The sequence below is a fragment of the Tepidiforma flava genome (assembly GCF_027594505.1).
Taxonomy (GTDB): domain Bacteria; phylum Chloroflexota; class Dehalococcoidia; order Tepidiformales; family Tepidiformaceae; genus Tepidiforma; species Tepidiforma flava.
The window spans coordinates 2,156,907-2,212,446 of record NZ_CP115149.1 but is presented as its reverse complement, the minus strand read 5'-3'; the positions used below and the strand labels follow the sequence as shown (position 1 = coordinate 2,212,446).

At 72.0% G+C, this 55,540-nt stretch carries 57 protein-coding genes and 3 tRNA genes (2 of these 60 only partly in view); 30 read left to right on the top strand and 30 right to left on the bottom strand.

Annotation, left to right across the window (positions count from 1 at the left end; genetic code table 11):
* Positions 1 to 179, bottom strand: the 5' end (the start) of a protein-coding gene (locus O0235_RS12230) for a winged helix-turn-helix transcriptional regulator (protein WP_270056060.1). The gene continues 385 nt to the left of window position 1, outside the view; only the first 179 of its 564 coding nucleotides appear in the window; it begins with the start codon at positions 177 to 179; the stop codon falls past the left edge of the window.
* 183 nt (positions 180 to 362) lie between these two features.
* On the opposite strand from O0235_RS12230, the gene O0235_RS12225 reads away from it, so the two are divergent.
* The 7 genes from O0235_RS12225 to nusG all read left to right on the top strand — a co-directional run bounded on the left by O0235_RS12225 (position 363) and on the right by nusG (position 3,231).
* Positions 363 to 437 (top strand) — tRNA-Thr (locus tag O0235_RS12225).
* A gap of 38 nt (positions 438 to 475) precedes the next feature.
* Positions 476 to 562, top strand: a tRNA-Tyr gene (locus O0235_RS12220).
* Between the two features lie 36 nt (positions 563 to 598).
* Positions 599 to 674, top strand: a tRNA-Thr gene (locus O0235_RS12215).
* Positions 675 to 735: 61 nt separating this feature from the next.
* Positions 736 to 1,935, top strand: a complete 1,200-nt coding sequence (gene tuf, locus O0235_RS12210; protein ID WP_270056059.1) for an elongation factor Tu — start codon at positions 736 to 738, stop codon at positions 1,933 to 1,935.
* A gap of 32 nt (positions 1,936 to 1,967) precedes the next feature.
* Positions 1,968 to 2,135, top strand: a complete 168-nt coding sequence (gene rpmG, locus O0235_RS12205; protein WP_270056058.1) for a 50S ribosomal protein L33 — start codon at positions 1,968 to 1,970, stop codon at positions 2,133 to 2,135.
* Positions 2,136 to 2,140: 5 nt separating this feature from the next.
* On the top strand, positions 2,141 to 2,485 hold the full coding sequence (secE, locus tag O0235_RS12200; RefSeq protein ID WP_270056057.1) for a preprotein translocase subunit SecE: 345 nt from the start codon (positions 2,141 to 2,143) through the stop codon (positions 2,483 to 2,485).
* A gap of 2 nt (positions 2,486 to 2,487) precedes the next feature.
* Positions 2,488 to 3,231 (top strand): transcription termination/antitermination protein NusG, encoded by a 744-nt coding sequence (gene nusG / locus O0235_RS12195; RefSeq protein WP_270056056.1) that lies wholly within the window; start codon positions 2,488 to 2,490, stop codon positions 3,229 to 3,231.
* Positions 3,232 to 3,358: 127 nt separating this feature from the next.
* On the opposite strand, the gene O0235_RS12190 is transcribed toward nusG, so the two are convergent.
* The 3 genes from O0235_RS12190 to O0235_RS12180 all read right to left on the bottom strand — a co-directional run bounded on the left by O0235_RS12190 (position 3,359) and on the right by O0235_RS12180 (position 7,282).
* A complete protein-coding gene (locus O0235_RS12190) occupies positions 3,359 to 4,399 on the bottom strand; it encodes an ABC transporter permease (protein ID WP_270056055.1) in 1,041 nt (346 codons plus the stop codon).
* A 12-nt stretch (positions 4,400 to 4,411) separates the two neighbouring features.
* Complete coding sequence (locus tag O0235_RS12185) at positions 4,412 to 5,383, bottom strand: ABC transporter permease (RefSeq protein WP_270056054.1); 972 nt, start codon at positions 5,381 to 5,383, stop codon at positions 4,412 to 4,414.
* Positions 5,384 to 5,470: 87 nt separating this feature from the next.
* Positions 5,471 to 7,282 carry an ABC transporter substrate-binding protein gene (locus O0235_RS12180; protein WP_270056053.1) on the bottom strand — a complete coding sequence of 604 codons (1,812 nt, stop codon included), beginning with the start codon at positions 7,280 to 7,282 and terminating at the stop codon, positions 5,471 to 5,473.
* A 290-nt stretch (positions 7,283 to 7,572) separates the two neighbouring features.
* Between O0235_RS12180 and rplK the strand changes: the two genes are divergently transcribed.
* Both rplK and rplA read left to right on the top strand, forming a co-directional pair.
* Positions 7,573 to 7,998 carry a 50S ribosomal protein L11 gene (gene rplK, locus O0235_RS12175; protein WP_270056052.1) on the top strand — a complete coding sequence of 142 codons (426 nt, stop codon included), beginning with the start codon at positions 7,573 to 7,575 and terminating at the stop codon, positions 7,996 to 7,998.
* A complete protein-coding gene (rplA, locus tag O0235_RS12170) occupies positions 7,998 to 8,711 on the top strand; it encodes a 50S ribosomal protein L1 (protein WP_270056051.1) in 714 nt (237 codons plus the stop codon). The genes rplK and rplA overlap by 1 nt, the downstream gene beginning before the upstream one ends.
* A gap of 91 nt (positions 8,712 to 8,802) precedes the next feature.
* On the opposite strand, the gene O0235_RS12165 is transcribed toward rplA, so the two are convergent.
* Positions 8,803 to 9,156, bottom strand: coding sequence for a hypothetical protein (locus O0235_RS12165; protein ID WP_270056050.1), 354 nt, complete (start codon positions 9,154 to 9,156; stop codon positions 8,803 to 8,805).
* Positions 9,157 to 9,430: 274 nt separating this feature from the next.
* Here O0235_RS12165 and O0235_RS12160 point away from each other — a divergent pair, with 274 nt between their 5' ends.
* On the top strand, positions 9,431 to 9,931 hold the full coding sequence (locus tag O0235_RS12160) for a universal stress protein (protein WP_270056049.1): 501 nt from the start codon (positions 9,431 to 9,433) through the stop codon (positions 9,929 to 9,931).
* Positions 9,932 to 9,942: 11 nt separating this feature from the next.
* Here the strand turns inward: O0235_RS12160 and O0235_RS12155 are convergent, their stop codons facing one another.
* The 10 genes from O0235_RS12155 to O0235_RS12110 are packed head-to-tail and all read right to left on the bottom strand — an operon-like array spanning position 9,943 to position 19,811.
* The gene (locus O0235_RS12155; RefSeq protein WP_270056048.1) at positions 9,943 to 10,251 is read right to left on the bottom strand and encodes an AzlD domain-containing protein; all 309 of its coding nucleotides are present in this window, start codon (positions 10,249 to 10,251) and stop codon (positions 9,943 to 9,945) included.
* On the bottom strand, positions 10,248 to 10,916 hold the full coding sequence (locus O0235_RS12150) for an AzlC family ABC transporter permease (RefSeq protein ID WP_270056047.1): 669 nt from the start codon (positions 10,914 to 10,916) through the stop codon (positions 10,248 to 10,250). Before O0235_RS12150 ends, O0235_RS12155 begins: the two co-directional genes overlap by 4 nt.
* Positions 10,917 to 10,960: 44 nt before the next feature.
* Entirely contained in the window at positions 10,961 to 11,695 is a 735-nt protein-coding gene (locus tag O0235_RS12145; protein ID WP_270056046.1) for an ABC transporter permease subunit, read from the bottom strand.
* On the bottom strand, positions 11,692 to 12,642 hold the full coding sequence (locus O0235_RS12140; protein ID WP_270056045.1) for an ABC transporter ATP-binding protein: 951 nt from the start codon (positions 12,640 to 12,642) through the stop codon (positions 11,692 to 11,694). The genes O0235_RS12145 and O0235_RS12140 overlap by 4 nt, the downstream gene beginning before the upstream one ends.
* Positions 12,643 to 12,678: 36 nt before the next feature.
* Positions 12,679 to 13,455: an SDR family NAD(P)-dependent oxidoreductase gene (locus O0235_RS12135; RefSeq protein WP_270056044.1), complete on the bottom strand. Its 777-nt coding sequence runs from the start codon at positions 13,453 to 13,455 to the stop codon at positions 12,679 to 12,681.
* Between the two features lie 18 nt (positions 13,456 to 13,473).
* Entirely contained in the window at positions 13,474 to 14,931 is a 1,458-nt protein-coding gene (locus O0235_RS12130; RefSeq protein WP_270056043.1) for an MFS transporter, read from the bottom strand.
* Positions 14,932 to 14,941: 10 nt separating this feature from the next.
* Complete coding sequence (locus O0235_RS12125) at positions 14,942 to 15,619, bottom strand: endonuclease III domain-containing protein (protein ID WP_270056042.1); 678 nt, start codon at positions 15,617 to 15,619, stop codon at positions 14,942 to 14,944.
* Positions 15,616 to 16,782 (bottom strand): geranylgeranyl reductase family protein, encoded by a 1,167-nt coding sequence (locus tag O0235_RS12120; protein ID WP_270056041.1) that lies wholly within the window; start codon positions 16,780 to 16,782, stop codon positions 15,616 to 15,618. The genes O0235_RS12125 and O0235_RS12120 overlap by 4 nt, the downstream gene beginning before the upstream one ends.
* A 45-nt stretch (positions 16,783 to 16,827) precedes the next feature.
* A complete protein-coding gene (locus tag O0235_RS12115; RefSeq protein ID WP_270056040.1) occupies positions 16,828 to 19,074 on the bottom strand; it encodes a gluzincin family metallopeptidase in 2,247 nt (748 codons plus the stop codon).
* A 47-nt stretch (positions 19,075 to 19,121) separates the two neighbouring features.
* Positions 19,122 to 19,811 carry an SDR family NAD(P)-dependent oxidoreductase gene (locus O0235_RS12110; RefSeq protein WP_270058074.1) on the bottom strand — a complete coding sequence of 230 codons (690 nt, stop codon included), beginning with the start codon at positions 19,809 to 19,811 and terminating at the stop codon, positions 19,122 to 19,124.
* Between O0235_RS12110 and O0235_RS12105 the strand changes: the two genes are divergently transcribed.
* The 3 genes from O0235_RS12105 to O0235_RS12095 all read left to right on the top strand — a co-directional run bounded on the left by O0235_RS12105 (position 19,740) and on the right by O0235_RS12095 (position 20,878).
* On the top strand, positions 19,740 to 19,928 hold the full coding sequence (locus O0235_RS12105; protein WP_270056039.1) for a hypothetical protein: 189 nt from the start codon (positions 19,740 to 19,742) through the stop codon (positions 19,926 to 19,928). The genes O0235_RS12110 and O0235_RS12105 overlap by 72 nt on opposite strands.
* Before the next feature lie 53 nt (positions 19,929 to 19,981).
* Complete coding sequence (locus tag O0235_RS12100; protein ID WP_270056038.1) at positions 19,982 to 20,602, top strand: ribonuclease H family protein; 621 nt, start codon at positions 19,982 to 19,984, stop codon at positions 20,600 to 20,602.
* 75 nt (positions 20,603 to 20,677) lie between these two features.
* A complete protein-coding gene (locus O0235_RS12095) occupies positions 20,678 to 20,878 on the top strand; it encodes a hypothetical protein (RefSeq protein ID WP_270056037.1) in 201 nt (66 codons plus the stop codon).
* Here the strand turns inward: O0235_RS12095 and recN are convergent.
* Genes recN through O0235_RS12080 form a run of 3 tightly spaced genes read right to left on the bottom strand, consistent with a single transcriptional unit; the run spans position 20,858 to position 24,137 of the window.
* A complete protein-coding gene (recN, locus tag O0235_RS12090) occupies positions 20,858 to 22,552 on the bottom strand; it encodes a DNA repair protein RecN (protein ID WP_270056036.1) in 1,695 nt (564 codons plus the stop codon). The genes O0235_RS12095 and recN overlap by 21 nt on opposite strands.
* Positions 22,545 to 23,399, bottom strand: a complete 855-nt coding sequence (locus O0235_RS12085; RefSeq protein ID WP_270056035.1) for an NAD(+)/NADH kinase — start codon at positions 23,397 to 23,399, stop codon at positions 22,545 to 22,547. Before O0235_RS12085 ends, recN begins: the two co-directional genes overlap by 8 nt.
* Positions 23,400 to 24,137, bottom strand: a complete 738-nt coding sequence (locus O0235_RS12080; protein WP_270056034.1) for a TlyA family RNA methyltransferase — start codon at positions 24,135 to 24,137, stop codon at positions 23,400 to 23,402.
* A gap of 101 nt (positions 24,138 to 24,238) precedes the next feature.
* On the opposite strand from O0235_RS12080, the gene oxc reads away from it, so the two are divergent.
* Together oxc and O0235_RS12070 are read left to right on the top strand one after the other, a co-directional pair.
* Entirely contained in the window at positions 24,239 to 25,894 is a 1,656-nt protein-coding gene (gene oxc / locus O0235_RS12075; RefSeq protein ID WP_270056033.1) for an oxalyl-CoA decarboxylase, read from the top strand.
* 10 nt (positions 25,895 to 25,904) lie between these two features.
* Positions 25,905 to 27,884 carry a M3 family metallopeptidase gene (locus O0235_RS12070; protein ID WP_270056032.1) on the top strand — a complete coding sequence of 660 codons (1,980 nt, stop codon included), beginning with the start codon at positions 25,905 to 25,907 and terminating at the stop codon, positions 27,882 to 27,884.
* On the opposite strand, the gene O0235_RS12065 is transcribed toward O0235_RS12070, so the two are convergent.
* The 5 genes from O0235_RS12065 to O0235_RS12045 form a co-directional block, all read right to left on the bottom strand.
* A complete protein-coding gene (locus O0235_RS12065) occupies positions 27,881 to 28,084 on the bottom strand; it encodes a hypothetical protein (protein ID WP_270056031.1) in 204 nt (67 codons plus the stop codon). The genes O0235_RS12070 and O0235_RS12065 overlap by 4 nt on opposite strands.
* A complete protein-coding gene (locus O0235_RS12060) occupies positions 28,081 to 28,731 on the bottom strand; it encodes a ferric reductase-like transmembrane domain-containing protein (RefSeq protein ID WP_270056030.1) in 651 nt (216 codons plus the stop codon). Before O0235_RS12060 ends, O0235_RS12065 begins: the two co-directional genes overlap by 4 nt.
* Entirely contained in the window at positions 28,731 to 28,982 is a 252-nt protein-coding gene (locus tag O0235_RS12055; protein WP_270056029.1) for a hypothetical protein, read from the bottom strand. The genes O0235_RS12060 and O0235_RS12055 overlap by 1 nt, the downstream gene beginning before the upstream one ends.
* Before the next feature lie 76 nt (positions 28,983 to 29,058).
* Entirely contained in the window at positions 29,059 to 29,697 is a 639-nt protein-coding gene (locus O0235_RS12050; protein WP_270056028.1) for a ferric reductase-like transmembrane domain-containing protein, read from the bottom strand.
* Positions 29,694 to 30,041: a hypothetical protein gene (locus tag O0235_RS12045; RefSeq protein WP_270056027.1), complete on the bottom strand. Its 348-nt coding sequence runs from the start codon at positions 30,039 to 30,041 to the stop codon at positions 29,694 to 29,696. The genes O0235_RS12050 and O0235_RS12045 overlap by 4 nt, the downstream gene beginning before the upstream one ends.
* A 141-nt stretch (positions 30,042 to 30,182) precedes the next feature.
* Between O0235_RS12045 and O0235_RS12040 the strand changes: the two genes are divergently transcribed.
* From O0235_RS12040 to ahcY, 6 genes are read left to right on the top strand one after another with little or no spacing between them, the layout of a single operon-like run.
* Entirely contained in the window at positions 30,183 to 30,704 is a 522-nt protein-coding gene (locus O0235_RS12040) for an adenine phosphoribosyltransferase (protein WP_270056026.1), read from the top strand.
* A gap of 1 nt (position 30,705) precedes the next feature.
* Positions 30,706 to 31,746, top strand: coding sequence for an S-methyl-5-thioribose-1-phosphate isomerase (gene mtnA / locus O0235_RS12035; RefSeq protein ID WP_270056025.1), 1,041 nt, complete (start codon positions 30,706 to 30,708; stop codon positions 31,744 to 31,746).
* Complete coding sequence (mtnP, locus tag O0235_RS12030) at positions 31,743 to 32,618, top strand: S-methyl-5'-thioadenosine phosphorylase (RefSeq protein WP_270056024.1); 876 nt, start codon at positions 31,743 to 31,745, stop codon at positions 32,616 to 32,618. Before mtnA ends, mtnP begins: the two co-directional genes overlap by 4 nt.
* On the top strand, positions 32,615 to 33,529 hold the full coding sequence (locus tag O0235_RS12025; protein WP_270056023.1) for a PfkB family carbohydrate kinase: 915 nt from the start codon (positions 32,615 to 32,617) through the stop codon (positions 33,527 to 33,529). The genes mtnP and O0235_RS12025 overlap by 4 nt, the downstream gene beginning before the upstream one ends.
* A complete protein-coding gene (locus tag O0235_RS12020) occupies positions 33,529 to 34,437 on the top strand; it encodes a GNAT family N-acetyltransferase (protein ID WP_270056022.1) in 909 nt (302 codons plus the stop codon). Before O0235_RS12025 ends, O0235_RS12020 begins: the two co-directional genes overlap by 1 nt.
* Positions 34,438 to 34,473: 36 nt before the next feature.
* Complete coding sequence (gene ahcY, locus O0235_RS12015) at positions 34,474 to 35,736, top strand: adenosylhomocysteinase (protein ID WP_270056021.1); 1,263 nt, start codon at positions 34,474 to 34,476, stop codon at positions 35,734 to 35,736.
* Positions 35,737 to 35,742: 6 nt separating this feature from the next.
* On the opposite strand, the gene O0235_RS12010 is transcribed toward ahcY, so the two are convergent.
* The 4 genes from O0235_RS12010 to O0235_RS11995 are packed head-to-tail and all read right to left on the bottom strand — an operon-like array spanning position 35,743 to position 39,430.
* Positions 35,743 to 36,645 carry an iron-sulfur binding domain-containing protein gene (locus tag O0235_RS12010; RefSeq protein WP_270056020.1) on the bottom strand — a complete coding sequence of 301 codons (903 nt, stop codon included), beginning with the start codon at positions 36,643 to 36,645 and terminating at the stop codon, positions 35,743 to 35,745.
* Positions 36,620 to 37,423, bottom strand: coding sequence for an enoyl-CoA hydratase/isomerase family protein (locus O0235_RS12005; RefSeq protein WP_270056019.1), 804 nt, complete (start codon positions 37,421 to 37,423; stop codon positions 36,620 to 36,622). The genes O0235_RS12010 and O0235_RS12005 overlap by 26 nt, the downstream gene beginning before the upstream one ends.
* 1 nt (position 37,424) lies before the next feature.
* On the bottom strand, positions 37,425 to 38,189 hold the full coding sequence (locus O0235_RS12000) for a hypothetical protein (RefSeq protein WP_270056018.1): 765 nt from the start codon (positions 38,187 to 38,189) through the stop codon (positions 37,425 to 37,427).
* Entirely contained in the window at positions 38,186 to 39,430 is a 1,245-nt protein-coding gene (locus tag O0235_RS11995) for a metal-dependent hydrolase family protein (protein WP_270056017.1), read from the bottom strand. The genes O0235_RS12000 and O0235_RS11995 overlap by 4 nt, the downstream gene beginning before the upstream one ends.
* 89 nt (positions 39,431 to 39,519) lie before the next feature.
* Between O0235_RS11995 and O0235_RS11990 the strand changes: the two genes are divergently transcribed.
* A complete protein-coding gene (locus O0235_RS11990; RefSeq protein WP_270056016.1) occupies positions 39,520 to 40,113 on the top strand; it encodes a DinB family protein in 594 nt (197 codons plus the stop codon).
* 13 nt (positions 40,114 to 40,126) lie between these two features.
* Here the strand turns inward: O0235_RS11990 and O0235_RS11985 are convergent, their stop codons facing one another.
* Together O0235_RS11985 and O0235_RS11980 are read right to left on the bottom strand one after the other, a co-directional pair.
* Positions 40,127 to 40,270: a hypothetical protein gene (locus O0235_RS11985; RefSeq protein WP_270056015.1), complete on the bottom strand. Its 144-nt coding sequence runs from the start codon at positions 40,268 to 40,270 to the stop codon at positions 40,127 to 40,129.
* Entirely contained in the window at positions 40,260 to 42,143 is a 1,884-nt protein-coding gene (locus O0235_RS11980) for a methyl-accepting chemotaxis protein (RefSeq protein ID WP_270056014.1), read from the bottom strand. Before O0235_RS11980 ends, O0235_RS11985 begins: the two co-directional genes overlap by 11 nt.
* Before the next feature lie 211 nt (positions 42,144 to 42,354).
* Between O0235_RS11980 and O0235_RS11975 the strand changes: the two genes are divergently transcribed.
* Positions 42,355 to 42,831 (top strand): peptidylprolyl isomerase, encoded by a 477-nt coding sequence (locus tag O0235_RS11975; RefSeq protein ID WP_270058073.1) that lies wholly within the window; start codon positions 42,355 to 42,357, stop codon positions 42,829 to 42,831.
* Positions 42,832 to 42,861: 30 nt separating this feature from the next.
* On the top strand, positions 42,862 to 43,542 hold the full coding sequence (locus O0235_RS11970) for a hypothetical protein (protein WP_270056013.1): 681 nt from the start codon (positions 42,862 to 42,864) through the stop codon (positions 43,540 to 43,542).
* Between the two features lie 6 nt (positions 43,543 to 43,548).
* Here the strand turns inward: O0235_RS11970 and O0235_RS11965 are convergent, their stop codons facing one another.
* Positions 43,549 to 46,905 (bottom strand): ABC transporter permease, encoded by a 3,357-nt coding sequence (locus tag O0235_RS11965; RefSeq protein ID WP_270056012.1) that lies wholly within the window; start codon positions 46,903 to 46,905, stop codon positions 43,549 to 43,551.
* Positions 46,906 to 46,992: 87 nt separating this feature from the next.
* On the opposite strand from O0235_RS11965, the gene O0235_RS11960 reads away from it, so the two are divergent.
* The 6 genes from O0235_RS11960 to O0235_RS11935 all read left to right on the top strand — a co-directional run.
* A complete protein-coding gene (locus O0235_RS11960) occupies positions 46,993 to 50,367 on the top strand; it encodes an FtsX-like permease family protein (protein WP_270056011.1) in 3,375 nt (1,124 codons plus the stop codon).
* Positions 50,368 to 51,306: an ATP-binding cassette domain-containing protein gene (locus O0235_RS11955; protein WP_270056010.1), complete on the top strand. Its 939-nt coding sequence runs from the start codon at positions 50,368 to 50,370 to the stop codon at positions 51,304 to 51,306.
* Positions 51,303 to 52,205: an ABC transporter ATP-binding protein gene (locus O0235_RS11950; protein WP_270056009.1), complete on the top strand. Its 903-nt coding sequence runs from the start codon at positions 51,303 to 51,305 to the stop codon at positions 52,203 to 52,205. Before O0235_RS11955 ends, O0235_RS11950 begins: the two co-directional genes overlap by 4 nt.
* A 135-nt stretch (positions 52,206 to 52,340) precedes the next feature.
* Positions 52,341 to 53,153, top strand: coding sequence for a SpaA isopeptide-forming pilin-related protein (locus O0235_RS11945; protein ID WP_270056008.1), 813 nt, complete (start codon positions 52,341 to 52,343; stop codon positions 53,151 to 53,153).
* A gap of 109 nt (positions 53,154 to 53,262) precedes the next feature.
* Entirely contained in the window at positions 53,263 to 53,865 is a 603-nt protein-coding gene (locus tag O0235_RS11940; protein ID WP_270056007.1) for a hypothetical protein, read from the top strand.
* 54 nt (positions 53,866 to 53,919) lie between these two features.
* Positions 53,920 to 55,540, top strand: the start of a protein-coding gene (locus O0235_RS11935; RefSeq protein ID WP_270056006.1) for a DNA polymerase III subunit alpha. It continues 1,694 nt past the right edge of the window; the window shows 1,621 of its 3,315 coding nt (coding positions 1–1,621); the start codon lies at positions 53,920 to 53,922; its stop codon lies off the right edge, out of view.

Genomic DNA, 55,540 nt, shown 5'->3' with positions numbered 1-55,540 from the left:
CGGACGATGACGCCTGCGCGTTCGAGCCTCCGGAGGGTGTCGGCGAGGGTATCGCGGGCGGCGTCGAAGGCGCGCTGGAGGTCGGCGGCGCGCTGGGGGCCGTCGCGGAAGAGCCGCGCGACGGTCGGGACCGACCAGCGGTAGTGGAACATGTTGATGGCGGGAACGAGCGAGCTCACGATCACCCTGCGGGGAGGCTGTCGCCGGTGGTTTTCTACACCTGCTATACTCTACCTGCAAGGAGCCGCCGGGTGCAGGGTCGGGTGCTTGCCAATGCGGCGGAGCGGATTCATACTTAGACCTTGATCCGCTGCGGCGGATCGTTTTTGTGTTGGAATCCGCTGGGGTTCCCGGGAGGTATCGCCCGGGTGGCGCAACGGCAGCGCATCCGATTTGTAATCGGACGGTTAGGGGTTCGAATCCCCTCTCGGGCTCCAACACGACAACCCGGCCGCGCAAGCGGGCGGGACGGCACGGAGAGATGGCCGAGTGGTTAATGGCAGCAGACTGTAAATCTGCCGCGCTTCGCGCTTCGTAGGTTCGAATCCTACTCTCTCCACCACCCAGACCAAACCCGGCGGCGCTGCCGCCGCAACCGGCCCTCATAGCTCAGCAGGCAGAGCGCGTTCTTGGTAAGAACGAGGTCTCCGGTTCGAACCCGGATGAGGGCTCCAGTGTGGATTCCCGGCGGCGGGGCCGCCGTTCCAAACCAGGCCCGGAGGGCAGAAGGAACCCATGGCGAAGGCGAAGTTTGAGAGGACGAAACCGCACGTCAACGTTGGGACGATTGGGCATGTGGACCACGGGAAGACGTCGTTGACGGCGGCGATTACGAAGGTGCTGGCGCTGAAGGGCGAAGCGGAATACCGGCCGTTCGATTCGATCGACAACGCGCCGGAGGAGCGGGCGCGCGGCATCACGATTGCGATTGCGCACGTGGAGTACGAGACCGACAAGCGCCACTACGCGCACGTGGACTGCCCGGGGCATGCGGACTACATCAAGAACATGATCACGGGGGCGGCCCAGATGGACGGGGCGATCCTCGTGGTGGCCGCGCCGGAAGGGCCGATGCCGCAGACGCGGGAGCACGTGCTCCTGGCGCGGCAGGTGGAAGTGCCGGCGCTGGTGGTCTTCCTGAACAAGGTGGACATGATGGAGGACCCGGAGCTGCTCGAGCTGGTGGAGCTGGAGCTGCGCGAGCTGCTGAGCTCGCAGGGCTTCCCGGGCGATGAAGTGCCGATCATCCGCGGCTCGGCGCTCAAGGCGCTGGAGTCGACGTCGACCGACCCGAACGCGCCCGAGTACAAGTGCATCTGGGAGCTGATGGACGCGGTCGACAACTACATCCCGACGCCGGTGCGGCCGCTGGACAAGCCGTTCCTGATGCCAATCGAAGACGTGTTCGGCATCAAGGGGCGCGGCACGGTGGTGACGGGCCGGATCGAGCGCGGCGTCGTCAAGGTCGGCGATGAAGTCGAAATCGTCGGCCTGCGGGAGACGCGGAAGACGACCGTCACGGGCGTCGAGATGTTCAAGAAGCTGCTGGAGGAGGGCCAGGCGGGCGACAACGTCGGCTGCCTCCTGCGCGGCATCGAGCGGGATGACGTGGAGCGCGGGCAGGTGCTCGCCAAGCCGGGCAGCATCAAGCCGCACACGAAGTTCGAAGCCCAGGTTTACGTCCTCTCCAAGGAGGAAGGCGGCCGGCACACGCCGTTCTTCAACGGCTACCGGCCCCAGTTCTACGTCCGCACCACCGACGTCACCGGCGCCATCCAGCTGCCCGAGGGCGTCGAGATGGTCATGCCCGGCGACAACATCACCATGACCGTCGAACTCATCCAGCCCGTCGCCATCGAAGACGGCCTCCGCTTCGCYATCCGCGAAGGCGGCCGCACCGTCGGCGCCGGCGTCGTCACCAAAATCCTCGCCTGAGGTTTGCCTGCCCGGGCAGGAGGGAGAGAGCCATGGCCAGCAAGAAGGGGGACCGGATCATCATCCACCTCCAGAGCACGGAGGGGCCGGTGTACCGGTACACCACCCAGAAGAACCGCCGGAATGATTCCGGCCGGCTCGAGCTGAAGAAGTACCACCCGGGGCTGCGGAAGCACGTCCTCTTCCGGGAGACGCGGTAACGCCGATGGCACGTACACAACGCCGGCGCGCGGCGACTGCTGCGCCGGAGGGTTCCCAGCCGGCCGACGGGGTCCGCGCGCCCCGGGCTTCGCTGCCGCGTCCTTCGGCCCCTGCGGGGCCGATCGMGCGCCCGGAGGCCCCGAAGCGGAACCCGTTCGGGTTCCTGAAGCGGCTCCAGCCGCGGTTCGTCGCTGACGTGATCGCGGAGCTGCGGAAGGTGACGTGGCCCTCCTTCCAGGAGACGCGCTACCTCACCATCGTGGTCGCCATCGTGGCCGTGCTGATGGGCCTCTTCCTCGGCGCGGTCGACCTCGTCTTCGGCTGGACGATCGAGAGGCTGTTCTTCTAACGATGACTGACGAACCGAAGGCGATTACGGCGCTTTCCGATATCGGGCCCGACCAGAAGCCGAAGCGCGCGCCGCGGCGCCGCAAGGACGAGGACGCGCTCGAGCAGGAGCAGCTGACCGACGAGGAGATCAACGACCCGACCCGGCGCTGGTACTTCGTCCACACCTACAGCGGCCACGAGAACAAGGTCCGCAACGCGATCAAGGCCACCGTGGCGAAGGTGGACGCCAGCGACAAGATCTTCCACGTCATCGTCCCGACCGAGGACGAGATCGAAATCCGCGACGGCCAGCGCCGGACGGTGAAGCGGAAGCTCTACCCCGGCTACGTCCTGGTCCAGACGATCCCGCTCGACGCGATGAAGGACGCCGATGCGAAGGCGAGCGCGCGGGAAGCGGGAACGGACGAGCAGGAAGCGAAGAAGCGGCAGGAGGCGCTCGCGGTCTGGCAGCTCATCCGCAACACCACCGGGGTGACGGGCTTCGTCAGCTCGGGCACCGCGCCGGTTCCGCTTTCGAAGGAGGAGGTGAACCACATCCTCCGCGCGATGCGGATGGAGCAGCCGCGCGTCCGCGTCGCGTTCCAGCCGGGCCAGTCGGTGCGCATCGTCGATGGGCCGTTCGAGGACTTCGTCGGCACGGTGGACGAGATCAACACCGAAAAGGGCCGCGTCAAGGTCATCGTCAACATGTTCGGGCGCGAGACGCCCGTCGAGCTCGACTTCCTGCAGGTGGAGCGGGTCTGACGAGCGCGGGCTTGCTCTTCAGCCCAGGGCCCACCGTCCGATTGCAGCGCGCGAACGAAGCGCCCCGGCCGAACTGGCCGGGGCGCTTCGCGCTGTGATCAGTGTGATCGAAGAGCCGCGGTCGCCGTCAGAAGCCGGCGCGGCCGCCCCGGCCGCGGAGGCGCGGGTCGAGCACGTCGCGCAGGGCATCGCCTGCGAGGTTGAAGCCGAGGACGACGAAGGTGAGCGCCATGCCGACGATGAAGGCCATCCACGGGTTGGAGGGGCCGTTGCGGCGGCCTTCTTCGATCATCTTGCCCCAGGAGGGAACCGTCGGGTCGCCGAGCCCGAGGAAGGCGAGCGTCGCTTCGACGAGGATGTAGATGCCGATCGAGCTGGTGAACGTGACGATGATCGGCGCGGTGATGTTGGGGAAGATGTGGCGCATCATGATGCGGAGGTCGCTTGCGCCGAGTGTGCGCGCAGCGAGCACGTAGACTTCTTCGCGCACGGCAAGCACGGCGCTGCGGACGACCCGCGACGAACTCGCCGTGCCTAAGATGCCGAGGGCGATGGTGTTCACCGTCAGGGTGGGGTTGGCGACCACCTGGCCGAACAGCAGCAGCAGGACGAGCGGCGGGAAGGCCTGGAGCGTGTCGACGATCCGCTGGACGAAGAAGTCGACGAACCCGCCGAAGTAGGCGCTGGCGAGGCCGACGATGACGCCGCTGACCGTCGCGATGAGGGCGGCACCGAGGCCGACATAGAGGGCGGTGCGGGAGCCGTGGATGATGCGGGAGTAGAGATCGCGGCCGAGGCCGTCGGTGCCGAGCCAGTGGGCCGAGCTGGGACCGCCGAAACGGATCGGCAGGTCGTTCTTCTCCAGCTTCTCCGGCGGGTACTGGAGCCGGATGGTCGGGTCGGTGAGCGCTTTCTCGGCAAGCTCCGGGTCGTAGGCCGGGTTCGGCGCTTTGAAAATCTCTTCCGGGTCGTAGCGGTCGATGACGTCGGCGAAGATGGCGGCGAACACGCAGAGCCCGATGATGATGACGCCGAATCCGCCGAGCGGCTTGTAGCGGAAGAAGCGGCCGGTGTGGACCATCGCCCGGACGAGGACCGGGCGGTCGCTGAGGCTCCGCGGCACACCGAAGGTGCCGGGCCGTTCCATCACTGCCTGTTCCTGGGCCATGGCAGCTTCCTCCTAGGAGTACCGGATGCGCGGATCGAGCACGCCGTAGAGGAGGTCGATCGCGAGGTTGACGAAGACGACGAAGGTGGCGATGACGAGGACGAAGGCCTGCACCACCGGGACATCGCGGGCGACGATGGCGGCGAGGATGCGGCGGCCGACGCCCGGGATGGCGAAGATGTTCTCGAAGACGACATTGCCGGAGAGGAGACCGGCGAGCGTCAGCCCCAGGACGGTGACGACGGGAACGAGGGCATTCTTGAGCGCGTGGCGGATGATGATGACGCGCTCGCGCATGCCCTTCGCCCAGGCGGTCCGGATGTAGTCCTGGCGCAGGACTTCGAGCATCTGGGAGCGGAGGAGGCGCATGACGCCGGCGCCGGAGGCGAGGCCGCCGACGACGGCGGGGATGATGAAGAGGCGGATGCTGGCGCCCGGGTCCTCCCAGAGCAAGGGGGCGCTGGAGATTGGCACCTCCCACAGGCCCCAGCGGACCACGTACAGCACGGCCATGGTTGCCAGCCAGAAGTTCGGCATGGCGAGGACGAGGATGGCGAACACGCGCAAGACGTAGTCGATGAGGCTGTCCTGCCGGATGGCGGAGATGATGCCGATCGGCACGGAGGTGACGATGCCGATGATGAGGGACATGAGGGCGAGCTGGATGGAGTAGGGCAGGCCTTCCTTCATCCCTTCGAGGGCCGACTCGCGGGTCTGGTAAGAGATGCCGAAATCGCCGCGGAGGAGGTTCCCGAGGTAGATGAAGTAGCGCTGGACGACCGGCTTATCGAGGCCGAGGTCCTTGCGGACGGCGTCGATCTGGGCCTGGCGGGCGGCCGGGTCGCCGGATGTCGGGTCCTGGGCGGCGATGCGCTGGGCGACGAAGTCGCCCGGCAGGACGCTGGTCGCGAAGAAGACGAGTGTCGCGACCAGCCAGATGACCGGGATGTTCACGATTACCCGGCGCAGGATGTAGGTCCTCACGGTTGCTGTCCCCCTTGTCCCTTCGAACGTGCACTGCGGGCCGAGGGCGCATTCTAGCGCCTCCCGGCCCGCAGTGGATGGATGAGCTTACGCCGGCCGGCCCTGCCRGGTCGGGTCGTTCTGGTCGAACCAGAACTGGGTGCCGTACTGGTGCTGCTGGACGAAGGCGACGGCCTCCGGGTACTTGAGGTAGTTCCAGCGGAGGGAGGAGTTGACGGCGACCAGGTTGTAGGGGATGCCGGCGCCGTAGTTCTTCACCAGCTCGCGCATCACCTCCTTGGACAGCTCCTGCCGCTTGGCGATGTCGAACTCGGTGACGGCCTGGGCGGTGAGCTGGTCGACCTTATCGATCTTGACGCCGAACTGCTGGAACTGGGGCTGGGTCGAGTTGTACTGGAGGTAGTTGAGGAGCGTGGGCTCGGGGTCGGAGACCTCCGTGATCCAGCCGTACCAGATGTTGTTCTTCCCGTTGCCGTACTCCTGCTTGACGATCTTGTTGGTGATCGTGGCGTACGGCTCGATCTTCGCGATGAAGTTGTTGCCGAGGACGCGCTTCAGGTTGTTGGTGATGAGGGCGGCGCCGCCGGAGTAGAGGCCCTCCCAGATGTCCGGGATGTCGACGATGATGTCGCCGAGGGCCGGGCCGCCGCCGGCTTCCCACATCTTCTTCGCTTCGGCCTCGTCCTGGGCGCGGTCCTCGAGGTAGCCGGGGAAGGTGATGAGCTCCTTCTCGGTGATGGCGAAGGCGGCCTGCGTGGGCGGGACGTTGCCGGAAAGGACACCCTTGCCCTGGAGGAGCGACTGGATGAGGGCGCGGCGGTCGAGCGCGCGGAAGATGGCGCCGATGAGATTCGGGTTGTTCCACGGGGCGGCGCCGCCGTAGTAGGTGCCGGCCTGCGGGTTGCCGCCGAAGATCTTGACCTCATGGATCTTGCCTTCGTACCGCCGGAGCAGGTCCTGGATGACCTGGTTCTGGGTGGGCGTGAAGGCGTCGAGCTGCTTCTGTTCGAAGGCGGCCTGCTGGGCGGTCTGGTCCGTGAAGAGCGGGAGCCACTTCACGCCGTCCCAGTTGACCTGGGTGTAGAACTTCTCGTTGCGGACCCACTGGGAGTCGCCGTCGGCGCTCCACTTCTGGAGGACGAAGGCGCCGGTGCCGATGACGAGGTCCGCCTTCATGTTGGCGTAGTCTTTTTCGAAAGCGCGGACGGCTTCGGGAGCCTGGACCTTCGAGTAGGAGCCGGCGAGGGTGGTGAGGAAGAAGGGGTCCGGCTTGGTGAAGGTGACGCGGACGGTGCGGTTGTCGACGACTTCGACCTTGTCGACGTTCTGGTAGGCGGACTTGCGGTAGAAGTTGGGGTCGTCGGTGCCGTCGAGGAGCTTGCCGCTCTTGTTGCGGTTGATGAAGAAGGCGATGTCCTCGGCGTTGGCCTGGCGGCCGTTGACGGGCGGCTTATCGTGCCAGAAGAGGTTCTGGCGGACGGTGAAGACGATGGTGTTGGGGTCGGGCTGCTCCCACTTCTCGGCGAACGCGCCTTCGATTTCGGCCTTGGTGAAGCTCTTCCACTGGGTGACGCCGAGGTTCGTCATACCCATGAGCCACGCGACCGGGGAGAAGCGGGAGCGGTCGACGTCGAAGGTGTCCCAGGTGTTGTTGGCGGAGACGAAGCGGGCGGTTCCGCCCTTCTGGGGCGTTTGCGCGCCTGCCGTCGGGCTGGCGGCAGGGGTGCCGGAGCCGGCCGGGGTGGTGGCGGTGCCGCCGTTCTTGTTGTCGTCGCCCCCGCCGCATCCGACGAGGCCGAGGGCTGCCGCGCCGATGCCAGCGGTTGCGGCGCCGCCGAGGACACGGCGCCGGCTGATGCCCTGCCGGGCGAGTCGTTGCGTCCAGTAGTTCTCGGACATAGGTGATGAGGTCCCCCCATGCTGTGTTCGCCCCGTGTCAATGGAACCCATAGAACACGAGGGCGATTCGGGGAGTATACGCACGAGGCCGGTTCGGGGAAGTCATCTTTCCGGTAAATCGCCTTTTACCGGGCGCGAAAGGTTCGCCGGGGGCGAGAGACGCGCGGCAGGCCGGGCGGCGGGTTTGTCCCAGGCGGAGGAAGCGGCGATACTCAATAGTTGGCTCGCCCGATGCGGCGGGACTCGTGGAGGCGCGGGACGCCGCGCCGCTTGGACACAAGGAGACGACATTGGCGAAGAAAGTGAGGGCAGTGCTGACGCTGCAGCTGCCCGCCGGGAAAGCGAACCCGGCACCGCCGGTTGGCCCTGCGCTCGGCCAGCACGGCGTGAACATCATGGAGTTCTGCAAGGAATACAACGCCCGCACGCAGGACAAGATTGGGCTGATCATCCCCGCCCAGCTGACCGTCTACGAGGACCGCTCGTTCACGTTCGTCCTGAAGACGCCGCCGGCGGCCGACCTGCTCCGGCGGGCAGCCGGCATCGAGAAGGGGAGCGGGAACCCGCGCCTCAACAAAGTCGGCCGCGTGACGACTGAGGATATCCGGAAGATTGCCGAGACGAAGCTGCCCGACCTCAACGCGAACACCGTCGAAGAGGCGATGCGAATCATCGAGGGGACGGCGCGCAGCATGGGCATCGAGGTGGTGGACTGATGCCGAAGCACGGGAAGCGCTACCGGGAAGCTGCCGCGAAGGTCGACAAGTCGCGGCTCTACGGCGTGGACGAAGCGATCGCGCTCGCGAAGGAAATTCACCCCGCGAAGTTCGATGAGACGGTCGAACTCCACATCAAGACGGGCCTCGACCCGCGGCATGCGGAGCAGCAGATTCGCGGTTCGACGGTGCTGCCGCACGGGCTGGGCAAGGTGATGCGGGTGCTGGTGTTCGCCGAGGGCGACGCCGCCGCGGCCGCGCGCGAGGCCGGCGCCGATTTCGTCGGCAGCGATGACCTGATCAAGCAGATCGAGGGCGGCTTCCTCGACTTCGACGTCGCGATTGCGACGCGGGAGATGATGGGCAAGGTCGGCCGGCTCGGCCGCATCCTCGGCCCGCGCGGCCTGATGCCGAACCCCCGCTCGGGGACGGTCGTCGGCGCGGAGGACATCGCGAAGTCGGTCCAGGAGGCGAAGCAGGGCCGCGTCGAGTTCCGGCTCGACCGGCTGGCGAACATCCATGTGCCGCTCGGCAAGGTGAGCTTCGAGGACCGGAAGCTGAAGGAGAACATGGCGGCGCTCATCGAGGCGGTGAACGCGGCGAAGCCGAAGGAGGCGAAGGGCCAGTACATCCGCAGCGCGACGCTGACGACGACGATGGGGCCCGGCATCCACCTCGACCTGGCGCAGACGTTGTCGCTCAAGCTGACGTAGTCCGCAGGCTACCGCGGGAAGCAGCGAGCCCGGCTCTCTGGAGCCGGGCTCGTTCGTCCTGGTGCAGGTTGGGAAACGGGGCGGCGCGCCGTCAGTGCGCGGGGGCGTGGGCGTCGTGGCCGTGGCTGTCCCCGTGGCCGTGGCCGTCGGAATCTTCGGCGGGGAGGTCGCGCGAGCGCATGATGGAGATGGGCGCGACCCAGTCGGGGTTCTCCGGGAATCCGCCGACCTGCCGCTTGAGGAGGTAGAGGACGCCGAGACCGACGGCGAAGACGGCGACGCCGGCGAGCGACCAGAGAACGGTCTCCGTCACGTCCATGCCGCCGCCGCCGGACTGGACCATGGGGTCCGGCGACCCGTGGCCGTCGTCAGCGAAGGCTGGCGCGGCCAGCACGAGGGCGAGCAGGGCGGCGGCGATGGTGGCGGAGATGAGGCGCRTCTTCATCGGGCTCGAGTGTAGCAGCAGGCGGCGCGAGGAGCACCGCCGGGGGGCAAGAAAATAGGGCCGGTGGATGTGTGGAGCGGACACGACATCCAGCGCGACCCACTCAATATTTAGCACCTGCTCAGCAGGGAGCGCAAGGGGCTGAGAACGGAAATTTTCGAAGATAACGTTCTGTTGAGGTTCGGGCCGGCTGGCCGGCACGGGGTAGACCGAATGGCCGCTGGCGGCGCCGGGGCCCAGGGGCAGGATGCGGGAAACGGCTGGAGGTTCGGCGATGCGCGCACTGGTTCCGCTCGACGGGAGCACGACGGCGCTGGCGATCATGCCGGCGGTGCGGCGGCTCGTGGAGATGGCGCCGGGGATCGAGGTGCACCTGGCGACGGTGCTCGACCCGGGGGCGGTGCGCGGCAGGTCGGAGCACCCGGTGCGCGAGCCGCTCGGGGCGGCGTTCGGCACGACGGCGATCCGCATCCCGGCGCCGCGCCTCATCGAGAGCCACGGCGAAGCGATCGCCCGGAAGGCGACCGAGTGGCGGGAGAAGCTGGAGGACATCGCGAAGGCGGAGCTGCCGGGTGCGGCTGTGACGGTTCACGTCGAGTGGTCGCACCAGGCGGCGAAGGCGATCATCGAGCTGGCCAACGAGCTGGACGCGGACGTGATCGCGATGGCGACGCACGGCCGGTCCGGCCTTTCGCACCTGCTGGCGGGGAGTGTGGCGGAGGAGGTCATCCGGGCGAGCGGGCGGCCGGTGCTCGTGGTGCGGGGGGCGGGATAGCGGGCCGCCGTTCAGCCGGCCGCGCGGAGCAAGGCGGCAACGGCCGCGGCGGCTGCGATTGCGGCGATCGCCGGAGCGCGGAGCGTGAGCAGCAGCGCCGCCGCCGCGACGCCGGCTGCCCGCGCATCGAGCGCGAGCCGGCCGCCGTCAGCACCGGTGGAGGTCGCGACGAGGGCCGCAAGCAGCGCAGGAGCGAGCGCTTCGAGGAAGCGGTTGAGCCGCTCCCCGGGCGCGCGGCCGCCGAAGAACAGCGGGCCGGCGCCTTTCAGCAGGGCGGTGCCGAGGCCGACGAGCACGACGGCGGCCCAGGCGGCGCTCACGAGCGGCCCGCCCCGGTGAACGCCCCCAGCGCGGCGGCGATGATCGGGACGCCGGGCGGCGCCACGGGCGTGAGCGCGAGCGCGATGACGGCCCCCGCGGCGGCGGCCCGCCGGCCAGCCGGGCTGCGCAGCCGCGGCGCCAGGAGGCCGAGGAAGAGCGCGGGAAACGCCGCATCGAGGCCCAGCGCAGCGGGCGAGGCGACGGCGGCTCCTGCCGCGAGGCCGGCTGCTGTCCCGGCGACCCAGCCAAGATAGATCGCTCCGCCGGCGCCGAGCAGCCGCCGCGGCGCGATGCGGCCTGACGCCCCGGCGGCAATCGCCCACGATTCGTCGACGAGGAGCTGCGCAGCGAAGAAGCGGCGGGCGGGCCCGCCCCGGAGCGCAGGCGCCGCAGAGAGCCCGATCGGGCCGTAGCGGGCGTTGAGCAGGAGGGCGGCCGCGACAGCCGCGGCGAGGCTCCCGCCTTCGGCGAGGACGGAGACGGCAGCGAACTGCGCGGACCCGGCAAACGTGGTAGCCGACATGATGAGCGCCGCGGCGGGGCTGAAGCCGGCTGCCGGCGCGAGCACGCCGAAGGAGGCGCCGAACACAGCGACGACGAGCGCGATGGGCGCAGCCGCGCGGGCGCCGGAGAGGACCGCATCGGACGGGTCGGCGTCGCTCACGGGGGAAGGCTACGGCGGAGGGGGCGCCGGTGCGAGCGCACGGCTCAGACCGTGCTGATGGCGCGCTCGCGGTCGAAGGCGCGGACGGCAGTCTTCCAGAGCGCTGCGTCGACGAGGGCGAGCACCYCGGCGAACCCGCACCAGGTGAGGAGCGACGGCTCGATGGTGCGGGTGACGATGAGCAGGACGGGCAGCATGGAAGGCAGCAGGACGAGGCCGCTCAGGTGCTCGGCGACGCGCACGTCCTTCGACCGCGCGGAGAAGACGAGGCCGGTGAGCGTGGAGAAGAGCGCGAGCAGCGGCCCGGTCAGCAGCAGCCCGAACGGCCAGGTCCAGTCGAGCGCCGGCGCCCGGACGGGTTCGCTGACGATGGCGGCGACGGCCGCCATGTAGACGGCGTAGATGCCGAACGAGGCCGTGAGCGTGGGCAGCAGGATGGCGGCGACTTTCCCGGCCAGCAGCTCGCGGTCGCTCAGCGGGAGGGTCAGGAGCGGCTCGAGCGTGCCCTGGTCGCGCTCGCCGATGATGCCGTAGGCGGCCATGGTGGCGGGCATGATGACCGGGGTGAGGAAGAAGCAGAACATCGCCTGCCCCACGGCGAAATCGGGGCCGCCGATGGCGCGGGCCGGGTCGTAGAAGAGGAGGTTCGCAACCGGCAGGACGAGGAAGGCGACCGGGAGGATAGCAGCCGTGGCGACGATCATCCGATGGCGGCGGAGTTCGCGAAGCTCTTTGCGGGCGAGGGCGCGGACCGGCGGACGGGCGATGACGGCGTTCATGCGGCGAGACTCCCGGGGAGGGGCTGGCTCATCAGTTCGAGGTAGGCGCGCTCGAGGTCGCCAGCGGGCCGCACCGCGATGATGCGCGCGCCGGCGCTGACCAGCCGGGCGACGAGTTCGGGGGTATCGCGCTCGGCGTCGATGAGGCGGACGCGGATGGCCGAGGGCGCCCACCACGTCTCGCGGACCGCCGGGAACGATTCGACGGCGCGCCTGGCCGGGGCATCGACGATGCCCGCCAGCTCGACTTCGACGATGTGGCCGAGGAGGGCGGCGCGGACCTGCCGGGGCGTGCCGAGCCGCAGGAGGCGGCCTTCGCGGAGGATGGCGACGCGGTCGCAGAGGCGCTCGGCCTCGGCGAGGCGGTGCGTGTTGAGGAGGACGGTGGCGCCGTCGCGGGCGAGGTCGCGGATGAGGCCTTCCATGGCGGCGGCTGCCGAGGGATCGAGGCCGGAGGAGGGCTCATCGAGCAGGAGGACGGGCGGGCGGTGGACGATGGCGCGGGCGAGGGCGACGCGCTGCTTGAGCCCCTTCGAGAGGCTGCCGACCGGTTCGCGCCGGCGGTCTTCGAGCCCGACGAACCGCAGGGCTTCGCGCACAGCCCCGGCGGGGTCGGCGAGGCCGTGCGCCTCCGCCCAGAAGCTGACGTTCGCCTCGACGGTCTGGCGCTCGTAGAGGCTGGGGCGCTCGGGCATGACGCCGATGCGGCGGCGCACTTCCATGGCGTCGCGGACGACATCCCACTGGAGGACGCGGGCGGCGCCTTCGTGGGGCTGGAGCAGGGTCGCGAGGATGCGGAGCGTGGTCGTCTTGCCGGAGCCGTTCGGCCCGAGGAGGCCGAGGATTTCCCCGCGCTCGACGGCGAGGTCGAGCCGGTGGAGCGCGACGCGGTCGCCGAAGCGGCGGGCGACGGCGTCACATTCGATGGCCGGGCCCGCGCCTTTCACACGGAGAAGATCGGCAGCCTGTGCCGGCTTCTCCAGTCAGCRGGCCATGCGGCCGCCGTCGATCGGGATGATGGTGCCGGTGAGGTAGCTCGCATCGGGGCTGCAGAGGTAGGCGACGAGGGCCGCGACTTCCGCAGGTTCGCCGTAGCGGCCGAGAGGGTTCGTTGCGGCGAACTGCTGATGCACGGCTTCCGGCTCATCCGGGTTGATGCCCCGTTCGAGGGCGCGCATCATCCGCGTCTCGATCGGCGAGGGGCAGACGGCGCAGACGCGGATGCGCATCGGGGCGAGTTCGAGCGCGGCCGTCTTCGTCATGCCGACGACGGCGTGCTTGCTCGCGCCGTAAGCGATGATGCCCGGGGTGCCGCTCAGGCCGGCGACGGAGGCGGTGTTGACGATGCAGCCGCCGCCGTTCGCCGCCATGACGGGCGCGACGTACTTCATGCCGAGCCAGACGCCTTTCACGTTGACGGCGAGGACGCGGTCGAACTGGTCCTCCGGGTAGGCGAGCATCGGGCCGATCCAGCCTTCGATGCCGGCGTTGTTGAACAGGGCGTCGATGCGGCCGAAGCGGTCGCGGGCGGCAGCGGCATACCGTTCGACGTCGGCGGCGCGGGTGACGTCGGCGGGGACGGCGATGGCGTGGGCGCCGGCAGCCTCGGCGGCGGCGACGGCCTCATCCAGCGCGGTGCCGGGGAGGTCGACGGCGACGATGCTCGCGCCCTCCTGCGCGAAGCGCTCGACGGCGGCGCGGCCGATGCCGCCCGCCGCCCCGGTGATGACGGCGACCTTTCCTTCGAATCGGCGTTCCATGGCAATCTCCCTCGGGGATTAGTGGGCGGGGGTGTTCCCGCCGCCCGGGACGGGCACCTGCTCGGCGGCGATGACGGCGACGCGGCGCTGGCCGCGGAACAGGGACGCGATGACGGCGAACGAGGAGGCGACGCCGGCCGAGGCGAATGCGGCGCGCACGCCGTCGACGATGGCCGCATCCGGGAGGTCGGCCACGCGGGAGGCGGCGAAGCCGGCGGAGGCTGTCGCGACAGCGACGAGCACCGCGCTGGCGAGGGCGAGGCCGACCGCATTGCCGATGTTGCGCGCCGTGGCGACGCTGGCCGAGGCGGTGCCGAGGCGGTCGGGCGGGACGCTGTTCATGATGGTCGCGCTGTTAGGGGACATGAAGATGGAGGTCCCGATGCCGACGACGGCGAGCCGGGCGATGATGGCGGGGAGCGGCGTGTCCGCGGTGATGGTCGCGAGGGAGAGCAGGCCGAGGGCGACGAGCGCGATGCCGACCGTGGCCTGGTGGGCGAAGCCGTACCGGTCGCTCGCGCGGCCGCTGAGCGGCGAAAGGAGGAGCATCATCAGCGGCACGGTGGCGGCGACGAGGCCGACCTGCCCGGTCGAGTAGCCCTTCACCTCCTGCAGGTAGAAGGGCAGGAGGAACGTGACGGCCGACTGGCCGGCGAAGTTCAGCGCGAGACTGCTGACGCCGACGGTGTAGGCGCGCTCGCGGAAGAGGCTGAGGGCGACGACGGGGCTCGGCGAGCGGGATTCGACGCGGATGAAGGCGGCGAGCGAGGCTGCCGCGAGGGCGAAGAGGCCGAGGATGGCGGGAGACGTCCAGCCCCACGCCTGGCCGCGGTTCACCGCGAGGAGCGCGGCAGAGAGGGTGGCGAAGAGGGCGAAAGCGCCGGGGACGTCCATCCGCCGGCTGCCCGGGCCGCCGGCCGGCTGCGACGGGCGGATGACTGCCCACGCGAGGAGCATGGCGGCGAGCCCGATCGGCACCCGGAGCAGGAAGATGGCGTGCCACGAGAAGAATTGCAGGATGAGGCCGCCGAGGATCGGACCCGACATCAGGCCCGCGCCGACCACGGCGCCGGTGGTGCCGAGCGCCTGGCCGCGCTGCGCGGGCGGAAAGGCCTCGGTGACGATGGCGTTGCCGTTGGCGATCGCCAGCGCGACACCGACCGACTGGAGGAGGCGCATCGCGACGAGCTGTTCGAGGGTGGCCGCGAAGCTGGCGAGGAGCATGCCGGCGGTGAAGATGGCCCAGCCGGCGAGGTAGACCCGCTTCCGGCCGTAGAGGTCGCCGGCGCGGCCGGCGGTGAGCGTGAGGCCGGTCACGGCCAGGCTGGAGATGAGGGTCGCCCAGACGACCGCATCGGGGGAGCGGTCGAACTCCCGGGCCAGCGTCGGGAGCGCGACGTTGACGATGGAGAAGTCCATCGTGGCCATGTAGGTGCCGAAGGCCACGGCGGCGAGGGCGCGCCAGCGGTACTCCACGGCGGGAACTCTACGCGGGGCCGGCAGGGGCCTCAACGGCCGGTTCGAGCCGGGACGGGCATTCGCGCAGGGGGCAGCGGAGGCAGGCCGGCTTGCGGGCGCTGCAGGTGCGGCGGCCGTGCTTGATGAGGAGCATGTGGAACGGGTAGTAGTCGGCCGGGTCGACGAGCGCCTCGAGGAGGTCGTGGGCGCGGTCGGCAGCGGTCCGCTCAGGCACGAGGCCGAGGCGCTTCGCGACCCGTTCGACGTGCGTATCGACAGGGAGGGCCGGGAGGCCGAGCGAGAAGAGCAGGACGCAGGCTGCTGTCTTCGGCCCGACGCCGGGGAGCGAGCGGAGCCACGCCCGCGCTTCGCCGGGCGGCAGGCTGCGGAGGAATGCGAGGTCGAGGTCGGGCGAGCGGGCCTCGACGGCGCGGAGGACGGCCTGGATGCGGGGGGCCTTCTGGCGGGCGAGGCCGCCGGGCTGGATGGCGGCCTCGATTTCGCCGAGCGGGGCGTCGGCCATGGCGCGCCACGACGGAAATCGGCGCATGAGGGAGATGAACGCGCGGCCGCTGTTCGTATCGGAGGTGTTCTGGCTCAGGATGGTGAGGATGAGTTCCGCGAGCGGGTCGCCGCTCGGCTGGAGCACGGGCATGCCGTAGACAGGGGCGAGCAGGCGGATGAGCTGCTTCGGGTCGTACGTCATGCGTCCGCTCGGGCGAGCCGGCGGGCCGCGATGGCGGGGAGCAGCGGGACGCGCGACACCTCGCGCGCGTACGTCGATTCGCCGCGCTGGACGGCGAAGAACGCATCCCAGAGAAACGGGAGGGCGCGGGTCGCGCGCATCCAGGGGCCCGGACATCGGCCGAGCATGCCGTAGAACATGTGGGCGATGAGCCGGGCGGCGCGGAGCTCCGGCATCACCTCGCGGTCGATGTCGCGCTGGTAGGCGGCGAGCGGCCCGGCGCCCGCGAGCGCACGGAGGGCTGCGCGCGCGGCGATGCGGCCGGACTCGATGGCGTAGGAGATGCCCTCCTGCGTGAACTCGTCGGCGAGGCCGGCCGCGTCGCCGGCGAGCAGCACGCGGTCGGAGGCGATGCGCTCCGCGCCGCGGCGGAATCGAATCTTATGTCCCCTGGCGATGTCGGCCGGCGCGGCCTCGAGCCCCAGCCGGCGCAGGTACGCGGCCACCTGCTGTTTCATCGTCCCGGCCTGCCCGGGTGGAAGCACGATGCCGATCGAGAGCACCTCGGCCTTGGGGAAGAGCCACGCGTAGCCCCACGGCCGGTAGCCAAGCTCGATGAAGGCGGTGCCGCGGGCGGCGCGAAGCTGCGGACCGGGGGCGCGGACCTCGATTTCGTAGGCGGCGCACTCGGCGAGGTCCTGGCCGAGGCCGGCCATGCGGCCGACGGGCGAGTGGGCGCCGTCGGCGGCGATGAGGAACGCGGCGGACGCGGCGAACCCGTCTTCGGTCCGGGCGTGCACGCCGTGCGGCCCGGTTTCGAGGGCGCGGACTGCGCTGCCGGGGCGGAACTCCGCGCCGGCGCGGCGGGCATGCTCGAGGAGCAGGGCATCGAACCGGGAGCGCATGACCATGGCGGCGAACGGTTCGCCGGAATCGCGGACGAAGCGGTAGCGGCCGCGCCAGGCGATGTCGAGGAGGCTGACCTGGTCTTCGACCACCGGGTCGATGGGGAAGGGGAGCAGGCGTTCGGTGCGGCGGGGGATGCCGCCGCCGCAGGCCTTGTAGCGCGGGAAGCCGGCGCGGTCGAGCAGGAGCACGCGGGCTCCGGCGGCCGCGAGTTCGCGGGCGGCGGTGCTCCCGGCGGGGCCCGCGCCGGCGACGATGACGTCGAACTCAGGGGTCACGCCCCTGACTGTAGCGGGGCGGGGGCGCGGGATGAAGGCGGCCGCTTACTCGGGCGTGTTCTCCCAGTCCTTCCAGGAGCCGGCGCGCGCGCCCGTCTCGATGTAGTGGCCCTGGCCGAGTTTTTTCGCGGCCGGGGGCTGCTCGAGCCGCTTGAGCACGAGCCAGGTCGCGAAGCTGAGCGCGCCCATCACGGCGGCGAGGACGGCGAGGCGCTGGAGGCCGCGGGTGGAGGCGCCGTCCCACGCCGCGTACGCCTGGCGTGCGAGCTCGAGGGCGCGGGTGCCGTCGCCGGCGGCGAGCGCCTCTTCGGCGGCGGCGAGCTTCGCGTCCGGGTTTTCGAAGAGCATGCCGATGCGGCCGAAGAAGCCGGGGCTGAAGCTGTCGCGCTTCTCCTTCGCGAGGTCGATGAGCTTCTGGGCGGCGGAGGCGTTGACGCGGCCGGTGACGCCGGAGGCTGCGGCCGTCCGCGCGCCGGCGAAGTCGCCCTGCTCGAAGCGGGTGCGGGCCTCGCGGACGCCGTCGCGGAACCGCGAGTCCTCGGGCTCGCCGGCGAGCTCGCCCTCGGCGGACTGGATGGCGACGACGGCCTGCCGCATATCTTCGACGAGGCGCGCAGTCTCGGAGAGGCGCGCTTTGCCCCACGACACGGCGGCGGCATCGGGCACGCGCAGGCCCGCGCCGGCGGCGAGCGCTGAGGCGGAGCGGTACGCCGCGATGATGCGGTCGCCCTCGGCGACCTGGCCGGCGACGGGTTCGAACACCCAGGCGATGAGGTTGTTGTAGATGTCGGAGGGGATGCCGGAGCCGAGGCCGGCCTCGGCGGCGCGGTTCCGCAGGCCGCGGACGAGGTCGTGCGCGGCGCGGCGCTGCTCGAGGAGCGGCTTCGCGGTCTCGGGCACGAAGACCCATTCGAGGAAAAGCGTGTCGAGGTTGCGGTCGGAGAGGAACTCGCCCTGGTCCATGAACCAGCCCTCTTTGAGCGGCCAGAGCGCGGGTTCGTCGTCGACGCGGGAGAGGATGGTCGTCATGTTCTGGCGGCCGCCGATGGCGGCTTCGTAGGCGAACCAGAAATCCCCCGAGCGGCCGTACCAGTAGGCGGGCGAGCCGCCCGGGACGGCGCCCCACGAGGCGAGCGGGGAGGAGAAGCCGGCAGACTTCCAGTCGAGCGGCCGGACGGCGACGCCGAGCTGCGGCGCGATGACGCGGGTCGCCCACTCGGCGAGCCCCTCCCAGAGGAAGGGGCGGGCGAACTGGGTGGTGCCGGCCCACTGGTGGGCGAGTTCGTGGATGGTCACCTCGTCGTCGATGCCGCCGGTCTCGTGGGAGAGGAGCACCTGCCCGAGGCCGGAGAAGGCGACGCCGGCGATGCCGTAGTTCGCGATGTGGTAAGACTGGCGCATCGTGACGTCGGTGTAGGGGTACTTGAACCCGAACAGGGTTTCGAGGAGCGGGAAGGCCTGCTTCGCGATGGCGAACTGCCGCGCGGCCCAGTCGGCGTCGCGGCGGAAGAACTTCAGCGTCATCGCGACCTGCCGGCCGTCCGGCATAGTGACCGATTCGGTGAGGACGCCGCGGCGGGACTCATCGGTGACGGAGAGGGCGAAGGCGGAGAAGACGCCGGGGTCGAGGCGCTGGCGGCAGCGCTCATCGAGGGCAGCGCAGCGCTCGAGAACGGAGGGGTCATCGGCGGAGAGGGCGATGAGGAAGACGTTGCCGCAGACCCAGCGCTGGAGGCCGGCGCTCTTCACCTCCGAGGGCTGCTCTTTGCCGACGAGGCAGCCGGGGTCGAGGACGTTGTCGCCGCTCCTCGGGACATCGACGAAGACCCATGAGCCGGGGCCCTGCCCGATGAAGGGGACTTCGATGAGGCCGGGCTCGAGCGTCATGAGCGGGCCGGAGGAGGGTTCGAGCCGGTAGGAGGCTTCGAGGGTGACGCGGCGGTTCGGTTTCAGCGGCTCGGCGAGCGCGACGGTTGCGACGGCGGTGCGGCGGGCCGCTTCGTCGCCGGGCTGGAGGGTGAACTGGAGGGGCTTGCCGCCGCTCGCGACCGCGAGGTCGAGGGCGTGGGGCAGGACGTAGAGCGGGAGCTCGCGGAGGTCCTGCTGGGACTGGTTGAGGAACTCGGCGCGGATGGTGACGGCGACCTTCCCGGCGGGCGTATCGAGCCGGTAGGCCGTTTCGGAGGCGGAGACGAAGGCGGGGGCCTGCTGCGCGCGGGATGACGAGACGCCGCCGACCGCAGCGCCGGCGACGGCGAGCAGCGCGAACGCGAGGAGGGCGCGGGCCTTCACATCTGAAGGTTCGGCCGCCGGGCGGAGCCGGCGCAGGGGAGGGCGCGTCAGTTCACGAGGACGCCGCCGTCGACAGGCAGGACGACCCCGGTGACCCAGCGCGCTTCATCGGAGCAGAGGTAGACGGCGGCAGCCGCGATGTCCCATGCGGTTCCTTCGAGGCCGAGGGCGGTCGACTTGCGGCGCGCTTCGCGGACGGCGTCGGGCATGCCCCGCGCGGCGACCATCGGGGTGTAGGCCGGGCCGGGAGCGATCGCGTTGACGCGGATGCCCTCGCGGCCGTGGTCGGCGGCCATGGCGCGGGTGAGCGCTTCGACCGCGCCCTTCGAGGCGGCGTAGGGCGCGAGGCCGCGGCCCTTCTGGGAGGCGATCGACGAGATGTTGAGCACGGCGCCGCCGCCCGCTGAGGCGATCATGGCGGGGATGGCGTGCTTGCTGGCGAGGACCATGCTCGTCACGTTGACGCGCATCTGCAGCTCCCATTCCTCGAGCGCGACCTCCGTGACGCGCTTCGCGATGCCGATGCCGACGTTGTTGACGAGGATGTCGAGGCGGCCCCAGCGGCCGAGCGCGTATTCGACCATGGCGCGGCAGGCGGATTCGGAGGTGACGTCGGCTTCGAAGGGTTCGGCCGCGCCGCCCTCGGCGGCGATGAGGCTGGCGGTATGCTCGGCGGCCGGCAGGCGGCGGTCGACGAGGAGGACGCGGGCGCCTTCGCGGGCGAAGAGGACGGAGATGGCGCGGCCGTTGCCGATGCCCTCGTTTTGCGAGCCCGCGCCGGTGACGATCGCGACCTTGCCGGCGAGCCTGTCTCGCCATCCGCGGCCTCCGTTCGGCGGGATGCCGGATTGTAGCGCGGCGGGCCGGTTCCGTGGCCGGGAAGGGGCGGAGCCGGTACGGTACGGGCGTGCCGGAATTCACGTGCGAGCGCTGCGGGGGCAGGTTTTCGGTCGCGCCGGGGACGCTGGCGAAGTACCCGGGCTGGCGGCCGCGCCGCTGCATGCGCTGCCGGGATGCCGGGCGGAACGCCGGCGGAGCGGGCGAGGCCGCGGCGGCGCCAGGCGGCGCGAACGGGGAGGACGCTGACCCGCAGACGGGCATCTTCACGGACGGGTCGTGCCAGGGGAACCCGGGGCCGGGCGGCTGGGCCGCGGTCTACGTCCGCGACGGGCAGGTCGTCGAGGAGCGGCACGGCTTCGAGCCTTCGACGACGAACAACCGGATGGAGTGGACGGCGATGATCGCGGGCCTCGAGATGGCGCCGCCGGGGGAGCCGGTCACGGTCTATTCGGACAGCCAGCTGGTGGTGCGGACGCTGAACGAGTGGGCGAAGGGCTGGGAGGCGCGCGGGTGGAAGCGGAAGGACGGGCCGGTGATGAACCTGGACCTGGTGCAGCGGGCGTGGGCACTCAAGCAGCAGCGGCCGCTGGCGAGGGTGGCATGGGTGCGGGGACACGCCGCTTCACGGTGGAACGCGTACGCGGACCGGCTGGCGACGGCCCACCTGCGGACCGGCGAACGAGAGTGAGCGGCCCTGCATCGTCACCCGGCCGTCACGCTCGCGGCCCTGTGCCGTCCGGCGCCCGCGCCGCAGACTGGCATCGTGGCGAGCGACTGGCTGACGGACTCACCTGAAGGGCGGCAGGTGCTCCTCGACGTGGTCGCTGCGCTCGAAGCGGTCGTGGTGGCGCTGCAGGTGGCGCGGGCGGGTTCGGACCCGGACTACGCGCTCAGGGAGGCGGTGCGGCGGGTGGCGGCGGCGCGGCGGCGGGTCGACGGCGCGTCACGCGGGCGCGGCGGCTGAGGCGAGCAGTTCATCGGCGGCGGCGAGGTTGGCGGGCGTGACGCCGCCGAGCATGGAGGCGAGCTCGGCGCGGCGGTCCTCACCGGCGACTTCGCGCACCTCGGACCAGGTGCGGCGTCCGTCGGTCCGCTTCTCGACGACGCAGTGGGTATCGGCGAAGGCAGCGACCTGCGGCAGGTGGGTGATGCAGAGAACCTGGTGGCGGCGCGCCAGCCGGCGGAGCGCCCGGCCGACGACGGCGCCGGTTCGGCCGCCGACGCCTTCGTCGACTTCATCGAGGACTTCGAGTCGGCCTTCGCTCGCCTGGCCCAGCGCGACAGTGAGCGCGAGAAGGAAGCGGGACGTTTCGCCGCCGCTGGCGACGGCGGAAAGCGGGCGCGGGGGCTCGCCGGGATTGAACGAGGCGAGGAATTCGACGCGGTCGACGCCTGTTTCGGTGAAGGCGCGCGGGACGGGCTCGAGCTCCGCTTCGGGCCCAGGGCCCGTTTCGCCGGCGACGACGTCGAAGTCGGGGAGGGCGACGGCCGGGCCGGCCGGGTCATCTTCGCAGGTGAAGGCGACGGCGAGGCGCGCCCCGCCCATCGCGAGCCCCTGCAGCTCATCGGCGATGGCGGCGGCGAGGCGGCCGGCAGCGGCCCGCCGCGCGCGGGAGAGGGCGCCGGCCCGTTCGGCGAGCTCGGCGAGAAGGCGGGCCTCGGCGGCTTCGAGCTCGCTGGCGGAGGCCTCGGCGCCGGAGAGGTCGGCCAAGCGGGCGGCAGCCTCATCGCGGTAGGCGAGGACGGCCTCGATGGTGTCGCCATACTTCCGGAGGAGGCGCGCGATGCGGTCGAGCCGCTCGGCGACGAAGGCGAGCCGCTCGGGGTCTTCCTCGAGCGTATCGCGGTAGGCGCGGAGGGCGCGGCGGAGGTCGGCGGCAGCGGTTTCGAAGATGCCGGCGGCATCGGCGAGGTCGGCTGCGGAGGGGTCGCGGGCGGTGATGGCGCGGACGGCGGCGAGCGCCTCGCCGGCCGCCGGTTCGTCGAGAGCGGCAAGGGCGCGCTCGGCTTCTTCCCGCAGGCGGGCGGCGCTGCCGAGCCGCGCCTGCTCCGCGCGGAGGGCGTCGTCTTCGCCGGGGGTGAGCGCCGCCTCGTCGATTTCCGCGACTTCGAAGCCGAGGCGTTCGAGGAGCCGCTCGCGCTCGCGGGCGTCGGTGCGGAGGGCGTGGAGCCGGCGGCGGACGTCGCGCAGGTCGCGGACGATGGCGGCGAGAGCGGCGCGCTCGTCCTGCAGGCCGGCGAACGCGTCAAGGGCGGCGAGCTGGACGGCGGGCCGGAGGATGGCGAGCTGCTCGGACTGGCCGTGGATGTCGAGGAAGCCCTCGGCGAGGGCGCGGACGTCTTCGAGGCGGGCGGGCTCGCCGTCGATGCGGTAGGCGGAGCGGCCGGCGATGGTCAGGGTGCGTTCGACGGTGACGGCGCGGCCGCCGCGGGCGAGGCGGGCGCGGACGGTTGCCCGCTCGGCGCCGGCAGCGATGACGTCGCGGCCCATGCGGGCGCCGAAGACGAAGGCGATGGCGTCGACGATGAGCGATTTGCCGGCGCCGGTTTCGCCGGTGAAGACGGTAAGGCCGGGACGGAGGTCGAGCGCCACATCCCGCGCAACGGCGAAGGAGGAGATTTCGAGCCGTTCAAGCACTGGGGTTCATGGTGCTGGAGAGCTGCATTTCGAGCTTCTCGGCGAGCTCGGCGTAGAAGCTCGACGGCTCGCGGAAGCGGACGAAGCGGGTGACGTGGTCGCTCTGTCGGACGACGATGCGGACGCCGGCGGCGACGGGGTCATCGACCTGCCCGTCGATGCTGACGATGGCGCCCTGTTCGCTGGTGACGGCCATTTCGATGACCGAGTCCGGCTGGAGCACGAGCGAGCGCCCAAGGGCGAGGTGGGCGGAGACCGGCGTGAGGACGAGGTGGTGTTCGGTGGGCGCGAGGATCGGGCCGCCGGCGCTGAGGGAGTAGCCGGTGCTGCCGGTGGGCGTTGCAACGATGATGCCGTCGCAGCGGAAGATGGCGAGGCGGGCGCCGTCGATGCGGACGTCGACGTAGACGGGGCGGCCGGGGGATTTGCGCGAGACGACGATGTCGTTGAGGCCGTCGAAGGCGTGAATGGCGGCACCGTCGGCCATGACTTCGCCGTGGACCATGATGCGCTCTTCGATGCGCCAGTCGGCGGCGACGATGCGCTCGATGCAGGTGAAGAAGTCGCGCGGGCTCATATCGGTGAGGAAGCCGAGGCGGCCCATGTTGACGCCGAGGATGGGCGTGCCGTGGGGGATGGTGATGCGCGCCGTGCGGAGGACGGTGCCGTCGCCCCCGACGCAGACGATGAGGTCGGCGGCAGCGAGGTCGGCGGCGGGCGGTTCGGCCCATGCGTCGCAGACGGCGGCGGCGATGCCGCGCCGGCCGAATTCCTGCGCGACCTGCCGGCCGAAGGCGAGAGCGCCTTCGCTCCGGGGGGCGTGGAAGATGACGGCGCGGCGCAGCATTCAGGCGTCTCCGGCGGGCGGGGTGCGCAGGCAGACGAGGTACTCAGTGTTGCCGTCGCCCCCGCGGATGGGCGAAGGAATGATGCCACAGGTTTCCCAGCCGTGAGCAGCGGCCCACGCGAGGAAGCGCGCGCGGACGCGTTCGAGGACGGCCGGGTCGCGGATGACGCCGCCAGCCGGGACGTCGGCCGGCCCGGCTTCGAACTGGGGTTTGAGGAGCGCGATGACCGGCGTGCGCGGGGGCACGCGGGCAGCGGCGGCGGGGAGCACCTTTTCGAGGGAGATGAAGGAGAGGTCGGCAACGACGAGGTCCGCGGGCGGCAGCGGCGGGAGGCTGCGCGCGTTGACACCTTCGAGCAGCTCGACGCGGGGGTCGCCGCGGAGGCGCTGGTGGAGCTGGCCGCGGCCGACGTCGACGGCGATGACGCGGGCGGCGCCGTGCTGGAGGAGGCAATCGGTGAAGCCGCCGGTCGAAGCCCCGAGGTCGAGGCAGACGCGCCCTGCGGGGTCGATGCAGAACTCGCGGAGGGCGGCTTCGAGCTTGAGGCCGCCGCGGCTCACGTAGCGGAGGGGTTCGAGAACCTCGAGGGGCGCGGCCGGGTCCAGCGGCTCGGCCGGCTTGACGAGGGTCCGCGTGCCGGAGCGGACCTGCCCGGCCATGATGAGCTGGCGGGCCTGTTCGCGGGATTCGGCGAGGCCCCGCTGGACGAGAAGCAGGTCGGCGCGGACGCGGGCCATGGAACGAGGCTACACCGGGGGCGCGCCGGCGTGTACGGTGGGTGGCGGTTCCCGTAGAGTTGCCCGCACAACGGATTTCCGAGGATTGGGGAGGAGTTCCCGTGGCAGAGCTGACCGGTGCGCAGATCGTCGCGAAAGCCCTGAAGCAGCAGGGCGTGGAGTACATGTTCGGCGTGGTGGGCATCCCGGTGGTGCCGATCGCCGTCCACGCCCAGCGCGAGGGCATCAAGTTTTTCGGGTTCCGGAACGAGCAGGCGGCGAGCTACGCGGCGGCGGCGGTCGGCTACCTCACCGGCCGGCCGGGCGTCTGCCTCGCCGTGTCGGGGCCGGGGATGGTGCACGGCATCGCCGGGATGGCGAACGCGTGGGCGAACTGCTGGCCGATGATCCTCATCGGCGGGGCGAACGATTCGTACCAGAACGGGCAGGGAGCCTTCCAGGAAGCGCCGCAGATCGAGACGGCGCGGCCGTACGCCAAGTACGCCGCCCGCCCGGACAGCACGAAGCGCATCCCGTTTTTCGTCGAGCAGGCGGTGCGCGCGACCATCTACGGCCGGCCCGGGGCGGCGTACCTCGACCTGCCGGGCGACATCATCACCGGGACGGTCGACGAGAGCGAGGTGCACTTCCCGCCGCGCTGCCCGGACCCGCCGCGCTCGCTGGCGCCGTGGGAGAACATCGAACGGGCGCTCGAGGCGTTGAAATCGGCGGAGCGGCCGCTGGTCATCGTCGGGAAGGGCGCAGCGTACGCGCGCGCTGAGGAGGAGGTGCGGAAGTTCATCGATGCGACGCAGCTGCCGTTCCTGCCGACGCCGATGGGGAAGGGCGTGGTGCCGGATGACCACCCGCTGGCGATTTCGCCGGCGCGGTCGTACGCGCTGCAGAACTCGGACCTCGTCCTGCTGCTGGGGGCGCGGCTGAACTGGATCCTGCACTTCGGGCTGCCGCCGCGGTTCGACCCGAACGTGCGCGTCATCCAGGTAGACATCGCACCGGAGGAGATCGGGAACAACGTGCCGGCGGAGGTGGCGCTCGTCGGCGACGCGAAGGCGATCACGGCGCAACTGAACGAGGCGCTGGCGAAGTCGCCCTGGCAGTACCCGGCGGAGACGACCTGGTGGACCGGGCTGCGGAAGAAGATCGAAGAGAACGCGGCCACCGTGGCGGAGATGATGGCCGATGAATCGGTGCCGATGAGCTACTACCGGGTCTACCGCGACGTGCGGGAGTACATCCCGCGGGATGCGATCATCGTGAACGAGGGCGCGAGCACGATGGACATCGGCCGGACGCTGATGCCGAACTTCTTCGCGCGGCACCGGCTGGACGCCGGCTCCTTCGGGACGATGGGCGTCGGCGTGGGGCAGGCGATCGCCGCGGCGGCCGTGCACCCGGACAAGCGGGTGTTCTGCATCGAGGGGGACTCGGCCTTCGGCTTCAGCGGGATGGAGGTGGAGACGGCGGCGCGCTACGGGCTGAACAACATCGTGTTCATCATCATCAACAACAACGGCATCGGCGGCGGGCCGGACGAGCTGGACCCGGCGCGCGTGCCGCCGAGCGCGTACACGCCGAACGCGCGCTACGAGAAGATGGCCGAGATTTACGGCGGGAAGGGCTTCTTCGTGACCGAACCGGCGGAGCTGCGGCCGGCGCTCGAAGCGGCGCTCGCCTGCGACAAGCCGGCGATCGTCAACATCATGATCAGCGCGAAGAGCCAGCGGAAGCCGCAGCAGTTCGCGTGGCTGACGCGGTAGGGAGGCCCGGATGGGGAGCGACCTCGACCTCGTGCCGTGGGAGACGCTGACGCCGGGCGAGCTCGGCGAGGCGTGCCAGCGCGCGATCGATGCCTGCGAGGCGGGCGTCGCCGCCATCGTCTCGCTCGCGCCGGGTGTGCGGACGTACGCAAACACGATGCTGGCGCTGGAAGAGGCGCTGGAGCCGGTAGCTATCGCCTCCGGCGCGTACGCGTTCCTCGCCTACGTCTCGGCGGACGACGGGCTGCGGGCTGCGGCCCGGGAATGGGACGAGCGGCTGGACAAGTACCTCGTCGAGCTGTCGTTCCGGGAGGACCTGTACGAGGCGGTGCGCCAGTTCGCTGCGAGCGGCGAGGCGGCGTCGCTGACGGGGGAGGATGCGCGCTACCTCGCCTTCGAACTGCGGGACTACCGGCGGAACGGCTTCGAGCTGCCGAAGGAGCAGCGGGAGCGGCTGCGGGCGCTGATGGACGAGCTGGTCGCCATCGGCATCCAGTTCCGCAACAACATCGACGACTACGACGAAGGCATCGAGGTGACGCGGGAGCAGCTGGCCGGGATGCCGGAGGCGTGGGTCGAGCGGCTGCGCACCGTGGAGCGGGACGGCGTGACGTACTACCGGGTCTCGCTCGACTACCCGGAGATTCAGCCGTTCATGGCGAACTGCCCGGACGGGGAGCTGCGGCGGCAGCTGTTCGAAAAGGACCAGCGGAAGGGCGGCCGGCAGAACGTCGAGCTGCTGGAGCGGGCGCTCCGGCTTCGGCAGGAGGCAGCGGAGCTGCTGGGGTACGCCTCGTGGGCCGACTACCGGACGGAGACGCGGATGGCGGGGACGCGTCAGGCGGTGGAGGAGTTCCTCACCGACCTGCGGGCGAAGGTGGCGGTGAAGGCGGAGCGCGATTTCGCGGCGATGCGGGAATTTGCGCGGGCGCGGACGGGTTCGGACCGGGTCGACATCTGGGACTGGCGGTACTGGCACAACGAGCAGCTGAAGGCGGAGTACGCCGTCGATGAGTTCGAAGTGGCGCAGTACTTCCCGCTCGACGCGGTCATCGAAGGGCTCTTCAGCGTCTACCAGCAGGTGCTGGGCGTGCGGTTTACGGAGAGCCCCGACGCGCCGCGGTGGCACCCGGAGGTGCGGGCGTTCGACATCAGCGAGGCGGACGGCGGGCCGCCGTTCGCGCGGTTCTACATGGACCTCTTTCCGCGGCCAAACAAGTACGGGCACGCGGCGGCGTTTACCCTGCGGCGGGGGCGGCGGCTGCCGGACGGCAGCTACCAGAAGCCGGTGAGCGCCATCGTGGCGAACTTCACGAAGCCCTCGGCCAGCCAGCCGTCGCTGCTCCGGCACGGCGAGGTGGTGACGTTCTTCCACGAGTTCGGCCACATCATGCACCAGACGCTCACGCGGGCGGAGCGGGCGCGGTTCAGCGGCACGCAGACGGAGCGGGACTTCGTCGAGGCGCCGAGCCAGATGCTCGAGCACTGGTGCTGGGAGCCGGAGGTGCTCGCATCGTTCGCGCGGCACTGGCAGACGGGCGAGCCGATCCCGCGGCGGCTGGTCGATGCGATGGTGGCGGCGAAGAACCTGAACAGCGGCATCATGACGCTGCGGCAGCTGTTCTTCGCGACGCTCGACCTGCGGTATCACTCGCCGGGCTTCGACGGGGACTCGACGAAGCTGGTCGAGGAGCTGCACCCCATCACCGGGTTCCCCTATACGCCGGGGACGCACTTCCAGTCGGGCTTCGGGCACCTGTTCGGCTACGACGCGGGCTACTACGGCTACCTCTGGTCGCACGTCTTCGGCGACGACATGTACACGCTCTTCGAGGCGGCGGGGCCGCTGAGCGCAGAGGTCGGGCGGCGCTACCGGGCGACGATTCTCGAACGGGGCGGCTCGGTGGACGGCAACCAGCTGGTGCGCGACTTCCTCGGCCGGGAGCCGAACAGCGACGCCTTCCTGCGGGGGCTGGGGCTGACCGGTTAGGGCGGCGGCTGCCGGCGGGGCCGGTCGGCGGTGGCGAAGATGAGCGCGAGGCCGATGGCCATCCCGACCCAGCCGAGGAGCGCGAAGGCCGCGAACCACGGGGACCGGCGAGCCGCCCGCGCAGCGATGAGCAGCACGATGAGGGGCGGGAGGAAGAAGGCCGCCGCGCCGAGGTAGAACAGCGCTTCCTCCGGGCTCATCCCGGGTGGCCCGGCGCCGGCCGGCGGCTCGCCCGGTGGGCTGCCACCCAGTCGCGCGCGAGGAAGCGCAGGAAGACGGCGCCGAGCACCGAGGCCGCGATGGCGGTGTAGGCGACGTGGGTGGGCCAGTGTTCGGTGTCGGTGCCGGCGGCGATGCCGTGGACGACGCCCAAGGCGAGGGCGGCATAGCTGGCGCGGTGGATGAGGTGCCAGGCGCGGCGCGGCAGCCAGCCGGCTCCCCAGGTGGAGAGGACGACGGCCGCGACGAGCCAGGCGGCGATGACGCCGAGGCCGGTCGCGAGCGGGCGGTAGGGGGCCACGAAGGGCACGGCCGCATCCCACGGCGCGAACCGGATGTAGGGGTCGGCGACGAGCGCGACGGCATGGACGACGGTGAACGAGAGGGCGAGGGAGCCGGTAACGCGGTGGAGTTCCAGCGCCGGCACCTGGCCGGGAATGCCGGGGTGGTACTTGAGGGAGACGCCGACGCCGGTGAAGACGGCGGCCCAGAGCAGCGCGAGTGCGACCCAGGCCGACGCGCGGGCCGCGGACCAGGCGGTGGTGTCACCGCCCCACCCCTGCTGGCGGGCGACGATGACGGCCGCCGAGGCGGCAACGGCGACCAGGACGGCTGCGATGCGGCTCATCAGCTGGACCTCGAGCTCCGGGTGGGAGTCGCGGCAGGCGCGGAGGGCGGTTCGCCGGCGGCGGTCGGCGCCGGCGCTGCGGCGGTTGCGGAAGCCGCGGGCGGCGGTGGCGGCGGCGCGGAGTCGGTCGCCGAGTCGCGGCCGTAAAGCACCCAGCCGATGCCGAAAGCGGCGGCAGCGGCAGCGGAGAGGAGCAGCGTCAGCCAGTGCTGGCGCTCGCGGGCGAACGGGTTCGTTCGGCGGTGCAGCACGCGCGCATGATAGCCGGGCCCGCGCCGCGGGACGGCGGCCGAACGGCGGTGCCGCCCGGGGCCCTCCGCCCGCCGGTCAGCGGCCGGGGACCGAGACCGCCGCCGGCACCGGGCGTTCGCGCCCGGCAAGCCGGAGCACGCCGAGCCCGGCCACGGCGCCGGCCGTCAGGCCGTACATCGCGAGGACGAGGGGGTTCGCCGAATCGCTGCCCGCGAGCAGGCCGTGGAAGAGCGCGACGACGTACCCGGGAAAGGCGAGCCGGTGGAGGTTGAGCCAGGTCGCGTAGCGAAACCGGCCGCTGAAGGCCGTGGTGGCGACGACGATGGCGACGGCCCACGCGCCGGCAGCTCCGAGGAAGAGCGCGAACGGCCGGTAGGAGGCGGTCGCCCCGGCGAGGATGTCGATGAGGCGGAAATGAATCCACGGGTCGACGAGCACGCCGACGAGGTGGCTGGCCAGGAAGGCGGCGGCGAGGACGCCGGTGACGCGGTGCAGTTCGAACAGGGCGGAGGCGCGCACCCGCGGCACGGCGATCCGGAGGTAAAAGGCCATGCCAGACAGGCAGGAGACCCAGAACAGCAGATAGGTAACGAACCCGGCCGCCCGGAGGGCGTGCCAGGTATGGGCCGCCGCGCTGTCCCCGGAGGCGCGGACCAGCAGGACGGCAGCGACGGCGGCGAGACCGGAGGCGATGCCGAGACGCCACGATGTCATGAGCCGCGCGACCTCCGCTGGACGGGGGCGGTCGAGCTGCCGCGCTGGCTGCCGGTCGAGGGTGCGACGGTCGGCGGCGGGGCTGAGCCGGCAGCGGAGGATGACGAGGGCGTCGGCGAGGGTGTTGCGGCGGATTCGGGCACTGCACCGGTCGGCGGGGAAGCGGTATCGATTGATGTCACGGCGGCGAACGATTCGGGGTCGGCGTTCGCGGCGCTGTCGGAGGCGTACGACAGGGAGAAGGCGGTCCAGATCGACGCGAAGGTCGCGAGCGCGACCACTGCGGCGGCGATTTTCAGGAGAGGGTGGCGTTCGTTGGCGAAGCGGCGGTTTGGTGCAGCCATGGGTGAGCTCCTTCACACCGAGCATGGCGCGTGGACCGGTGAAGGTGCCGGACAGGCCGCGGGCGAAGGTAAAGGCCGGGGAACGGACCGCGCCGGGGCGCGCCCGGGTGCCGCCGGGCAGGGCTGGCGTACAATCCCGGCGTGGAGCTCGAACGGCACATCCGGACCATCCCGGATTTCCCGCGGCCGGGCATTTTGTTCCGCGACATCACGCCGCTTTTGGGTGAGCCGGCGGCGTTCCGGGCCGCGCTCGACGGGCTGACGGAGCGGGCGCAGGCGGCCGGGCCGGGGGCGGTCGTCGGCATCGAATCGCGGGGGTTCCTCTTTGGGGCGCCGATCGCCGACCGGCTGGGGCTCCCGTTCGTGCCCATCCGGAAGGAGGGGAAACTGCCGGCGGCGCGCCTGACGGTGGAGTACGCGCTCGAATATGGGGAGTCTCGGCTCGACATCCACCAGGACGCGCTCGCGCCGGGGACGGCGGCGTTCATCGTCGACGATGTGCTGGCGACCGGCGGGACGGCGCTCGCGGCGGCGAAGCTGGTGGAGCTGCTCGGCGCGAGGGTCGCCGGCATGGGGTTCCTCATCGAACTCGAAGGCCTCGGCGGGCGGGAGCGGCTCGGCGCGTACCGGGTCGATGCGCTCATCCGGTTTCGGGAGGGGTGAGATGGAGCCGCCTCTCGAGGTGATCCGGTTCGAACCGCCGGCGCTGCGGGTGCTCGACCAGTCGCGGCTGCCGCACGAGGAGCGGTGGCTCGATATCCGCGACATCGACCAGCTCGAGGAGGCCATCCGCGCGCTCCGCGTCCGGGGCGCGCCGCTGCTGGGGCTGTGCGGGGCCGCCGGGGTCGCCCTCGCCGCGGAGGCAGATGCCGCGGAGGCGCCGCTGCGGGCGGCGGCCGAGCGGATTGGCAGCGCGCGGCCGACGGCCGTCGAGCTGGCGACCGGGGCGGCGGCCTGCCGGGATGCTGCGCTTGCCGCGCCCGAGAGGGAGCGCGCGGCGGCTGCGTGGGCGTTCTGCGCGGCGTATCTGCGCCGGCGGCAGGCGGAGGACGGGGCGCTCGCCCGGCACGGCCTCAGCGCCGTGCCCCCGGGCGATGTGCTGACCCATTGCAACACGGGCACGCTCGCGACGGGCGGCGCCGGGACGGCGCTCGGGGTCGTGCGCGCGGCCCACGCCGCGGGGCGGCTCGAACGGTGTTACGTCACGGAGACCCGGCCGCTCCTGCAGGGCGCGCGGCTGACGGCGTGGGAGCTGCTGCAGTCCGGCATCCCGGCGGTGCTGCTGCCGGATACGGCGGCGGCTGCGCTCATCCTCTCGGGGAGCGTGGCGGCGGTCGTGACGGGCGCGGACCGCATCGCGGCGAACGGCGACACGGCGAACAAGGTGGGCACGCTCGGGCTGGCGCTCGCGGCAGCGCGGGCCGGCGTGCCGTTCTTCATCGCGGCGCCGACGAGCACGTTCGACCCTGCCTGCCGCTCGGGGGCGGAGATCCCGATCGAATTCCGCACCGCCGGGGAGGTCGGCGGCTACGGGGACGCGCGCTGGGCGCCGGCCGGCGTCGAGGCGTGGAACCCGGCGTTCGACGTCACCCCGGCCGACCTCATCACGGGCATCATCACGGAGCGGGGCGTCGTCCGCCCGCCGTACCCGGCAGCGATCGCAGCCCTGCTCCGGGAGCTGCAACTGGAGGCAGCGCAGCGATGAGCGAGTCCATCCCGCTGGCGGTCATCGGGGGCTCCGGCTTCTACGACATGCCGGGGCTGGAGGACGCCGAGGAGCTGGAGATTGCGACGCCGTTCGGGCCGCCGAGCGACCGCATCCGGGTCGGGACGCTTGGCGGGCGGCGGGTCGCGTTCCTCGCGCGGCACGGCCGTCACCACACCATCCTGCCCTCGGAGCTGCCGCAGCGGGCGAACTTCTGGGCGCTGAAGCAGCTGGGCGTCGAACGGGTGCTTTCGGTCTCGGCCGTCGGCAGCCTGCGGGAGGTGTACGCGCCGGGGCACCTCGTGGTGCCGTCGCAGCTCATCGACCGGACGTGGGGCCGGCCTTCGACGTTCTTCGGCGATGGGCTGGTCGGCCACATCAGCTTCGCCGAGCCGTTCTGTCCGCGGATGCGGCAGGCGGCGCTGGCGGCGGCCCGGTGCGCCGGCGCCACGGTGCACGAGGGCGGGACGTACGTCGTGATGCAGGGCCCGGCGTTTTCGACCCGGGCGGAGAGCGAACTGCACCGGGCGTGGGGCGCGGACCTCATCGGCATGACGGCGCTGCCGGAGGCGAAGCTCGCGCGCGAGGCGGAGCTCTGCTACGCGACGCTGGCGTGCGTGACGGATTACGATTGCTGGCATGAGACCGAAGCGGCGGTGGACGCCGCGACCGTGTTCGAGACACTGCGCCGGAACGTGGCGGTGAGCCAGGAGGCCGTGCGGCTGCTGGCGGGCGCGCTGCCGCCGCGCGAAGGGTGCGCCTGCGCGACGGCGCTCGATGCGGCGATCGTGGCGCCCCGGGCGGCAGTCCCGGCTGAGGTTCGGGAGCGGCTGGCGCCGATCCTCCGCCGCTGGCTGGAGGCTGGGACGTGAGCCTCCTCATCGCCGGCTGGGTGGCCATCGACGAAATCGAGACGCCGTTCGAGCGGCGCGAAGGGTCGCTCGGGGGCTCGGCGACGTGCGCAGCCCTGGCAGCCTCGCTGTTCACGGAGGTGCGGCTGCTCGCGGCCGTGGGCGAGGACTTCCCGGACGAGATGCGGCGGGCGCTGGAGCGGCCGGGCATCGACCTCGCCGGGCTCGAGGTCGTGCCGGGCGGCGAAACGAGCCGCTGGGGCGGCCGCTACCACTACGACATGAACAGCCGCGACACGCTCTACACGGTGCTCGGGGTGAATGCCGCCTGGGAGCCGAAGCTGCCGGCGGGCTGGGAGGATTCGAGCGGGCTGTTCGCCGCCGCCGGCGACCCAGTGTTGCAGCAGCGGCTGATGGCGATGGTGCCCGGGGCGCGCACGAGGATGGTGGACACCATCAAGTTCTTCATCGACGGGGCGCGCGATGAGCTGATGAAGGCCATCCGCGCGGCCGATGTGGTGTCTATCAACGAAAGCGAGGCGCGGGAGCTCGCGGGCGTGCCCAGCATCGCGCGGGCCGGCCGGAAGCTGCTCGAGGGGGGCACGAAGGCGGTGGTCATCAAGCTCGGCGAGTACGGCGCGGCCTACATCAGCGGGGAGGACTATTTCGTGGCGCCGGGCTACCCGCTCGAAGAGGTGGTGGACCCGACCGGCGCGGGGGATGCCTTCGCCGGCGGGTTCATGGGCTATCTCGATGCGGTGCCGGTGATCGACCAGCGCGAAATTCGGCGGGCGATCATCTACGGCTCGACGGTCGCCTCCTTCTGCGTGGAGGGGTTCGGGCCGTCCCGGCTGCTGACGCTGGAGCGGGACGAGGTGGAGCAGCGCKACCGGCAGTTCCGGGCGCTGACGCACTTCGAGGTCGGCGACTGATGGCGGAACGTGAGCTGCGGCTCGGCGGAATCCCGGCGCGGCGGCTCGATTATGTCGTCCGGCAGCTGCGCGACCCGGACGAAATCCGGCCGCTGCTGCGGGCGCGGGTCGAGTACACGGCTTATGCGCTCGGCCAGCTCGAGCCGGAGCTGTTCGCGCGGACGCGGTGGTTCCTCGCGCGGGGGACGACCGGCACCGGGCTCGTGCTGCACAGCCGGGGCGGCCTCGGCGACGCAACCTTCGTGATGGGCGACCCGGACGCCATCCATGCGGTCCTTTCCATTCACCCGGGAACGGCGCAGACGTACGCGACCTGCCAGCCGCAGCACGTGGAGGTGCTGAAGCGGGTGTACCGGCTGGCGACCCAGCAGCCGATGACGCGGATGGTGGTGACGCGCGAGACGTTCCGGCCGTCGCAGGTCTACGAAACGGTGCACCTCACGGGCGTCGACATCCGGAAGATCAACGCGCTCTACGGCAGTGAAAACGGGCCGAGCTACTACATCCCCGAGCACATCGACAGCGGCGTCTACCGGGGCGTGGTGCTGGAGGGGCGGCTCGTCGCCATCGCGGGCACGCACGTCGTCTCGCGGCAGGAGGGCGTGGCGGTCGTCGGCAACGTGTTCACGCACCCGGCCTACCGGGGCCGCGGGCTCGCGACGAGCGCGACGAGCGCGGTGACGGAGGCGCTGCTCGACTGCTGCGACTATGTGGTGCTGACGGTGGACCCGCGCAACACGCCGGCGGTCGCAGCGTACGCGCGGCTCGGCTACCGGGAGGCCTGCCAGCTGGTCGAGGCGAGCGCGACGCGGCGCGACCCCTCCGGCCTCGGCTCGACGCTGCGGCGGCTCCGTGCCGCTATCCGGGGCCGGAAGTATGATGGAGCCTTCGTAACCCTGCACGACTAGGCAGGGCGCTTCGAGACCGACCCAGGAGTCCCCGGTTTGTCGACCCCGTGTGACATCGCCAATCCACGCCTTGCGCCGGAAGGCGTCCGGCGCATCGAATGGGCCGCGCGCGAGATGCCCGTGCTGCGCCTCATCCGCGAGCGGTTCCAGCGCGAGCAGCCGCTCCGCGGCATCCGCATGACCGCCTGCCTGCACGTGACGACCGAGACGGCGAACCTCGCCATCACGCTGCGCGACGGCGGCGCCGAGCTGCGGCTGTGCGCGAGCAACCCGCTTTCGACGCAGGACGACGTCGCGGCGGCGCTGGTGGAGGAGTACGGCATCCCGGTCTTCGCCATCTGCGGGGAGGACAACGAGACGTACTACCGTCACATCCACCAGGCGCTGGAGCACGGCCCGCAGCTGACGATGGACGACGGCGCCGACGTGGTGGCGACGCTGCACAAGGACCGGCGCGACCTGCTCGCCGGCGTCGTCGGCGGCACGGAGGAGACGACGACGGGCGTCATCCGTCTGCGGGCGATGGCCGCTGCGGGCGCGCTCGGCTACCCCATCGTCGCGGTGAACGAGGCGGACACGAAGCACCTGTTCGACAACCGGTACGGGACGGGCCAGTCGACCGTCGACGGGATCGTCCGGGCGACGAACATCCTGCTCGCGGGGAAGACGTTCGTGGTGGCAGGGTACGGCTGGTGCGGCCGGGGCGTTGCGGCGCGGGCGCGCGGCATGGGCGCGCAGGTCATCGTGACCGAAGTCGACCCGGTGAAGGCGCTCGAGGCGGTGATGGACGGCTACCGGGTGATGCCGATGGCCGAGGCGGCGAAGCTGGGCGACATCTTCGTGACGCTCACCGGCGACATCAACGTCATCGACCGGCAGCACCTGGAGGCGATGAAGGACGGCGCGATTCTCGCGAACAGCGGCCACTTCGACAGCGAAATCAACCTGAAAGCGCTCCAGGCGATGAGCGAGGGGAAGCGGGCGGTCCGCGCCTCAGTCGATGAGTACCGGCTGCTCGACGGGCGGCGGCTGTACCTGCTGGGCGAAGGCCGGCTCGTGAACCTGGCGGCGGCTGAGGGCCACCCGGCGGCCGTGATGGACATGTCGTTCGCGAACCAGGCGCTCGGGGCGGAGTGGATCGCGCAGAACGCGCAGAAGCTCGAGAAGAAGGTCTACGAAATCCCGCACGAAGTGGACCAGGAGATCGCGCGCCTGAAGCTGCACGCGATGGGCATCCAGATCGACTACCTGACCGAGGAGCAGCAGCGCTACCTGGCGAGCTGGCAGGAAGGCACGTAGGCCGGCTCAGCCGGGCGGGAGCGCCCACGCGCCGCCGCCGATCGGCACGGCGAGGCCGTCGCGCTCGAGCGCGGCGAGGTAGCCGGCGAGGCGCGGCCGGTGGCCCGCCGGGAGCATGGCGCGGAGTTCGTCCTCGGCGGCGGGACCGGAGCGGAGCCGGTCGATGATGCGGCCGCGGGCGAAGCGGCTCGTCGCTTCGAAGCGGGGCGGCGCGGGCTTCGCCGCCGCCCGGGGCGGCGGCTGGCCTTCGCGCTGCCAGCGGCAGCCGGCTGCGAGAGGGCACGCGCCGCAGGCGGGGCTTCGCGCGGTGCAGACGAGCGCGCCGAGGTCCATGAGGGCGAGGTTGTGGTCGCGGGCTCCTTGGGCGGGAAGCAGCGCCGCGGCGGCGGCTTCGAGCTGCTTCGGCGGAAGCTCGCGGGGCAGCGCAGCGCCGGCCGCGACGCGGGCGACGACCCGGGCGATGTTGGTATCGAGTACGGGGACGGACTCATCCCGGACGAAGCAGCGGAGGGCCGCGGCGGTGTACGGCCCGACGCCGGGGAGCTTGCGGAGCGCGGCCGGCTCCCACGGGAATTCGCCGCCGTGGACGTCGACGACCTCGCGGGCGGCGGCGCGGAGGGCGAGGGCGCGGCGGTTGTAGCCGAGGCCGCGCCAGGCGGTGATGACATCGGCAGGAGCGGCGGCGGCGAGCGCGGCGAACGTCGGCCATCGTTGGAGCCAGCCGGCGTAGTACGGCAGCACCCGCTCGACCTGGGTCTGCTGGAGCATGACTTCGGAGACGAGGACGGCGTACGGGTCGCGGGTCCGGCGCCAGGGGAGGCCGTGGCGGCCGCGGGCGGCGTACCAGCCGGCGAGCGCGCTGCGGAGAGCCGCGAGGTCTGCCTCAGGCGTCGCGGATGTCGCGGTCATCGGTGTTCATGCGCGACATGCGTTCGAGGGCGTCATCGGAGAGCAGGAGGTCGAGGAACAGGGTGCGCTCGAGGGCGAGGCCGTCGGCCCGGCCTGCGGCGGCAGAGGCGCGGACGAGCCGCTTGATGTGGCCGACGGCGCGGGGCGGCAGCGACGCGAGCTCGGCGGCGAGTTCGTGCGCGCGGTCGAGGGCGCGGCCGGGCGGGACGAGTTCGTGGACGAGGCCGAGGTCGCGCGCTTCGGGGGGCGCGACGGTGCGGCCGCGGAGCGTCAGCTCGAGCGCGCGGGCGACGCCGACCAGCGCGGGCAGCTTCTGGGTGCCGCCGGCGCCGGGGAGGATGCCGAGGCGCACTTCGGGCAGGCCGAGTTCGTAGGGGCCTTCTTCGGCGATGCGGAGGTCGCAGCAGAGGGCGAGCTCGAAGCCGCCGCCCATGGCGAAGCCGTTGATGGCGGCGATGACCGGCTTCGGCATCTCTTCGAGGCGGCCGAAGACGCGGTCGATATCGCGCGGCGGCAGCGGCCGGGCCGGGTCGACGGCGATGCCGCGCTCGCGCAGCTGGCGGGCGAGGGCTTCGAGCTCGCGGACCGAGTAGTGACGGATGAAGACGCCGGGGACGCCGCCGGTGATGACGACAGCGCGGACGGCCTCGTCCCGCTCGAGGTCCGCCGTCGCGGCGTCGAGCTCGGCGACGGTCGCCGTGTCCATGTACCCGCGCGGCGGGTTGGTGATGGTGACGACGGCAACGTTCCCGGAACGTTCGACGGCGACCTGCGGCATCTCAGTCCTCCTCGCCGTCGTCGTCGTCCTCCTCGTCGTGGTCGTGGCCGCCGATGAGGGAGGGAACGAGCGCGACCTGGTTCGATTCGGAGCGCGCCTTGCGCGGCGCGGGGACGGCGCGGAGGCGCTCGTTGAGGCTGGCGATGTCGGCGGCGGAAGCGCCTTCCGGGGCGACGATGGCGACGGCGCCGGAATCGCGGAGCACGCGGAGGTCCGCGGCGGAGGCAGCCAGGTCGACGGTCACGACGAGGCCGGTGTTCGAAAACGAGGCGAGGCGGACGAGGCCGAGCTGTTCGGAGAGCTTCATGGGACCGTGGGCGCGCTGGACGAAGAGGCCGTCCAGGCCGAGCGGGCCGAGCGCGCGGAGGGTGTTGTCTTCGATGGATTCGCTGGCGACGACGAGGTGGCCCATCTTCTCGACATCGACGGCGGCGGAGTCGGTCGTTTCGAGCGGGCTGACGACGAAATCGCAGCCGGCATCGCGGAGTTTCTCGGCATCGGCGACCGAGAGGACCGGGAGGGAGACGCCGGCCGCGACTTTCGGGCCGGCGACGCCGCGGAGCTGTTCGGCGGCGAGGGCGGCGCTGCCGGCGAGGAAGAGGACCGCATCGGCGCCGGCATCGAGCGCGGCCCGGGCTGCCGCGGCATCGCGGACCGTCGCGAGGAGGGCCATCGCGCGGGGCTGCTCGCGCGGGACGCGGCCGAAGCCGATGGCCGGCCCTTCCCGGCGCTGGATGCGGGCGATGATCTTCTGGAGCTGGCTCATGAGGCCTCCGGTTGGTGCGCTTCGGGGATTCGGTCGACCACCATCTTGCCGCGGGCGAGCACTACGCGGATCGCCGCGGGGTCGGCGAGGGCCGCGATGTCGGCGAGCGGGTCGCGGGCGAGGAGGACGAGGTCGGCATCGAGGCCTTCGCGGATGCGGCCGGTGCGGTCGGCGAGGCGGAGGAGGTCGGCGGCCCAGGCGGTCGAGGCGAGGAGCGCCGCAGCCGGCGAGAGGCCGAGGCGGACCATGCGGGCGGGCTCCTGCGCATTCTCGCCGGGGCGGTTGAAGGGCGTGCCCTGGTCGGTGCCCATCGCGATGCGGACGCCGGCCCGGATGGCGGCGCGGAAGCTGGCTTCGTGGGATTCGAGCACCTGCCAGCCTTTTTCGACCATGTACCGGGGGACGCCGGCCTCGGCGCCCATGTGGGCGATCTGCCAGGGGGCCGTGAGGGTCGCGACGAGGCAGGTGCCGCGGGCGGCCATCATCTCGATGGCTTCATCATCGAGCCAGACGCCGTGCTCGATGGAGTCGACGCCGGCGAGGATAGCGTTCTTGATGCCTTCGGTGGCCTGGGCGTGGGCGCCGACGACGCGGAAGGCCTTGTGCGCCTCTTCGACGCCCGCGCGGAGCTCTTCGAGCGTGAAGCTGGGCGAGCGCGGGTCGACGCCGGGGGTCRYGACGCCGCCGCTGGCGAAGAGCTTGATGGCTGCGGCGCCGGCGCGGAGCTGTTCGCGAACGCGCTTGCGAACCTCGTCGGGGCCGTCGGCTTCGACGGCGATGAAGCCGTGGCCGTGGCCGCCGGTCATGGTGACCCCGTAGCCGGCGGCGAGGATGCGCGGGCCTTCGAGCAGACCGGATTCGACGGCGCGGGCGAGGTGGATGTTCAGGTGGTCGGCGGCGCCGAGGTCGCGGACGGTGGTGATGCCGGCGCGGACGGTGGCGGCGGCATTGCGGGCCGCCTTCCACGCGCGGAGGGGGAGGGGTTCGGCGCGCATGGCGCTGAGTTCGTCCGGGTCGCCGGCGGAGGTGAGGTGGACGTGGCAATCGATGAGGCCGGGGATGAGGAAGGCGCCGGCGGCATCAACCGGGCGGGTGTCGGCCGGGAGTTCGCCCGCGGCGCCGGCGGGGGCGATCCGTTCGATGCGGCCGTCGCGGCAGAGGACATCGAGGCCGGCGCGGAAGGTGCGGGCCTCGTCATCGAAGACGGAAGCGTTGCGGAAGAGGACGGGGCGCCGGTTCACGGCGGCCATTGTTCCACGGCGGGCGGCCGTTCGCGAACTGGCGCGGCGGAGGAGCGGCCGGTAGAGTCCAGCGGCGTGGAGGGTTGCCCATGAACATCCGGGTGCAGCTGGTCATCGACGAGTTCGCGCGGCACCGGCGGCAGTTCGCGCACCTGTGCCGGGCGCTGACGGCGAAGGAGCTGGCGGCCGTGGTGCCGGGGAGCCACTGGACGGTGAAGGACTACATCGCCCACCTGTGCACCATCGACGCGCTGATCGTCCCGCGGTGGGCGGCGATGGTCGGCCAGCAGGCGCCGCTGCCGGACACGCCGATCCCGAACCCGTTCGACATCGACGACTGGAACGAGGCGGCGGTCCAGTCGCGGCGGGACCGCTCGGTCGAGGAGCTCCTGGAGGAGGCGGAGGCGCACCGGGAGCGGCTGCTGCGGGCGGTAGCGGAGTTCACGGACGCGCACCTCGACCAGGAGATCCTGTACGGCGGGGACCGGAAGGTGTTGAACATCCCGCCGTCGAGGGTGCGGTTCGGAGGGCTGCTGTGGGGGGTGGCGATCCACGAGCCGACGCACACCCGCGACATCCTGCGGGCGCTCCCGAAGCGGGCGGAGGAGCCGTGGGTGCGCGAATGGCTGGCGAGCGTGAGCGATGCGCTGATTCCGCAGGGCGTCCGGGAGCAGCGGGTCTGAGCGCGGGCGCGGTTCAGCCGCAGAAGAACCGGTAGACGCCGGAAGCAGCGCGGGCGGCAGCGGACTCGAAGGTCGCGGCCAGGCTGGCGGCCACCATCGCGAGGACGATGGCCGCCAGCAGCGCGCGCTGCGCGAGGCTCCCGGGTTCAGGCCGCACGGCGGTCGACGGCCCTCGGGAGGGCGGCGGGGGCGGCGGCTTCGCCGCTGGCGCGGAAGGCGCCGACGCTCTTCGCGAGGGCTTCTGCGAGCTCGCGGAGCGCCGCGGATTCGCGGTCGAGCGAGGCAGCGCGGTCGCCGAGGGTCGTGGTGGAGGCGTTCAGCTCCTGGACGGTCGCAGCGGTCTCCGAGGAGCTCTGGGCGACCTGTTCGACCGAAGCGAGCACGGATTTGGAGGCGGCGGCGATATCCTCGGCCCCGGCCCCGGCGCCGGTGGCGGATTCGACGAGCGACCCGGCGGCCTCGACGACGGTGCTGGCGGAGCTGGCCAGCGCGCCGATCTGCTGGACGATGGCGTGCACGCGGTCGCCGGTGCGGCTGATGTTCGCGATGATTTCGCCGAGCGAGGCATCGACCCGGGCGGTGACTTCGCGGCCCTGCTGGACGTCGGCGACGCCGGTCTGCATGGCGGAGACGGCCTCGGTGGTGCGCTCCTGGATGCGGGCGATGAGGTCGGCGATTTCGCGGGTGCTGGCGCTGGAGCGCTCGGCGAGCTGGCGGACGTTTTCGGCGACGACCGCGAAGCCGCGGCCCTGCTCGCCGGCGCGGGCGGCTTCGATGGCGGCGTTGAGGGCGAGGAGGTTCGTCTGGGCGGCGATTTCGTCGATGACCGTCACGATGTTGCCGATCTGCTCGCCGTAGGCGCCGAGTTCGTTCACGGTGGCGGCGGCGCGCTCGACGGCGCCGGCGATGGCCTCCATCGAGGTGACGGCGAGGCGGACGGCGTCCTGGCCCTGGCGGGCGGCGTCGCTGCTGCCGCGGGTGGCGTCGTTCACGTCGCGGGCGAGGGCCGCGACCTCTTCCAGGCGGTGGTGGATGGCCGCGATTTCGTCGCGGGCTTCGCGGGCGGTCAGGGCGGTCTGGCGGGTGGCGTCCGCGACGTGGTCGGCTTCGCCGGTGGCGCGGCCGAGGTTCGCCTCGGCGGCGGCCGCGATGTCGGCCAGGCGGGCGGTGAGGTCGCCGATATCGGCCGAGGCCTGCGCGATCTGGCTGGCGGCGCTGGCGACGTCGGCCGCGGAGCTTTCGACGTTCGCTGCGGTGGCGAGGACGCGGCGGGCGTTGGCGGTGACCTCGTTGACGAGGCCGGCGAGGCTGGCGTTCATCTGGCTGGCCGAGCGGGCGATGGCGGCGAGCTGCTCCTGGAGGCGGTTGAACGCGCCGGCCATCGCACCGATTTCGTCGGAGCCGGAGGCGCTGACGGGGGCGACCTCGAAGGCGAGCGAGCAGGTCAGGTCGCCGCGGGCCGCGGCTTCGAACGCTTCCTGCATCGCCGGCAGCTGCCGGGCGGCGAGACGGTCGGCCGCGGCGCTTATGGCGGCTGTCGAGCGGCGGACGCGCTCGGCAACGTAGACGGTGACGGCGGTCTGGAGGACGACGAACGCGGCGTGCTTGATCACGATCGCGAGCGAGGCGCCGGAGTCGAACACGTAGTTCGGGAAGAGGTAGTTGCCGGCGAGGTGATGAACCGCGATGACCGCGGCGGCGACGAGGATGGGGAGCGCGTCGTAGTAGATGACGAGGAAGCTGAGGACGACGAAGACGTGGAAGTGGACGGCGATTTCGCCGCCGGAGGCCGCGATGAGCATGCCGGACATCGCCATGAGGGCGGCAGCGGCGACGACGCGGAATGCGCGCTGACTCGCAGCGAGGGCGTACGCGGCCCATGCGCCGACGGCGATGACGAGGCTGCCGACTGCGGCGGTGACGAGCGAGAGGTCGCCGACCATGACGGCGACGGCGATGACGACCGGGACATGGGCGGCGATGACCCCGAGGACGAGGCGATCGCGCGCGGCGAACGAAACTCCGGGCATGAGGCGGCTCCGAACCTGAGACTGGTAGCTACGGGGATCGTTCGGCCGGGCAGCCGGGGGCGGTATCGGGGAAACGCCTGAGCGGCCGCTAAGTTCAGGGTTCTGCCGTAGGGGGCGGGCTTCGTTCGAGCGGGTAAGGCGGCCGGGGGGTAGGCTGGGAACAGAACGAGGAGGTGCGGCGATGGCGAAAAAGTATGCAGCCCCGCCGGCGATGGCGATCGACCCGGCGAAGCAGTACCGGGCGACGATCGAGACGACGGCCGGCACGATGACGGTGGAATTCTTCCCGGCCGAGGCGCCGAAGACGGTGAACAACTTCGTCTTCCTCGCGCGGGAAGGGTTTTACGACGGGGTGATTTTCCACCGGGTCATCCGGGGATTCGTCATCCAGGGCGGCGACCCGACCGGGACGGGGCGGGGCGGGCCGGGCTACCGGTTCGAGGATGAGCCCGTCACCCGGCCGTACCTGCGCGGGACCATGGCGATGGCGAACGCCGGGCAGAACACGAACGGCAGCCAGTTCTTCATCATGCACGCGGACTACCCGCTGCCGCCGAACTACACGATTTTCGGGAAGCTGACCTCCGGCGAGGACGTGCTGGACGCCATCGCGACCGCCCCGACAGGGGCGCAGGACCGGCCGCTCGAGCCGGTGGCGATCACCCGGGTCACGATCGACGAGGCGTAGGGCGGCGCAGTCGGCTACCATCCCCGGCTGATGGAGCAGCCCGCGCTCGCACCGCGCCCCTGGACAGCCCGGCAGCTCATCCTGCCGCTTGCCGCGGCCGCGGCGGTCGTCGCGTGCCTTCTGGCGGTCATCGTGGCGGCCCGCCAGACGGGCGGGGGCGGCGCGCCGCCGGAGCCGGGGCCGATGGCGATGCCGGCCGGGGCGGGCTACGCGACGTTCACGGTCGAGCGGGCCGACGGGGGACGGCTCACGGTCTCGGGCGGGACGGGCGCCGGCGAGTTCGCGGTTCCGCCGGGAACGCGCGTGTGGGTGCTCGAACCCATCGGCCCGGGCGATCTTCGGCCCGGGATGCGGGCGGCCGTCGTCGGCGTGCCGAACGAGGTGCGCAATGCGGCCGTCCGCGCCATCGTCGTCGGCGAAGGCGGACCGGAGGGCGCGACCGCGGGGCCGTTCGCCGGGCACGAAGCCCTGGGGGAGGCGGCTGCGCTGCCGATCGTCACCGGGCGGGTCGAGCGGGTCGAGGCGGGGCGGATGGTGCTCCGGACGGCCGCGGGCGAGGCGTCCGTGTGGTTCGCAGAGGGGGCGCCGCTGTTCGCCGCGCGGGAGCGCACCTTCGACACGGTCGGGCCGGGCGACCGGGTCGGCGTGCTGCTGGACGCGGCCGGCCAGCCGGTCCCCGCGGCGGGGCTGCTGGTGCTGCCCGGCGAGTGACGGCGGCTATTCGGTCCGGAGCGCCTGCGCGTCGGAGGTGCGGGCGATGAGGCGGGCAGCGAAGAGCAGCGAGCCGGCGAAAACGATCGCGACCGCGGCGAGGCTGGCGCCGACCAGCATCCAGTCGGTCCGCAGCAGGTAGGAGGGTTCGGCGAGCCGGCCGGCTTCATCGACATCGAGGAAGGAAAGCATGCGCCCGGCGATGCCGCGGCCGAGCCACGTGCCGGCGGCGACGCCGACGATGGCGACGAAGGCGTATTCGACGGCGAGGACGCGGGCGACGCCGCCGCGGGAGAGGCCGAGCGAGCGGAGGACGGCGAACTCGGTCCGGCGGCGCTGGACGACGAGCCAGAGCGAGACGAGGAGCGCCGCCGTAACGAGCAGCAGGACGGCGCCGAAGGCGAGGTAGAGGATGCCGGCGCCGCCTGCGGAGATGAGCGGGTTCCGCTCGAGGCGGGCGAGTTCGCGGGAGCGGTCGGTGACGAGCCCGAAGTTGAACGGGTCGTTGCGGAGCACCTGTTCGATGGCCGGGATATCGGCCCCGGGCGGCGGTTCGAGCCAGGCTTCGTTCAAGACGGGCTGGTTCGAGGAGCCGGCGACGCCGAGCCACGACAGGAGGTGGTCGCGGTTGAAAACGACGCCGGGACCGGCGGCGGCTGGCAGCGTGGGGAAGGCAGCCACGTCGCCGACGACGCGGATGGGCACGGGCACGGCAGCGACGCTGACGGTGGCGACAGCCCCGACGGTGAGCCCCGTCGCGGCCAGGAAGGAGCGCGTCGCGATGACGGGCAGCGGCACGGCGGACTGCGCGCGCACGAGCCCCCAGAGCTCGGTGCTCTGGCCCGGGGCGCGGCGGATGCGGCCGGCCTGGCCGGAGACTGCCCCGTCGCGGGTGACGTCGAAGCTGTCCGGGAGGTTGAGGCGGGAGGGGATCGGCGTCCAGGCCGGGTCCAGGCGTTCGAAATCGTCGAGCACGGTCGTGACGCCGGCTGATGTCGATGCGGCGAGGTTATCCAGGAGGATCGTCAGTTCGAGCGTGTTGAAGCGGTTCGACGGCTCGGTGATGACGAGTGCGGCGAGGGTGAGCGGCTCGGGGAGCTGGCCTTCGAAGACGCGCGAGATTGGCGCCGTCATCGTCCGCCATTCGCCGGGTTCGATGGTGCCGAACTCGATCAGCTGGTGGTAGCCGGTGGCGTCGCGGACGCGGGCCCAGAGGGTCATCTGGTTGGGCGTCGCCGAGGCGCGGACGTCGATGCTGAGCGCCGCCGTGCCGCGGGGGAGTTCGATGCCGCGGAGCGGTTCCGGGGGGCCGAGGTCGGCCATGAGGTCGCGCAGGGGGCGCTCCGCGAAGTCGTCTCGCCACCAGAGGAGGAAGGGGGCGTCGTCGGGGTTCAGCCCGAGGGCCTGGAAGGTGCGACCGGTGGCGCCGGCCGCCGCGGGGGCGGCGGGCAGGCGGAGGACGGCGGAGGCGAGGGGCACCCCGGTCTCTTCGCGAAGGGCGGCATCGGCGGCAGCGCCATCGAGGCCGAGGTCGGCGCTGCCGGTCGTGACAGCGCGGATGGCGGCGCCGGACTGGAAGCGGGCGCGCTCCTCGAACGTCGCGGAGGCGGTGGTGGCGTAGCTGGCGGCGAAGGTGCCGACGGCGAGCGCGAGCGCGAGAAGGAGGGCGAGGCGGGCAGAATGGCCGGGGCTGCGGGAGACCTGCCAGAGGCCGAGCTGGACCGGGGGCGGCGCTTCCCGCGCGAAGAGCCGCGCGAGGAGGCGGGTCGCGATGGGGTAGAAGCGGAGGAGGAGCGCGGCAGCCGCCGCCGCGAGGATGGCGGGCGAGAGAAGCAGCAGCGGGTCGGAGGTGACGCCGCCGGTGGGCGACGGCCGGAAGACCGTTCCCCGCTCGCGCAGCTCCCAGAGGAGGAGGGCAGCGAAGGCCGCAAGCGCGAGGTCGAGGTAATAGCGCTGGAAGAGCGGGCGGCCCGGCCGGGCCTGTTCGCGGCGGCGTACGACGGCCGAGGAGCGCGCGGCGAGCAGCGCCGGCGCGAGCAGCGCAGCGATGGAGACGGCAACGCCGGCCGCTGCGTAGAGGAACGCTTCCGGCGGAAGCGAGACGGGCAAAAGGGCTCCGCCGTTCACGGGTTCGAAGGTCGGCGTGAGGCCGAGGAGCGCCGTCCCGGCGGCGGCGACGAGCGGGGCGACGAGCACGATCGGCGCGCCGAGGATGAGGCCCTCGGCGAGGGTGATGACGCCGACCTGCGCCACGGTCGCGCCCCGGCTGCGGAGCAGCGCGACCTCGTCGGCGAGGCGTTCGGTGAGGACGATGGAGACGAGGATGACGTAGAAGACGGCGACGGCCGCGATTTCGAGGAGGAGGATAGTGAGCGGCGCCTGCTGGTACTGCTGCGCGCGGCCGTAGTCGCGGAGGACGTTGGCGAGCGGGCTGAAGCTGGCGCCGCCGAGCGGCTCGAGGTCGTAGTAGAGCGCTGAGAGGTCGGCGCGCGCGCGGTCGAAGGTCTCGCGCGAGAGCGCTTCAGGGCGGGCGTAGGTGTGCCATGCCGTGCCCGCGCCGTAGGCCGGAAACTGCGCGGCGAAGGCCCCGAGGAGCGTCTCCTCGGGGACGAACATGGGGACGACCGGGCCGTTTTCGGGCAGGAGGCGGTACGGCGCGAAGAACCGCTCGGCGGGGAGCACCCAGAACGGGTCGTCGGCGCGAAGCGGGTCGATGATGGCCGCGACCACGGCCGCCAGGGTGAAGGTCACGCCGGCCGTCGGCGTGCAGGGCGGCGGGGGCGGGCGGTCCTCTCGCGGGATTTCGCGGGCGCAGGTGTCGACGTCTTCGACGAGGGCGAGCTGCTGGCCGACGGAGAGGCGGGCGGCGCGGGCGGCATCGCGCGAGACGGCGACCTCGATCGGCTGGCCGGGCGCAGCGGGCCGGGGCAGCTCGCCTTCGAGGACGGTGACGGCCGATTCGTAGCCGGTGACGGACTGGAGCTGCCCGATCGGCGCGAGGAGGGGCGGCATTTCGCCGGGCGGCGCGAGGAAGAACCGGGGGCCGATGAGCACGCGCGATTCGCCCTGCGCGAACCAGCCGATGCGCTCGGCGATGCGGCGCTCCACGGCGTCGCGGAGCGACTGGCCTTCCGGCGTGCCGAGCGGGACCGACGTGAAGCTGACGCGATTCCCCGGGGCTTCGCCGAGGCGGTCGCGGACGGTGAAGGTGAGGCCGAGGTCGGCCATCGTGCGCGCGTAGACCGGCGCGGCGGCGAGCAGCGCGGCGGCGATGAGCATGCCGAGGCCGAGGACGGCGAGCAGCCGCCAGTTCCGTTCGCTGCGGCGGGCGAAGAGGCGCCAGGTGGCGAGTGCGCTCCGCATCGGGCGCAACTGTACACGAGGGCGGCCGGGCCGGCGCGGCGGCTGCTTTGCCGGGCGGCCGCGACTCGGGTAGGTTTCGCGCGGGAAATGCGAACGGCGCTCGTGGTCCTCTCGATGGTGGTCCGGCGAAGCCTCGCCAACCGCCGCCTGCTCGCGACGGTGGCGGTCGGCGTCGTCATGGCGGCGGCGCTGATGGCCTCGGTGGTGCTCTACTCGGACGCGGTGCGCGACCTCGGGCTGCGGTACGCGCTGCGAAATGCCGAGCCGGCGGAGCGGAACGTCCGGGTCGTCATCTCCGGCCGGCCGGCGCTGGATGACTACCGGCAGCGGCGCGAGACGGTGGACGGCCTGCTCGGGCGCTACCTCGGCGGCGTGATCGGCGAGACGGCGCGGTTCGGGCGAACGGCGACGTTTTATGTCACTGCGCCCGGCGCGCCGGTGCCCGCCGACGCTGACCGTCCGCGGGGGCATTTCCAGTTCGCGGACCGGCTGGCGGACCACATCGAGGTGCTCGAAGGGCGCTGGCCGGCGGCGCCGCAGCCGGCCGCGGACGGCGCGGCCCCTGTGGTGGAGGCGGCCATCGGGAAGGAGGCCGCTGAGCGGATCGGGGTGCGGGTCGGCGATGCGTTCGACCTCCACCCGTTCTGGCGGGAGGACGCGCAGCCGGTCCGGGTGGTCGTGACCGGCATCATCGCGCCGCGGAACCTCGACGAGCCGTACTGGTTCGGGCGGCGGGACCGATTCGCGCTCGAAACGTCGTGGCCGACGTACCCGCTCTGGCTCGACGAGGCGGTCGTGCGGGAGCGCGTGGCCGCCTACCTGCCGGACATGGACAGCACGCTCGAGACGTACGCGTTCGTCGATATCGGCGCGATCGATGCGCGGAACGCGCGGCAGGTGGAGGCGAACACGCGGGTGCTGGCGGTGGCGCTGCGGGAGGCGGTGCCGAACGTGGTGGTGGAGACGCGTCTCGCCGAGGTGATCGCGAGCTACCAGACGAAGCTGTTTTTCACGCGGCTGCCGCTGTTCGCGCTGATGCTGCAGATCGTCGGCATCGCGCTGTACTACCTCGCGATGGTGTCGTCGATGCTGGTGGAGCGCCAGCACGGCGAGATTGCGCTGCTGCGGTCGCGCGGGGGGAGCCCGGGGCAGGTGGTGGCGGTGTACGCCATCGAAGGGCTGCTGATCTGCGGGGCCGGGGCGCTGGCGGGGCCGTTCATCGCGGCCGGGGCGATCAGCCTGCTCGGCTACACGCCGCCGTTCGCGCCGCTGAGCGGCGACGCTGCGCTGGCCGTGCCGATTTCGCGGATGGCGTTCCTCGCGGCCGGCGGCGGCGCGCTGCTCGCCTTTGCGGCGATGCTGGTGCCGGCGTGGCGCGCTTCGCGGTCAAGCACCATCGACTACAAGCACAGCCTCGCGCGGCCGCAGGCGCAGCCGATCTTCCTGCGCTACTACCTCGACCTCGGGCTCGTCGGGGTGGGCGCGTTTCTGTTCTACCAGCTGCGCGAGCGGGGCTCGCTCGTCACGGAGCGGCTGTTCGGCGGGCTCTCGGCCGACCCGCTGCTGCTGCTCTCGCCGACGCTGTTCATGGTGATGGTGGCGCTGGTCTTCCTGCGCGTGTTCCCGCTGGTGCTGGGGCTCATCGCGCGGGCCGGGCGGCGGTGGGAGAGCGCGACCGTGGCGCTCGGCCTGACGCGGATGACGCGGGCGCCGCTGCAGTACAACCGGCTCATCCTGCTCCTGCTGCTGGCGACGGCAGTCGGGATGTTCGCCGCGGGCTACCGGGCGACGCTGGAGCGGGGCTACGACGACCGTGCCGCCTACGAGGCGGGCGCGGCGTCGCGGCTCACCGACGTGCGGAACCCGGCCGCCGTGCCGGATGACGTGTTCACGGAGCGCATCCGGGCGGCGACCGGCGCGGAGGTGGTGTCGCCGGCGAGCCGGCAGACGGGCTCCTACAACATTTCGGCCTTCCAGGGCGTGAGCATCGAGGTGCTCGGCGTGGTGCCCGGCGAGTTCGAGCGGGTCGCGTTTTGGCGGGACGATTTCGCGGGGGCGGGCCTCGGCGAGCTGCTCGGGCGGCTGGAAGCCGACCTCTCCGGCRGCGCGCGCGGCGCGGAGGTGCCGGCCGGGGCGCGGTGGATCGGGCTCTGGGCGCGCTTTCCCTACGGCCCGAACCAGGCCCGGCTCGGGCTGCGCCTGCGGGACCCGAACGGCCTCTCCTGGGACTACACGCTCTTCCCGGTCGAGCAGGAGGTATCGAACGAGTGGCGGTTCTTCGCGGCCGACCTGGCGCAGCCCTCGCAGGCGCGGTTCGGGCAGGGCGCGCGCTACAACCCGGCGACGCCGAAGGAGCTCGACGCCGTCTACGTGCGGACCGCCGGGTCGGCCCCGCAGGTGGCGGAGCGGGCGATCGTGCTGGTGGACGACGTGGCGGTGAGCGGCAGCGCGCAGTGGGACGGCGGGGCGGGTGCGTGGATGGTGATCGAGCCGTTCGACGGCTTCGAGCGGTACGAGCTCATCACGGGGCAGGCGCTGGCGGACCCGGGGGCGGTATCGTTCGCGCCCGGCGCCGGGCTGGACGGCGGGAACGCGGCGCGCATCGCCTTCACCCGGGCGGCAGGGCAGGGGCCGCTCTTCGGCTTCCGGACGGCCCGGCCGGCGGCGGCGCTGCCCGTGCTGGCGGAGGAGCGGTTCCTCGAGACGGCCGGGCTCGAGCGCGGCGATGAGCTGACCATCTACGTGAACCGGCAGTACGCGCGGGCGCGCATCGCGGGGAGCTTCGCCTACTTCCCGGGGCACGACCCGCGCGGGAGCAGCTACCTGCTGGTGGCGGACCTGCGGGCGCTGCAGGTGCTCGGGGCGGCCGTGCCGGGGCTCGCCGACGCGGTGACGGCGAACGAGGCGTGGATGAGCCCGGCGGACCCGGCGGTGATGACGCGGGAGGCGCTGCTCGCGCGGGGCGTGCAGGCGGAGGGCATTTTCGACCGCCGGGCGATCCGGGCGGGGCAGGAGGCCGACCCGCTGGTGGCGGCGAGCTGGGAGGGCATCCTGTTCCTTTCGTTCGGGGCGGTCCTCATCCTCACCGGGCTGGGGTTCGCGGTGTACGCGACGATGGCCGCGCAGGCGCGCGCGCTGGAATTCGCCATCCTGCGGACGATGGGGTACTCGAGCCGGCAGGTGCTCGGGCTGGTGAGTTTCGAGCAGGCGTTCGTGATCGCGGCCGGCGTCGCGGTCGGGACGTTCCTCGGCTTTCCGCTGGGCCGGCTGATGATCGGGTATCTTGGCGTGACCGAATCGGGCAGCGAGCCGGTGCCGCCGCTGGTTTCGCAGGTGAGCTGGCCGGCGGTGTTGACGGTCTACCTGCTGCTGGCGGCGGTGTTCGCGGCGACCATCGCGGCGCTGGCGGCGGTCTACACGCGGCTGGCGGTGCACCGCGCGCTGCGGATTGGGGAGATCTAGATGCAGGCAGAGCCGAAGCCGACCCTCGACGGCGCAGCCGGCGATGACGAGCTGTACATCCGCTGTGAGGACCTGTTCAAGATTTACAAGACGTCGAACCTCGAGGTCGTGGCGCTTCGGGGTCTGGACCTGAAGGTGCGCCGCGGCGAGTTCATGGCGATCGTCGGGGCTTCGGGCTCAGGGAAGTCGACCCTGCTGAACATCCTCGCGGGGCTCGATACGCCGTCGGCGGGGCGGTGTTTCGTCGGCGGGCAGGACCTCCTGACGATGTCGGCGAAGGAGATGGTGCGCTACCGGCGGCGGCAGGTGGGGTTCGTCTGGCAGCAGACGGGGCGGAACCTCGTGCCGTACCTGACGGCGCTGCAGAACGTCGAGGTGCCGATGGTGCTGGACGGGGTGCCGCCGGGCGAGGCGCGGGCGCGGGCGCAGCGGCTGCTCGAGCTGGTGCTGCTCGGCCACCGGCTGCACCACCGGCCGGAGATGCTCTCGGGCGGGGAGCAGCAGCGCGTCTCGATCGCGGTCGCGCTGGCCAACGAGCCGCCGCTGCTGCTGGCCGACGAGCCGACCGGCGAGCTGGATTCCGTCGGGGCGGACACCGTGTACGAGGTGTTCCGGACGCTGAACAAGGAGCTGGGGACGACGATCGTCATCGTGACGCACGACCCGGACATCGCGGCGCGGGTGGACCGGGTGGTGGCGATCCGGGACGGCCGGACGAGCACCGAGATCTACCGGCGGGTGCGGTTCGAAGGGACGGAAGCGACGGTCGCCCACGAAGAGTACGTGCTGGTGGACGCGGCCGGCCGGCTGCAAATCCCGCGGGAGTACCTCGAGGCGCTGGACATCCGCGAGCGGGCGCGGGTGCTGCTCGGAGAAGGGCGGATCGAGGTGCTGCCGGATGGGAGCCGGCGCGTGCGGGCGAAGGGGACGCACTGGTGAGCGAGGGCGCTGCGGTCGAGCTGCGGTCCGTTTCGCGGAAGTTCCGCGCTGGCGGCGAGGACGTCTGGGCCGTGCGCGAGGTCTCGCTGAGCGTGCGGCCCGGCGAGTTCCTTGCGCTCGTGGGGCGGTCCGGTTCGGGCAAGACGACGCTGCTCAACCTGATCGCCGGGCTGGACCGCCCGACGAGCGGCGAAGTGCTCATCGACGGGGCGCGCGTGGACCGGATGAGCGACCGGGAGCTCGACCGGCTGCGGCGGCACACGCTGGGGTTCATCTTCCAGTCGTTCGGGCTGCTGCCGCTGCTCTCGGCGCGGGAGAACGTGGAGCTGCCGCTGCGGATTGCGGGGCTGGGGCACCGGGAGCGGCAGAAGCGGGTGGACGAGGCGCTGGCGTTCGTCGGCCTCGGGAAGCGGGCGGAGCACCGGCCGTACGAGCTTTCTGGCGGCGAGCAGCAGCGGGTGGCGATTGCGCGCGCGCTGGCGGCGCGGCCCCGGCTGATCCTCGCCGACGAGCCGACGGGCGAACTCGATTCCGCGACGGCGACGGCGGTCTTCAGCCTGCTGCGGGACCTGGCGCGGGTGGAGGGGATCACCATCATCGCCTGCACGCATGACCGGCTCGTGATGGAGATGGCGGGACGGGTCGAGGAGCTGGCCGACGGCCGGCTGGTGACGGGCGGGCGCAAAGAGGTGCTGGAGCGGACGCTGGCGCGCGAGCGGAGCCCGTTCGCGGCGGCGCGGGCCGCGCCCCCGGGCGAGGCGCCGGCGGCGACCGGGCTGTCGTCGCTCATCGGGGCGGACTATGCCCAGTTCCGGCGGCCGGGCGCGGCGGCGCCGGGCGCCGGCGAACGCCGTGACGACGCGCAGGGAGCCGACGAGGGCGCCCCCCGCAGCCCCTGAAGGACAGGCTCCAGCGATTCGTTCGGCCGGGGAAAACGGAGTGGCCCCGCCCGGCGACGGGGTGTGTAAGATGCCGGCCGCCTTTTCGGTCGAGGGGGCAGGGCGCATTGCGCCACGTTCGCTGGGAGGACCTCGATGTTCCGCCGGATTCGCACCGCACTCATCCGCGCCGGGCTCGCCGCTGCGGCCGGGGCGTTCGCCGCCAGCTCGGCCGCGTGCTGGCCCGGGGGAGGCGGAGGTGGAGGCGGCCAGCCGCAAGGGACGCCTACCTTTTCCGCGACCCCCATCAATCCGCAGTTCACCGTCGTGCCGCCCAAAGGCACGCCGACGCTGGTCGCGACGCCGATCAATCCGCAGGTCACGATCGTGCCGCCGAAGGGGACGCCGACGATGAGCGCGACGGTCATCAACCCGCAGGTCACGATTGTCCCGCCGAAGGGGACGCCGACGTTCAGCGCAACGCCGATCAACCCGCAGTTCACGCCGACACCGACGAACACCCCGACAGCGACGCCGACCAACACCCCGACGCCGACGCCGACCTTCACGCCGACGCCCACACCCACGTTCACGCCGACGGCGACGCCGACGAAGACCCCGACCCCGACACCGACCTTCACGCCCACGCCCACGCCGACCCCGACGCCGGCGAGCGGGACGCTCTGCATCCTGAAGTTCCTCGACCTCAACCAGAACGGGGTGCAGGACCCGAACGAGCCGAACCTCCAGGGGTGGCAGTTCACCATCACGCAGGGAGCGACGGTCGTCGCGACCGTGACGACGGGAACTGCGGGGCTGCCCGGGGTGTGCATCAGCCTGCCGAGCGGGACGTACACGGTGACCGAGGTGCTGCAGCCGAACTGGGTGCCTTCGACGCCGAATCCGCAGACGGCGACGGTGCCGGCGGGCTCGACGGTGACGCTGACGTTCGGCAACTACCGGCAGTAACGGGGCATGAGCCCGGGGGGGACCGCCTTCGCCGAAGGGCGGCCCGGCGGCCGCGGCCGGGCCGCCCCCCAACGCCCCCGCAAGAGTCTTCCACTGAAAGGAGCGCGCGATGCCTCGTTCGATCGTCCATCTTCGACTGGCGGCCGTTCTGCTGGCGGCCTGGCTCCTGGCCGGTTGTGCGGCGCAAGACGAAGGGGTTCCGGGCGCCTCACCTGCGGACGCGGACGCCGGGGGGACGGTGCCGGGGGCAGGCAGCGCCGCCGCGGGGTCGCCCCGTGCCGCGGCAACCGCCGCAACGCCGCCGGCGGCGGCGACGCCGACTGCGACGCCGCCATCGGCGCCGAGCCCGACCCCGACGTTCACGCCGGCCCCGACTCCGACGAACGGGAATCTCTGCATCCAGAAATTCTCAGACCTCGACCAGGACGGCATCCTCGATACGAAGGAGCCCCTGCTACCGGGGTGGGCCTTCACGATTTCGCAGGGGCAATCCCTGGTGATGACGGCGGTGACCACGTCGACGGGCGGCGTTTGCTTCCCCCTTCCGGTGGGCACCTATACGGTCGCGGAGGTGCTCCAGGCGGGCTGGGTCCCGACGACGCCGGCGTCGCAGACGGTGTTCATCCCCGGCGGCACGATGGTGTTCCTGACCTTTGGGAACCACCAGCTCACCGAGCAGGTGCCGAACCCGGGGCCGACGGCAACGGACTGAGAGGCGGCGCGCCCGCGGCTGCGGTTGCAGAACACATGTTCTATACTGGTGCGCGTGGCAGGCTATGCCGAGCTCCACGCGCACTCGTGCTGGTCGCTGCGGGAGGGCGCGAGCACGACGGACGAGCTGATCGACCGGGCGCTCGCGCTCGGCTACGCGGCGCTGGCGCTGACCGACCACGACAACCTGTACGGGGCGATGGAGTTCGCGCAGGCGGCGCGCCAGCGGGGGCTGAAGGCGATTACGGGGTGCGAGCTGACGATCCGGGCGGAAGGCGCGGGGGAGACCGCGCACCTGACGGTGCTGGCGGCCGACGCGGAGGGCTACCGGAACCTCTGCCGGCTGCTGAGCCGCGGCTACCGGGCGTACGGGAAGGACGCGCCGCAGGTGGAGGAGGAATGGCTCCTGGCGCAGGGGCAGGGCCTCATCGTGCTCTCCGGCTGCCGGGATTCGGCGCTGGCGCGGCTGGCCGCGGCCGGCGATGAGCAGGGCGCGAAGGCGCTCGCCGGCCGCTACCGGGATGTCTTCGGAGACCGCTATTACGTCGAGCTGCAGGACCACGACGTCTACGGCGACCGGCGGCGGAACGCGGCGCTGGCGCGGGCGGCGGATGCGTGCGGGGTGCCGGCCGTCGCGACGAACGACGTGCATTACCACGTGCGGACGCGGCACCGGCTGCATGACGTGCTGGTGGCGATTCGGCACCGGCTGACGCTGGATACGTCGCATGCGGTGCGGCGGCCGAATTCCGAATTCCTGATGAAGCCGCCGGAAGAGATGGCGCGGCGGTTCGCCTGGCGGCCGGATGCCGTCGCGAACACGGTGGCGATCGCGGAGCGGTGCCGCTTCGACCTGACGCGGGACCTGCCGTACCGGCTGCCGGACTACCCGGTGCCGGAAGGGGCGACGCTGGACAGTTTTTTGCGGGGGGTGTGCGAGCGGGCGTTCCGGCGGAAGTACCCGGACGGCGACCCGCACCGGCAGGAAGCGCGGGAGCGGCTGGAGCGGGAGCTGGCGCTCATCGCGCAGCACGGCCTCGCCGGCTTCTTCCTCGTGTACTGGGACATCCTGCAGCTGGTGAACGAGGTGGCAGTCGAGCTGCACGGGCGGGACCCGCGGCTGGCGCCGGACGAGCGGCCGGTCGCGCGGGGGCGAGGCTCCTCGGTGAGTTCGATCGTGTGCTACCTCATCGGGCTGTCACACATCGACCCGGTGCGGAACAACCTGTACCTCGAACGGTTCCTGAACGAAGAGCTGCATTCGCTGCCGGATATCGACCTCGATTTTCCGCGAGACATCCGGGACGAGCTGCTGCAGCGGATCTACGACCGGTACGGGCCGGAGCACGCAGCGCTGGTGGCGGCCTTCCCGACCTACCGGTTCCGGAGCGCGGTGCTCGATGTGGGGAAGGCGCTGGGGCTGCCGGGCCCGGTGCTGGCGAAGCTGAACCGGCTGGCGGGGCCGTTCGCCGATGCGAAGGGGCTGGCGGAGCAGATGCGGAAGGTGCCGGAGCTGCGGGAGCTGGTCGATGCGCCGATCTGGCGGGACCTCGTGGAGCTGGCGGGGCAGATTTCGGGGTTCCCGCGGCATATCGGCCAGCACGTGGGCGGCGTGGTCGTCTCGGCGGAGCCGATTTCCTCGGTGGTGCCGGTGGAGCCGGCGCGGATGGACGGCC

Excerpts from the sequence above, each read along its gene's own strand:
- rpmG (WP_270056058.1), top strand. The coding sequence starts at position 1,968 with ATGGCCAGCAAGAAGGGGGACCGGATCATCATCCACCTCCAGAGCACG.
- nusG (WP_270056056.1), top strand. The coding sequence starts at position 2,488 with ATGACTGACGAACCGAAGGCGATTACGGCGCTTTCCGATATCGGGCCC.
- O0235_RS12190 (WP_270056055.1), bottom strand. The coding sequence starts at position 4,399 with ATGGCCCAGGAACAGGCAGTGATGGAACGGCCCGGCACCTTCGGTGTG.
- rplA (WP_270056051.1), top strand. The coding sequence starts at position 7,998 with ATGCCGAAGCACGGGAAGCGCTACCGGGAAGCTGCCGCGAAGGTCGAC.
- O0235_RS12160 (WP_270056049.1), top strand. The coding sequence starts at position 9,431 with ATGCGCGCACTGGTTCCGCTCGACGGGAGCACGACGGCGCTGGCGATC.
- O0235_RS12125 (WP_270056042.1), bottom strand. The coding sequence starts at position 15,619 with ATGACGTACGACCCGAAGCAGCTCATCCGCCTGCTCGCCCCTGTCTAC.
- O0235_RS12105 (WP_270056039.1), top strand. The coding sequence starts at position 19,740 with ATGCTCGGCGGCCGGCAGGCGGCGGTCGACGAGGAGGACGCGGGCGCC.
- O0235_RS12085 (WP_270056035.1), bottom strand. The coding sequence starts at position 23,399 with ATGCTGCGCCGCGCCGTCATCTTCCACGCCCCCCGGAGCGAAGGCGCT.
- O0235_RS12080 (WP_270056034.1), bottom strand. The coding sequence starts at position 24,137 with ATGGCCCGCGTCCGCGCCGACCTGCTTCTCGTCCAGCGGGGCCTCGCC.
- O0235_RS12070 (WP_270056032.1), top strand. The coding sequence starts at position 25,905 with ATGGGGAGCGACCTCGACCTCGTGCCGTGGGAGACGCTGACGCCGGGC.
- O0235_RS12065 (WP_270056031.1), bottom strand. The coding sequence starts at position 28,084 with ATGAGCCCGGAGGAAGCGCTGTTCTACCTCGGCGCGGCGGCCTTCTTC.
- O0235_RS12060 (WP_270056030.1), bottom strand. The coding sequence starts at position 28,731 with ATGAGCCGCATCGCAGCCGTCCTGGTCGCCGTTGCCGCCTCGGCGGCC.
- O0235_RS12050 (WP_270056028.1), bottom strand. The coding sequence starts at position 29,697 with ATGACATCGTGGCGTCTCGGCATCGCCTCCGGTCTCGCCGCCGTCGCT.
- O0235_RS12045 (WP_270056027.1), bottom strand. The coding sequence starts at position 30,041 with ATGGCTGCACCAAACCGCCGCTTCGCCAACGAACGCCACCCTCTCCTG.
- mtnA (WP_270056025.1), top strand. The coding sequence starts at position 30,706 with ATGGAGCCGCCTCTCGAGGTGATCCGGTTCGAACCGCCGGCGCTGCGG.
- mtnP (WP_270056024.1), top strand. The coding sequence starts at position 31,743 with ATGAGCGAGTCCATCCCGCTGGCGGTCATCGGGGGCTCCGGCTTCTAC.
- O0235_RS12020 (WP_270056022.1), top strand. The coding sequence starts at position 33,529 with ATGGCGGAACGTGAGCTGCGGCTCGGCGGAATCCCGGCGCGGCGGCTC.
- O0235_RS12010 (WP_270056020.1), bottom strand. The coding sequence starts at position 36,645 with ATGACCGCGACATCCGCGACGCCTGAGGCAGACCTCGCGGCTCTCCGC.
- O0235_RS12005 (WP_270056019.1), bottom strand. The coding sequence starts at position 37,423 with ATGCCGCAGGTCGCCGTCGAACGTTCCGGGAACGTTGCCGTCGTCACC.
- O0235_RS12000 (WP_270056018.1), bottom strand. The coding sequence starts at position 38,189 with ATGAGCCAGCTCCAGAAGATCATCGCCCGCATCCAGCGCCGGGAAGGG.
- O0235_RS11990 (WP_270056016.1), top strand. The coding sequence starts at position 39,520 with ATGAACATCCGGGTGCAGCTGGTCATCGACGAGTTCGCGCGGCACCGG.
- O0235_RS11980 (WP_270056014.1), bottom strand. The coding sequence starts at position 42,143 with ATGCCCGGAGTTTCGTTCGCCGCGCGCGATCGCCTCGTCCTCGGGGTC.
- O0235_RS11975 (WP_270058073.1), top strand. The coding sequence starts at position 42,355 with ATGGCGATCGACCCGGCGAAGCAGTACCGGGCGACGATCGAGACGACG.
- O0235_RS11970 (WP_270056013.1), top strand. The coding sequence starts at position 42,862 with ATGGAGCAGCCCGCGCTCGCACCGCGCCCCTGGACAGCCCGGCAGCTC.
- O0235_RS11965 (WP_270056012.1), bottom strand. The coding sequence starts at position 46,905 with ATGCGGAGCGCACTCGCCACCTGGCGCCTCTTCGCCCGCCGCAGCGAA.
- O0235_RS11955 (WP_270056010.1), top strand. The coding sequence starts at position 50,368 with ATGCAGGCAGAGCCGAAGCCGACCCTCGACGGCGCAGCCGGCGATGAC.
- O0235_RS11945 (WP_270056008.1), top strand. The coding sequence starts at position 52,341 with ATGTTCCGCCGGATTCGCACCGCACTCATCCGCGCCGGGCTCGCCGCT.
- O0235_RS11940 (WP_270056007.1), top strand. The coding sequence starts at position 53,263 with ATGCCTCGTTCGATCGTCCATCTTCGACTGGCGGCCGTTCTGCTGGCG.